We start from the raw sequence: 57671 nt of genomic DNA on the forward strand, positions 1-57671 counted from the left end.
TCCAGGCCTCCGCCGCCTGCGCAGAGGGACAACCCGTGCCGGGGACGAAACACCATGGCATTCACCGGATCCCCCGTTGACGGAGGAGTTCCGGCGTGACGAGCCCCCGAGCCAGCATGGCATCGCGCATGGTGTTGTTGATCGAACTGACCGGCAGGTAGCGGTCGGAATTGAGAATCTCGGCGTAGAAGGCTGGCAGGTCGTGCATCGTCTTCGCCGCTGCGGGCGGCTGCGCTTTTGGCTTCCAACGCTTTCGGCCAGCATCGTCCAGCTTGCGCTGGGCAGCGCGTTGCATGGCGCGGTCAAGGGCTTTGGGTCCATCGGGCGGTTCGGGGTGGTCCTGACGCGTGGCCTCGGCTGCGGCGAGGATTTCGTCCTCGGTCAGCCCCAGGTCGTCGCACCAGCGCTGGACGTGCAGCCGAGGTGGCCAGCCTTGCCACCAGCCGGGGAGGGCAGCCGGATCAAGGCCCAGCGCGTCCAGAAGCTCTTCGAAAAACCGATCAAACTCGGAATCGCGCGCTTGCGCGTCCTCCTCCTCCTTTACTGGTTTACTTAGTGGTTCTCTTACAAGGTTAGTGTCCGGATTCCGGACACGGCTTTGGGCATTTTCCGGACACGGCTCAGGGCAAAATCCGGACACGGCTTCCGCATCAATCCCGTGTCCGAAATCCGGACATGGCTCGACAGGAATGTCGGACTCCAACCCGCTTTCCGATGCAGATTCATGGTCGTAGCTGAAGGCAAAATCCCCGTGTCCGGTTTCCGGACATGGCTTGGGATCCTGCGGCGTGAACCCCGGTTCGAACCCCAGGATGTAGCGGGTCGGCAGCTGGCGCTTGGTCGCCGGGTCGATGCGCGGCACCCTGCGCAGGAGGCCAATGGACTCGAGATGACCGAGGTGATCGTTGAGGGTGGACCTGCTGATCTCGCAATCATGCGCCAGACGGCTTTGCGCGGGGAAGCAACCGTAGTCCGGGTTGAACCGGTCGCAGAGGTGCCAGAGTACGATCTTGGTGGTGGGTTTCAGCCCGCGCTGTTTGATGGCCCAGTTGGTGGCTTCGTGGCTCATGGCGCGAGCCTCCGCGCCGGAAGCTGCACGCGGCTGGTGAAGCCGTGATCAGCTAGGGCGCCCAGCGCATCATCGACGGACCGGACGAGCGCCCAGCCGAACCCCTGCGCACAGACGGTGTCGCGGAAGGCCTCCTGCGATTTACGCAACCGGCCGGTCTGGCTCTTGACCTCGAGGAACAGAACCCGGCCACCGGAGATCACGATCAGATCAGCAAAGCCTGCATGAACGCCCATGCCGACTAGGATGGCCTGTCGTCTGGCGCCGCGTGGCCCGGCCTCGGTCACCTCGTTGGCGCAATGATGCACGATGGCGTCGCGGGGCAGGGCGAAGCGCAGCGCTTGCACGATGGCGCGCTGGGCGTCAGCTTCGGGGGTGCTGCGGCGGTTCATGCGGCACCGCCCATCTTCGGGGCGTCAGCCAAGACGCGGGCCGCCAGTGCGACCAGTGTGCTGCGGTGGCGCGACGCGTCGGCCAGAATGCGGTGTGCTTCTATCACCCTGTCGAAGTGCCATTGTTCGAAACAAGTGGCCTCGAGGACTACCGGCAGGGGCCGGGCGGCGGGGCTGATGACGGGAGCACTCATTTCCGCCCTCCCGCCGCCTTGGCCCTAGGCATCTCCTGCGTGGCCAGCCAGTCCTGCACGGCGCGGCGCCGATAAAGCACCATGCGCCCAGCGCGAACACAGGGCGGGCCGAAGCGGCGGGCCTCCCAGCGGCCCAGCGTGTCGACAGTCAGGTGCAGCGCATCGGCCAGCGCTTTGCGGGTGATCCATCCCGAGAGCAGGCCGGGGTTTGGGGTGTCGGGTTCAATCTGCGTTTGCATCTCTTTTGTCTCCGGATCGCCGCCCGGGATGGGTCGGCAACGTCCGGCAGCCAGAGCAGATCGACAGGGGTGGCGGGGTGGCGGAAGGTGGCGGTGAAACGCCAGGACTTATGCCACCCCTTATTTTATTGAGTTTTCTTGAAGAGCAGGGTCACACCCGGGACATGCTCCGTCGTGTCGTCAGAGGTCTGCCGGGCACTTGCTTGCGCCCGCCGATGTTCCAGAGTTTGATGCCTTGGCCGAATCAGCCTTAGGGCGAGTGTGCGAGGGAGGCAGACATGATCGAGATCATCTTCAAGCTGCGTCTGATCTTCCTTTCCCCCTCGGCCGCCAGGGACATTCCGCGCGGCTGATCTCCCGTCTTTTCCGAAGTCTCATGCCTCAGGCTGCTCCCATTCTCTGGGCGTGGCTTGCTGGCTCACGTCGAAGAATGAAGGAGTTGGGGCATGGCTTTGCCGCCAAGGGTTTATTTCACGTTGATCGAAGCGGCCGCTCGGTGGGACTGCACCATCGCGGATATTGCCGGCTGGGCCTCGGTCGGGCGGTTCAAGATCGTGACGGCGATAGCACCGGTGTCACATGGGCTGCAGATCGTCGCGGGCTTCGTTGTCGTGTCGGTGACCGATATCCTGCATATGTTCCGGCGCAGCGGAGCCGGGCCGTCGAACAGCCTCTTGAAGCGGGTGCGCCTTGCCGATCAGGAAGACTGGATCCTGTTCGCCAATCCATCGGATCATATTCCGGTCACCATTGATGACCTGCTGATCATGGCTGACGACGTGCAGCGCTTCGAGGCGGATTGGGACCTGCTGCGGCGCCCCGCGTCCAACATTGGCGCGCCAGCGCGCTATGATTGGGACGGCATGTATATCGCGATGATGGTCCGCATCCACGATCGCGGCCCTCCTTTGACCCAGGCCGAATGGGTGGGCGAAGTCCAGGAGTGGTTCGTCGCCAACAGCGAGAAAGGCGAGGTGCCGGATGAAAGTACCATCCGCCGACGGGTTACCCCGGTCTGGAGGGCGCTCCGGGGATCGTGATGGACAAGAAAGCAGAGATGCGGCGGCTGCGACTTTTCACAGGATTTGCGTGGCAAATCAGCGGGGCAGCACCTTTGGCCATGGTGGGAACCGTATGATCTTGCCGAGAGGGCACCACCCGTTCTGCAAGAAAACTCAATAAAACAAGGGGTGGCGCGGGGTCTGGCAAATCAGTGCCACCTTCCGCCACCCCGCCACCCCGATCTCCGTGCTTCGCTTGATAAGCCTGCGAATCTACGCCTGTGTCGCAGGGAGAAGCGGAGAGTGCCGATGCCTGAACGACTGCGATTGAACGAAAAGTCCGTGCGGGAAAGCGAACCCGAGGTGGGGCGTGACTATCAGCTCTTCGATACTGAGGTCCGCGGTTTCTCGATCCGCATCCTGCGGTCCGGGAGCCGGTCGTTCTCTCTGGATTACCGTTTCGCCGGGCGCCAGCGCCGGATGGCCATCGGCCGCTGGCCCGAATGGTCGGTGACCGCGGCCCGGGAGCGCGCAAGAGACCTGCGCCGGGAGATTGACGAAGGCCGCGACCCGTTGGGTGAACGGGGACAGTTGCGCGAAGCTCCGCGGGTCAGCGACCTGATCAAGCGCTATCTGGACGAGCATGTCCCGCATCTCGCGCCGACCAATGCCTCCGATCAGCGGTCGATGCTCAGCAAACTCGTCACCCCTCATTGGGGCAACAAGTTGGTCACCGAGATCACGCCGCATGAGGTGGCAAAGCTTCTCAATATCATCGCCGGGGGCAGGGCCCGGCCGTCGAAGGAGAAGCCGAACAACCGGGCCCGCAAGCTTCAGGGCGCAAAACCGACGCCGATCCGCGCCAACCGGGTGGGCGAGGTGCTGCGCAAGATGTTCACCCTCGCCATCGGTTGGGGCTGGCGGACGGACAATCCGGCAACGGGCTTCAAGAAGCGGCTCGAGACGGCGCGCGAGAGGTTCCTGTCGCAGGACGAGATCGGCAGGTTGGCCGAAGCGCTCGATGCTGCCACGGATCAGCGCGCCGCGGGCATCATCCGCCTTTGCATGCTGACCGGCAGCCGGGTCGGCGAGGTGCGTCAAGCCCGGTTCGAACAGTTCAACCTGGAACTCGGCATCTGGTCAAAGCCTGCCGCCACCACCAAACAGCGCAAGATCCATCGCATCCCGATCTCGACCGAAGTCGCCGCCATTGTACGCCAGCGCCAGCTTCTCGTACAGAAGGGCCATCCCTGGCTGTTCCCCGGCGACACGCCCGGCCAACCCGTGAAGGAAATCCGCCGTTTCTGGACCCAGATCCAGAAGCAGGTCAAACTGCCCGGTGTTCGCATCCATGACTTACGGCACACCTTCGCCTCCCTTTTGGTCAGCGGCGGTGCGTCGCTCGAGATGATCGGCAAGCTTCTGGGCCACAGCCAGATGCAGACGACCCAGCGCTATGCTCACCTCATGGACTCGCCCCTGCGTGCCGGCGTCGATGCCGTCGCAAGCATGTTCCGCTCACGCCCCAAGCTGGTGCATGATGCCGATGCGGCCCCGATGGATCGCAAGACCGCCTGATCCACGCGGCTTCGGGGGGTCAGAGGTGCGCCATCGTCCGCCGCATAGTCGAATTGGGAGGTAGGCCGACTGATGAGGGCGCAGCGCCGTGCTGGGACGGCCTTGCAAAAGCGGGCGTTCATTCCGTGCATCAGTCGAGCCCTTTCCTGTTAGCAAGCAACTAAGTTGACCATGGCGCGTAGTGCTGACATCATGCCCTACAAAGGCCGCCAGATCGCTATCCTTGAATGCAAATCAAGGCTGTCTGGGGTGATCCAACGGTACCGGAAAATCGCCAATCAGGCCACTGCCGACTGGAGTGCTGCCGATTGAAGAGATTGGATAACGACGGGCAAACTTCAGCCTTCCGTCTCGGACTTTGTGAGCGCCGGTACCGCGACGGTTACGCCGAATCGCTTGACCCTGCGTGCGTTAATTAGGGATTCGTTGCCGATTACGCCGAGCGCAGCACGAATTTTTTGGGGAATCGCCTTCATTTGATCAGTGGAATTGCTGATCCGATCAAACTGGAAGCCATTAGAAAGGAGGCGCCGTAACTCTTGGCCCGATTTTGCCTTGAGTATTTTCACATACTCATCAACTGACGCCGTTGCGAGAGCGGCAAGGGCGTCATCGTTCCAGCCATTCTTGATTGAGGAAAGTATCGCCCCGACGTCGCGTGTCTCGGCCACCGCGGCTGCGCGCGCGTTGAAGGCTGCACGGACATCCGGATCCGTTACATTTTCGGCGAAGGTGTACTCTTGCAGATCGAAGAACCTTCGCGGATCCTGTCTGGATTTCATATAATATTCAAGTATTTCATTGGCTTGGTCGGATCGACCAAGGTCTTTGAACAGCGACACCGTTCCGTTGAGGTTCGTTGGGCTGATGTATTTCACATTTGCTTTGAACGCAGCATAAATGCCGTCGAGCACCTCGTTCCGGTTGTCGGCAAAGGAGTCATGATAGGCACTCCAGGCCGTCTCGAAGGAACCATCAGCCTTCGCGGCGATGACCTTTTCGTTGACAACAGCAGCGGTGAGCTTGATCAGTTCTGGATCGAAGTATCCGCGTTCGATGCCGCTGATGAGTGCTTGGTCGAACTCATCGGTCCAGACATAGCCGTAAGCCTCCAGCAGTGAGTTCCAAGCTGCTTCCTCGGCCGGGACCTCGTTAGAATTTCCGGCATACAGGTTCGGTGTTTTCCCCTTCAGGAATTTGAGAGGTGGCGCCTCGCCAGGCTGATCGTGCGACCAGCCGAAAAGCGCCACCGAACTTGCGGCGACTTTGAGGACCTCCGGGTCAAATTCGGCCAGCATCGGCTCGAGAGCGGCAATACGGGCACGTATGCGCTTGATGACGCGGATATTGGTGACCCCCAACGAGATGCAGCGCTCAGCAACAAGCTTGTCTGCTTCTGCTTTGAAAGGGATGCCTACGCTCGCAGAGTCCTCGGGCGACGGCTGGAAGACCAGCGATGCGTCTGCCACTTTTTCGAGGTTTCGATCGAAGGCTTGCCGCGCCTCGTCGGCGAGTTGTTCATCGTTGAGCAAGAGAACGATTTTACAGTTACGTTGTTCGCGCAGGTACGAGATCAAGCCGAGTACGTCATTGACATCGAGCTTTTGCCCTCGCCGTTCGAGGTCATCGATACAGATGATTTGATCTCGGATGGTCATAAATGAAACCAATCCACCGATTTCGCCGCCGACCCAGTTTTTGACGATTGGCACCGATTGAGCAAGCTTTGCAAGCTTGCGCCAAGACCCGATCTTGGAAACGTATGCATCGAGGGTCTCCAGGTCTGCTTTCCTCAGGCCATCGCTCAAGGTCACGACATTTTCGAAGATGGCAAACTTGAGTTCGTCTAGCGCGTTCACTCCAAAGAGCGATACATAGGAGTAGCGCGCCAATTTGATCTGTCTCGCCTTATGGGCAGCTTCCAATGCCTTGACCCAAGTATAAGTCTTCCCGACCCCCCACTTGCCTCTAATGCAGAGCACCTCCGGGTCGGATCGTCCAAGAAAGCTAGTGATCGCCGACTGTACAAGCTTGAATGACAAAGTGGCCCCCAGAGACTATTCGGTCTAAGTCTTACAACTTCCGAGCTGTTGGCTCTATGGGTCATATCCGTCAGGCTGGTGAAATTCCCCTGCCCCTCTAACTCCGTAAGCTTTCATTCTGCCCTTGTTTGCGTCGGTCATCATCCTACAGTTGGCGAGTGCAAGCCGAGACAGATCTGCAATAGGCGCGAATGTGCCAAGGGGACGGGGCGTCCCCTAGCCGCACTCCGCTTGAGCGACCGCTTCTAGGAACCGGGGATCAAAGGCCCACTGGCCGAAATGGGCCGAAGTCGATGCCGTGAATCTTGGGCACGCGCGGGTCGCAATCGATCAGGATTTTCGGGAGGGCGACGGTTCGTGTCAACGCCACGTCAACCGTCATACGTCGTTTTCGTGCGGCTAGCGCAGTCGAAACGCGGGAAGGATCGGTCGAGGCCGGAAGGAAAATGCAGCGTTTTCAAAGGTATGTCTCGTAATTCGTTGATTTCATTGCATTTCGCAAATTGCGCCGGGCTTGGCTCATAACCTGAAGGCCGCAGGTTCAAATCCTGCCCCCGCAACCAAAATTTCTAACCTTTACAAAGCGTTATAACCCGACAAAAACACTTGTGTATAACACCTGCTGTTTTACCTCAACGCCACCTCAACGTTTGACGAGTCCCCCCCTGAAAAGCGGGGGCTTTTTGCGTTTGGCACCCGGAAAAGTCCTGTGGCATCATCGCCCCATGATCGAGTTCCGCACCCTTGCAGATGACCACCCTGATCTGGCGCGTTCGCCCCTGCTGCGCGCGGCGCAGCTGACGCTTCAGTACGCGCAGGAGCATGGCGCCATCGGTCTGACCAAAACCATGGCCTTCAAACGGGTCTTCGTCCACTGGGCGGTGGAACACTTTGACTGGCCCGGGAAGACCGCCGAGGAGATGTTCCGCTACAGCAAGGTCATCAACGAATTCGAATTCCCGCCGCTCGAGGTATTGCATCAACTTTTGATCAACCTTCGCCTCGGGCGCCACTTCAAGGGGGAATTCCGTCCGACCAAGCGCGGGGCCGAACTCGCGAGCGCGCCAGCGCGGCTGTTTGTCGAACTGATCCCCTTCTTCGTTCTTCAGATCGACCACTCCTCCTACGCCCGTCTCGAGGGCCGTCCGCTTGGCAATTGGGACATCTGGATGAACGTCATCAACGTCGAGGCCGACCACGGAACGACCGAGCGCGCTCTGTACGCGGCCTTTTATGGCCAGGAGCATGACTGGGACAACGCCGGTTGGCGAGAAATGGCGGCGTTCTCGTCCTGCGTCTTGCGCCCCCTTGAATGGGTAGGGCTAATTGCCGAGACCCGTGAGGTGCGAGATGGAAGGGCCGTGCACCACGTCTTCAAGACGCCACTTTGGCGTAGCGCGCTTCAGTTGGATACCGACGGCATACTGCAGCCGGTCAAGGTTCAATAGCCGCCGATACTGTTGAAGAACTCCGTCGCGCGAAAATTGCCTCCGTAACTTGGAACATTGTTCTCATGACAGATCATTAGGCAAACATTGCTTTCAAAAGCGGGCTTTGGGGGGGGGAATTCTGGTGATCCGACTTGTGGCGGCGAACAGGCGAGTTTTTCAACACAATCCGCCGAGGCTGTGTGGAAACTCGTGACGGCCCAAGTCCGAAAGCCTTTATCTGGCAGCTTACCGGTTTCGGTCGGGTTGAACCGTGCCGCTGAGGCTGCTGATAGCTTGGAGCGGCCTTCTCCGGCCTTTTTCACGCCAGGATTGCTTCCATCAGGCCGTGGAGACCGATCATCGAGACCATTCGCTTGATGTTGTAGGCAAGGACGTGGAGCGCCATTTCGGTCCGGACGTGCTTAAGCAGCCGCATCTGGAAGTGGGTGGCGCCCATCCAGGCCTTGATCGTGCCGAACGGGTGCTCGACGGTGCAGCGACGGACTGTCATCCCATTGCCTTCCACGCCCAGCCGGTCCCGCATGGCCTCAATCAGATGTTCATGTTCCCAGCGGGTGATCCGGCGCTCCTTCCCGGTGGTGCATCTGGCGTTGACCGGGCAGGTCTGGCAGGTGCTGACCCAGTAGCGCCGCAGCTGCAGGCCATCTTCCTCGGTGGTGTAGCGATAGGTCAGCTCTTCGCCGGCCGGGCAGCGATAGACATCGGCAGCGGCGTCATAGGCGAAGTCAGCCTTCACATACATGCCCTTGATCCGGTTGCCCGAGGTCTCGGGCCGGGGCACGGTCGTGGTGATGCCAGCGTCATGGCAGGCGTGGATTTCGCGGCCACTGAAGTAACCCTTGTCGGCAAGGGCGGTCAGTTCATCGCGACCGAGAGCCACCTTGGCGGCTTTCGCCATCGGGGCCTGTTGATTTCCACCCAGAAGTGACCCATTTGGGCGCGTAATTTCCATTGAGAATTGACCCATGTGACCCTTCCCCCAAGGCAGCGCGCTGCGGGGGGCAATGGAGTGATCAACATGGAACTTTTGAACGTGATCCGGCGCATGTCGCTGCGGCTGAAGCTTCCGATCCGCGAGATTGCGCGACGAACGGGGCTATCGCGCAATACCGTCAAGAAGCACCTGAATGCGGGCACGGTAGAGCCGAAGTTCGCCATCCCTGACCGTCCGAGCAAGCTGGATCCTTTCGCCGAGAAGCTTGCCGGCTGGCTGACGTCCGAGTCCGGCAAGTCTCGCAAACAACGTCGGACGCTGAAGCAGTTGCATGTGGAACTGGTGGCACTGGGCTTCACCGGGTCCTACAGCCGGGTCGCGGCTTTTGCCCGAGATTGGCGGGCGGATCGGCAGCGAGAGCAACAAACGACGGGCCGCGGCACTTTCGTTCCCCTGGCTTTCCGCCCGGGGGAGGCGTTTCAATTTGACTGGAGCGAGGACTTTGCCCTCCTCGGCGGCGAGCGGACAAAGCTGCAGGTCGCTCATATCAAGTTGTCGCACAGCCGGGCTTTTCTGGTCCGGGCCTATCTTCTGCAGACCCACGAGATGCTGTTTGACGCCCATTGGCATGGCTTTCGGGTCTTCGGTGGCGTTCCGGACCGCGGCATCTACGACAACATGAAGACGGCGGTGGACCGGGTTGGTCGCGGCAAGGAGCGTCAGGTCAACGCTCGGTTCCTGGCCATGACGAACCACTATGTGTTCGAACCGCAGTTCTGCAACCCGGCATCGGGTTGGGAGAAGGGCCAGGTTGAGAAGAACGTGCAGGATGCCCGGCCGCGTCTTTGGCTGCCGATGCCCAACTTTCCCGATCTGACCACGTTGAACACCTGGCTGGAACAGCGCTGCATGGAGTTGTGGCGCGAGATCTCCCATGGCGCTGTGCCCGGCACGATCGCCGATGTCTGGACCGGGGAACAGGCGGCATTGATGCCGCTGCCGCAGGCTTTTGACGGCTTTGTCGAGAAGAGCAAACGTGTGTCGCCGACCTGCCTGATCAGCTTTGATCGCAATCGCTACAGCGTTCCGGCGTCTTTCGCCAACCGCCCCGTCAGCCTGAGGATCTACCCCGAGCGTCTGGTTGTCGCCGCCGAAGGCCAGATCCTGTGCGAGCATGCGCGGCTGATCCAGCGGTCTCATGATGTGCCGTCGCGCACGATCTACGACTGGAGGCACTATCTGGCAGTCGTTCAACGCAAGCCCGGGGCACTTCGCAATGGCGCCCCGTTCGCAGAATTGCCAAAGGCGTTCAGACAGTTGCAGGATCACATGTTGCGCAAGCCAGGTGGTGATCGCGAGATGGTCGACATCCTGGCATTGGTTCTGCATCACGATGAACATGCCGTGTTGACCGCCGTCGAACTGGCGCTGGAGGGCGGCGTGCCGACCAAGACCCATGTGCTGAACCTGTTGCACCGGCTGATTGACGGCAAGACGACCGGTGGCCCGGGTGTCGACACGCCGCAGGCCTTGACACTGCAACGCGAACCGAAGGCCAACGTTGAACGTTATGACGGCCTGCGCGCCCAGATCGCCGGAGGCCGCCATGCGTCATGATCCAGTCGCCGGCGCAATCGTCATCATGCTGCGCAGCCTGAAGATGTATGGCATGGCCCAAGCCGTCACCGACCTGACGGAACAGGGCGCCCCAGCCTTCGAGACCGCCGTGCCGATGCTGTCACAGTTGCTCAAAGCCGAGATGGCGGAACGCGAGGTGCGCTCCATCGCCTATCACATGAAGGCTGCACGCTTCCCGGCCTACAAGGATCTCGCAGGCTTCGACTTCATGGCCAGCGAGATCAACGAGGCCACGCTCCGCCAACTGCACAAGTGCGAATTCCTCGACGGTGCCCAGAACGTCGTGCTGATCGGCGGCCCAGGCACGGGCAAGACCCATGCCGCCACGGCCCTCGGCGTCCAGGCCATCGAGCATCATCGCCGAAAAGTCCGCTTCTTCTCGACCATCGAACTGGTCAATGCCCTGGAACAGGAGAAGACCAAGGGCAAGGCCGGCCAGATCGCCGAAAGCCTCACGAAGCTTGATCTCGTGATCCTCGACGAGTTGGGCTACCTGCCGTTCAGCGCGTCGGGCGGTGCCTTGCTCTTCCACCTCCTGAGCAAGCTCTATGAACGCACCAGCGTCATCATCACCACCAACCTGAGCTTCAGCGAATGGGCCACCGTCTTCGGTGACGCCAAGATGACCACGGCCTTGCTCGACCGCCTTACCCACCGTTGCCACATCCTGGAGACCGGAAACGACAGCTTCCGCTTTAAGGCCAGCTCAGCCGCAGCAACCCGGAAAAGGAAGGAGGTCACACATGACTTGACCCCAGCCTGACCCCCAGAACATAACCCTCTGCTGGGTCAGTTCTCGATGCAAATCCCGGGTCAGTTTTGCGCGGAAATTAACATCGGGGCCATCTGATCGCGGTCATGTCCGACATTGGTGACCTCATGCGCCACGATCAGATGGGTTTCGGTGTCCACTGCGGTCTGGACATTGTAACCCACATGGCCGCTGTGCTTCGCCCGCGTCGCCATGGCCCGCGCATCCGGATCCGTCAGCGAGATTTGGCCGTCCGGCGCGTGCGTCAGCGCCTGATCGATCTCCTGCAGCCGACGGATCTCTTGCCGGATACGGCCATATCTCTGGGCGAGGGGCGCCACCTTCAGCGCTCGGGCTTCGCCTTCCTCCTGACGGTCGACCCGCACCATCTCTTCGATGTAGCGCCCGACGCTCGCTTCCAAGTGTTCGATCCGGCTGGCGATCTTGCCCTTGGTGAAGTTGCGGTCGCGGTTGTTGACCGCCTTGAACTTGCTGCCATCGATCGCGACGGTCCCGCCCGCCAGCACCCCGGTCCGGCGGCAAAGTTCGACAAACCGTGCACAGGTCTTCCTGATCCCGGCCCCGATGTCGCGGCGGAAATCAGCGATGGTCTTGTGATCCGGCGCAAGCCGTCCCGTCAGCCACATCACCTCGACATTCCGCCCCGCCTCGCGTTCCAGCCTGCGGCTCGAGGGGATCATGTTCAGGTAGCCATAGATGAACAGCTTGAGAAGAACCGATAGATGATAGCCTGGCCGCCCTGTCCGAGCCGGCGTCGACCGCGCAAAGCCCAAGTCCGCAAGTTCCAACTCATCCACAAACAAATCAATGATCCGGACCAAGTGATCTTCGCCAATCCAGTTGTCCAGGTGCTCGGGAAACAGCACTGCTTGACCCCGGTCGATCCCTTCGATGTAACCTGCCATCCCCGCCCTCCGACCATGGCGAAAGCATATCATATCAGCTGTTTCCACACAGCCTCCGCCCAAAACGGTCGTTCAGTGCGAATGCGTCACCCTCAAAATCTGCGGCACGACCGGTCGTTGCAGCAACTGTGTATCAGACGACGGATTGCTTGATGTGTGCGTTTGGAGCATCCGTCGGAAGCTCAAAAAATTGCCCAGAAACCAACGCTTGCGGCTCCCTTTTCGAGGACTTCCTCGCCTCGGTCGCAATGACCCTCGATGCCTTCGGCACCTTCCGAAACCCAGCCCAGCCGAAATATGCCCTTGCCATCGCAGCGCTCGGAAACCTTCTGATGGCGAAGTAGGTACTTGCGGCCTCATGGCCGGCGAAGTTCGCGTCGCAGATTGGTGGGGAGTGATGGAGGAGAGTTGCGGTGCAACCAAAGATGTCAACGCGCTTCGTGTTTGAGTTGTAAATTGGAGTCGACAATTCGCGTGTTGCTCGGTTAGCCTGCCCTCACGATTTGGTGAGGACTTTGGGCGGTGGGTATTGTCGGGTCGATTGTGAAGACTGTTTGGCTGCACCTGTCGCCGGGACCGGTTGTGCGGAACCGGACGTTTTATCCCAGGAAGCACCGTGGACTAGTGACCGGTTACGGCGCGCCCACGGATACCTTTGTAAGGAAGATCTCTCCATTCGAGCAAAAGTGGCTGCCCGCGCTTCGCAGGTTCTCCTTCTCGGGAAATCCTGCTCGGGCCAGAGTTCTTCGTGCACTCGATGCAATCGGAGCGCCGGTCCCTAAACGCGTTAAACAACGCCATCTCAGTAACACCACGGAATGGATCCGGCTGCGCTCGTGCGATAGCGAAGCGCGAAATTGTGTCTTCGCAGAATGGGACTCGACGGCGAAGGACGACATGGCGGCACTGCGGTCGCGGTTTGACTCGAATGGCGACGGGAAGCTGACGGCGGCGGACGTGGAGTTCGGCAATTTCAAGGTGATGGTGACCAATGCCGATGGCAGCCAGACGGCGAAGACGCTGGCGCAGCTGGGCATCACGGAGATCACCCTCAAGACCAACGCGACGGTGATCACTTTTGCCGATGGCTCGCAGATCACCGGGCAGACGAGGTTCAAGATGGGTGGGAGGGTGCGGCAAGGGCTTGCGGGCGCTCGGTTAATTGGGCGAAATTGGACGGAGGAGCCTGTCTTGCAGGCGTCTTACTTTCGTCTTCCTTCCGTCTCTACGCGCGGGGAAGTGCGTGTGTGTTAACCATAATGGGGCGAATCGCGCGGGGGAGGGATGGGATGCTGTCATGGTTGGGAAGGCTTGGTGGGAACGTGATGTCGGTCTTGGAAATTCGGTGGGTTTCACCCACCCTACGCTTGCTAAAGAACGCTGACGGGTGGAAAGGTACTGAGACGCGGGTTCCACCTGCCCAACGCGTCCAGTTAAGTAAAAAAGTTGGGAATTTCTTGATCTCAAGGACGATGCGCTGGCTGTTATTGGCAGTTGTAGCTATTTATCCCTCGGGCGTTTGGGCGCAGGACGCGGACCAGAAAGTTGTGGATGGCTACGTAGAAAGCTGTGTTGCTGCATCCGAGGAATCAGGTGAGGCGGCAACAGGCGCTACTTGTGCGGAAATAGTTCATTCAAAGTGCTTGGCTGACCTGGGCCACGATGTCTTTTCATCTCGATCGTGTTGGGACGCTGAATTCATTTCATGGAATCAGTCATTGTCCGAAACAACGCTTCGACTTAAGAACCTTTTAGATACAAAGCGCGGCGGAGTTGCTCGACGCTTAGGTTTGAAGTTGGATGAATCCAATAACAGCTTTGAGGTTGCTTACCGGGCGGTTTGTGGGTTGGAGGCCGAGCTTCTTGAAGGGACTCCTGCCAGTGTCACGGCATCCTATACTTGCCCAATTCGGATGATTAGTCAAAGGGTGGTCGAGGTTCAGGCGATAGTCAATATCATTGCGGAGGAATAGAATCATGGAAGTTACCGTAGATCAAATTACCCAGATTCTGATTGGTGCAGAGATGGGTGGCAACCTCAGCAATACTTATAAAGCAAGCCTTGCCGTGCCGAATTCGATTTGGGGAGTCGATCGATCTGGAAATAGTAGCGGCATAACTTTTGGCGCTGCTCAGTTGGACATTGCAAATAATAAAGTAGCCAGTGGCGCTTATACAAATATGCTAACTTCGGCACGATTTGCACCCGTCCCAATTGTAAATGATGAAAACTACGCTCGCCTGACCTCATACAATGGCGTGCAACGCCCGGATCTTCAGCCTGGCCTACACGATACGATTCGGAGCGATTTGAAGACCTTGACCGCTGTTTTCAACGAACCAGCATCAAAGGCAATAATCGATTCAGCTACGAAATCCTATCTTGCGAGAGATGTTCTTCCCAAGGTGCAGAACTTCCTATCAGCCATTCGGGAGGTTTGGGGCCGCGAAACAGTTTTCGAGTCGGAAAATGACGGATATGCAGAGTCGTTGTCGGCAATCGTCTCTCTGATTAATAGAACTGGGAATGTAAATGGTACAACCCGATGGTTTCAGAAAGTAGAGCCATCCACCTCAGACATTGTTCAACAGAGGTACAATTCTGCTCTTGGAAAGAATGCCGATTGGGAACTTGTCCAGTTGGGCGCTAAGCAATTGACTGAGTACCTCTCCAAAGAGCCAAGTTCGATGCATGACGCAGTTGCCGTTGCGTTGTCAAAAGCATTTCATAATCTTGGAATGGACAACCTCGCAGCTTTGGCCGCAATGGATGTCTCTTATGTTTACGATGACGGGATTCTGCGTGCAGTGGCGCGCGGTCAAGTTTCGCAAATTGACAACACCTCCATTTCAGCCCGTCAGATCGGCATCGACGCCTACGTGAGAGAGCAGCAATTGGCTGCGGCGCGGGCAGATGCGGCGGCAAATGGACACCACCCCGACGATGGGGGTTCAGGTGGCCCGGGTTCAGGGCGAGCCGAAAATACCTCGATTGTAACGTCAGGGGGTAGCGGAGCGAGAAATACCCAGACTACCGGTGGCATTGGACTTGGCGGCAGCGCGGGTGGAGATGCCCGACGCGAAGGGACTCAGAACGGGACTGTGTCCGGTAGCGCTTCGCATTCTGTAACGGATAGCCACGGACGGACACGGGGTGATGATGGGTTTGTGGGCGCACAACCCATCCTCCTCGACCTGAACGGTAACGGGGTCGAGATCGCGACGCTTGACCGCTCCAATACCTTCCTCGACTCCAACGGCGACGGGTTGCAGCACCGGACGGCCTGGGCGGGCTCGGGCGATGGGGTGCTGTTCTACGATGCGGGGAATGACGGGAAAATCTCCGAGGAGCGGGAATATGTCTTCACGGAATGGGACCCGACGGCCAAGGATGATATGGCTGCCCTCCGGTCGCGGTTTGACTCGAATGGCGATGGCAAGCTGACCTCGGCGGATGCGGCTTGGGCCAATTTCAAGGTGATGGTGACGAACCCTGACGGGACGCAAACTGCGAAGACGCTGACGGAGCTTGGCATCACCGAAATCAACCTGCGGCCGGATGCCACGCATGTGGGGTTCGATGACGGGTCAGAGATCACCGGACAGACGACGTTCACGATGGGCGGGGTGACCCATGTTGCGGCGGCGGTGACGCTGGTTGCGGACGCGAACGGGCATCAGGTGACGCAGACGGTGTCCTCGACGGGGGCGGATAACAAGACCATTGTCAGCGTGACCAAGGATGCGGCTGGCCATGTGATCAGCCAGATGAATTCGGTCGTGACGGGTCTGACCTCGGCCACGGTGGTTACGACGAACTCGTATGACGACAATGGTGATGGTGCATTTGATCGGGTGCAGGTGATCACGCGGGCGACGGCGGCGGGTCAGGTGACCGAGACGGTGGCAGATTATAAGGGTGCCAGCACCGGGACGGGCGCGCTGGTAGACCGGGTGATGACGGTGACTTCGGCGGATGGCACATCGGTGTCGATCAGCCGGGACGCCAGCGGTGGCGGCTGGTACAATGAGACCGAAGTGCGGACCATCGCGACGGGTGGCACACGGACGACGGTGATCACGGAGCTGGCGCAAAACGGGACGGCGATCAGCAAATCTTCGGAAACGATGTCGGCGGATGGGCTGACGCGGGTCATCAGTTCTGATCGTGACTTCGATCAGGACGGCGCTTCGACGGGCGCCTCCTTGTGGACCGATGCGAACGGCACGGCAGAGAAGGGCAATTTCGAGACGGTCGAGACGCATGTCATAACCGGGGCAGCTGCGGCGACGCGTACGGAAACGGTTTCCGTCAGGAACGGCGATGGCACGCTGCGGTCCAGCTCGATTCTGACAACGACGGACAATGGTAAGACCAACTCGGTGGTCAGCGATCTCGACGGCAACGGGAGCACCGATGTGCGCGATACCCGCGTGATCGTTGTCAATGCAGACGGCAGCACCACATCGACGGAGACGGTCAGGAACGGGGATCTTTCGGTTCGGAGCGTGGTGACCACGACCCAGGCGACAGATGCGCTGTCGAGCACGGTCGCCGAAGATCGCAATGGCGACGGCGTGACGGACGCGACCACGACGGATGGTACGGTCATCGACGCTTCAGGCGGCCGGGTGCGCACGACCGTGATCACAAATTCCGATGGGACCGTGCATTCCGGCCAGAAGACAACGCTCGGGGTCGATCAGATCACCGCGACGCGTTTTGCGGATTTGAACCTTGATGGAACATTCGGAGCCAGCGAGAAGCTGCGGGACGTCACGGTCACCGGAACAGGTTCAACCCTGACCGTGACCGAGTGGGATTGGGACCGGACCTTCAACGGTTCCATCAACAGCCACGTTGTTGCCGTCACGACGAACGGCGGTCTTACCAAGGTTCAGAGCATTTTTGAGGATGCCGATGCCACGCTTGACACCAAGATCTTGGAAACCATCACCAGCCGGACCGGGACCGGCGGGGCAATCGAATATGTCGATTTCACGGACACGCAGAACTCCGACGGGACGTCTCGATCCGGTGTCGAAAAGGTGACTTCGGCAGACGGGCTGACGATTACAACCTATGTCGACCGCGATCATCACAGCTTTGGCGGGACGGCCCCGACCTTTGACGTCAAGTCAGAGGACAAGACGGTTCGCAACAGCGATGGATCGGTCACCGAAACGGTTCAGCAATGGGCCATCGGTCAGGGATATGACGCGGCTGGTGTGTTCGTGGGTGCCGCCGGAACCGCAACCTTGCAGTCCGCGTCCACGACGCTGCTTTCTGCCAACAGGCTGACCACAACCACGAGCGTTGATGCCAATGGCGATCTTCATGTTGACCAGATCACGACGAAATCGATTGGAGTAGGCGGTGAAACCACCGTCACGGTTGTCGACTACTTCGCCGATGGCGCATCGAACGGATCGGGATTCAATCTTGGCAGCGTGGCCGACAAGACGGTGAAAGTTGTTTCGGCAGATGGGCTGACCTCCGACACAAAGGTTGACAGGAACGGCGACGGCATCTTCGAGACCGAGGTGAATGACACTGTCCTGCTCGGGGCGGATGGCACCACCACGGAAATCCTTGATACGACGAATGCGAACCGTGGGCTGCGCGGCCGGACAGTGACGGTCACCAGCGATGATCACCTGATCACGACGGTAAAGACCGACGTCAACGGTGACAGCAACGTCGCCACGGGAACCGGCTTCGATCGGATCTCGCAAGGCATCAAGGTGCTGAACGCAGATGGCTCGGTTCAGGAAACGCAGACGACGACGGCGGCAAACGGCACCTTGCTTGGCCAGACGCAGACCACAACCAGCGACGATGGGTTGAGCGTTGTCGCGAAATCGAACGCCGATGGCGATCTGGACTTCGACATCATCCGGACCGAAACCACCAACCTACTGACCAATGGCGGCACGACCACGATTGCAACCACGGCTCTGGCAACCGGCGCAGTTCTGTCGATCGACAAGACGGAGTTCACCAACAACGGCCGTACCGTAACCACAAGCCACGATGTCGACGGGGACACGAACTTTGACGAGGTGCTGACGCGGTCCGTCGGTGTCGACGGTACAGTGACCACGGCTACGCTGCGGAAGGATGCGTCCGGCGCGACGCAAAGCCAGGTGATCCAATCGGTTCTCGGCGACCATTCAAAAACCATCACAAGCACCGATTCAGATGGCAACAATTCCTTTGAACGGATCACGGTCGACGCCTTGGCCTTGAACGCTGACGGATCCCGGACAGAGACGATCTTCGCCGAACTTTCCAATTCGGCGGTGTTTCAGCGGACCTTCATCGAGACCAGCGACGACCATCAAAAGATCACGAAAACCCAGGACCTGAATGGCGATGGGGTGATTGACCGGCAATCCATTTCCACGGCGTCGGTCAACAGCGCCGGGGTTACCACCGAGACAAGTGATACCTATTCCGGCGGGGCAATCGCAGCAACGGCTGCCCATCAGGCACAGGGCACCACGCATGTGGATCAACTGACCCGCGTGACAAGCGCGGATCACCGGACGGTGACCGAGAGCTTTGACCAGGATGCGAACGGGTTCAACGACCGCGTGTCGGTGACGACGATTGCGGCCTCGGGTGACACGACCGTTTCCACCAGCTTCAATTCGCGCTTTGGCGTTCTTGTGGGCACAGATGTCACGGTGACCAGTGCCAACGGTCTGACGCGATCAGAAGCCGTGGACCGCAACGCGGATGGCAGGGTGGATCATTTCATCAGCGATGTGACCACGCTGGAAGACGATGGCTCCACGTTGCGACACGTCGAGCACCGCGATGACCGGTATGTCATTCACGGAACAGAAGACTTCGTCCAGAGCGATGACGGCCTCTTCAAATCGGTGGCACTGGATCTCGACGGCGACGGGGTCATTGAATTCCGCAGCGAGGACCGGACGGTCTATCAGGCTGATGGCGATGTGTTGCGAACACTGACAACCTTTGATGCCGCATCAAACCAGCAATCCCTGATCACCACCTTGACCAGCGGCAATGGGCTCCTGACCACGACTTCTGCCGATTACACAGGCGATGAGTCCATCGACCGGCTGTCGACGGTCACGCGCGCGGCGGACGGATCCTGGACTTCGCTGACCCGCAATCTCGGGGCGGGGACCGACCTCATATCCTCCACGTTTGAAAGCCAATCTGCGGATGGCCGGACCCATGTCATCGAAAATGACCTGAACGGGGATGGATTTACGGACCGCCGCGTCGTGTCGACGATCAATCCGAACCAAACGACCCAAACGGTATTTGAGGACGTGGCACGGGACGGAACCAACACGAAGTCGATCAGCGAAACAGCGCTGGCCAATGACACGCGGACAGAATTCGCGATGGACTTCGGCGCCGATGGGACTGTCGATCTGACCCGCGCCTCGACGATCAGTTTCAACGCGGCGACAGCGACAACCGCCCCTGGCGGGAAGGTCGAGACCTTCAAGGAAATCTACGGGACAGGGCATACGGCCTATGTCGAGACCAAGACCACGTCTGCGGATGGATTCAGGGTTGCAACGACATTCGACATTGACGGCAATGGTTCGGTTGATGGTACGTCGCTTTCCGTCACAACTCTCAATGCCGATGGCAGTCGCAGCCTGCGCGAAGAAACGCGATATGGGGCCGCAGCCGATGGCGCCTTGCGTGCCCTGCATACCATGGAGACGAGTGCCGACGGTCGGACAATCGCGGTCAAGGACGATTTCGACGGCAACGGGCTTTGGGACAAGATCGATACGATTGAAATTGGTGCGGACGGATCGCGTGTCGAGACAGAAATGGCCTACGGTGTCGGCGGCATGCGCGGCCAGACTTTCATCACCAAAACCTCGGCCGATGGGCTGATCTCGACGATTGCGCGGGCAGGCAACGCGCAGACCATCATCCGGTCCGAGGTGAACAACGGCAGCTACATTTGGGACAACGGCGTCGGTGGAGCAGGCCACCAAACGGTCAGCCATGAGGTGGACGGGCTGGGGATCGAGACCTGGACGGTGAGCGAACTTGTGTTCAATGGCACGACGAACATAACGGTCACCAACGTCGCGCGCCTTGATGCCACAGCTAAGACCCAGGCGATGACGGATGCCGCGCAGATCTATGACACGGTGCTGGATCGCGGCATCGACATGAACGAGGCTGAGCTTCTGGCGCGGTTTGTTGTCAATGGCCAACTGGACCGGCTGGGCCTGACCTCGGCATTGGTTGGCTCAGCGGAGTTTCAGACGCGCTATGATTCAGCCAATCAGTCCAATGCCGAATTCGTGGCGCAGATTTTTGAAAACGCCTTCGGGCGCGGCACGACCCTGACAGAAATGGACAACGCGTTGCATTCCCTGGGCTCCATGACGCGGGCCCAGTTCGCTTTGCAGGTCAACGATTCCATTGAGCATGGCGTTGTCGGCAATGGGCATCTGTCGACCAACAATTTCGACGTTATCATGAACCCGGCGGTGTTTGAACGCAGTCTGGACAGGGTCTTCGTTGAAAATGAGGCCAAGGCCATTGTCGACGTTTTCTACGATCGCGAGGCAACTGCGGCTGAGAAGCAGTATATTTCGGACTGCCTCCTCAAGGGTACGGACACCACCCTGGCAATCGTCAATCGTTTGCTGAACACGGACAGCGACATAAATGGCGATCATTCCCACAGTCTGCTCTGGTATCAGGCCAGCAACGGTGACTTCGTACAACAAGCTTTCCTGAACGGGCTCGGTCGGGGTCCGAGCGCCGATGAGCTTGCCACCTGGGTTGATGATCTGGGTGCTGGCCGGTTGACGAAAGCGCAGTTTGTCGTGGCCCTTGCGCAAAGCATCGACCATGACGGCGCCATCAATCTGCACAATGCCGTTACTGGCGGCGCACCCAACCCCGTGCTTGGAACAAGTGCCAACGAAACGCTCTATGGCGGCAACAACACGGACTCGATCGATGGTCAGGCTGGCAATGACGTCCTCTACGGCGGAGACGGCAGCGACAACCTCTATGGCGGCCTCGGGGTTGACACCCTCGATGGGGGGAATGGCAGCGACCACTATTTCTGGTCGAATGGCCAAGGCAACGACAGTGTAGCGGACGGCGGCAGCTCGCGAGCTGATACGGACACCCTCGAATTCGTGAACCATGCAGCAGCCGGTATAACTGCAAGCCGCGACAGCGGCTCGAATGATCTGAAGCTGACGGTCACCTCGACCGGCGAAACGATCACCATCAAGAACGAATTCGCCGGCGGCGCAGATGGCCGGGGAATGGAACAGATCGTGTTCGACAATACGACGGGGAGCCCAACGGTCTGGACCCGCGACGATCTGATTGCCAAGGTGGCATTGTCGGGCACCACGAGTGCCGTGAATTTTGTGGGCTCCGGTGACAGAGATATTCTGACCGGCAGCAGCGAAAACGACAGCCTGCCCGGCGATACCCTCTCCGGCGGGGCCGGGAACGATACGTTGCAGGGTCTTACTGGCAAAGACTCTCTGGCGGGCGGGGATGGCGGCGATACCTACATCTGGAGCCGGGGCGACGGCGCCGACACGATTGACGATCAGGGCGCCTCCGTCACGGAAATCGACAAGCTGATCCTGAATGGGGTCAGCGCCACGGATCTGACCGTTTCACGTATCGCGGGCAGCACGACGCTGACCCTTGCGGTTGCCAACAGCGTGGGCTCGACAACGGACGGCGCCACCTTGGCCGTGCTGAACCGGTTCGGCAGCCTGACGGCAGGAAAGGGAATCGAAGTGATCCAGTTTGGCACGGATCCGATTGCGGTCACTTGGTCGCTGGACGATCTGCTGAGCCATGCCGGCACGACCTCAAACGCGGGGACAGATTATGGCGACAGTCTGAAAGGCACGACGGGCGTAGACACGATAAACGGTGGAAATGGCGATGACACGCTGGAGGGCGGGACCGGGATCGATTCCTTGCTGGGGGGTGCGGGTGCCGATGAATACAGATGGTCACTCGGCGATGGGGGGGACACGATCGAGGACCTTGGCAGTTCCGTGACGGAGACCGATCGCCTGGTTCTGCACGGGGTGAGTTCGTCAGCAGTCACCCTGACCCGGGCAACTGGCAGCATTGATCTCGTGATCCACACCGGGACCGCCAACATTACCGATCAGGACCGGTTCAATATCCCGCTTCCGGGCCGTGGGATCGAGTCGATCGTATTCGATGACGGCGTGGTATGGAATCTGGACGACATCGTCGCCCGTACCTGGGTCAATGGAACCGGGGCGGCTGATACTCTGGTGGGGCAAAGTATTGCCGACAATCTGTCTGGCGGGGCGGGCGCTGATGTCCTGACCGGCAACGACGGCGACGATCTTCTGAATGGTGGTACCGGCAATGACACGCTGAACGGCGGCAATGGCAATGACCAGTACCTTTGGTCTGCCGGTGATGGCAGCGACACGATCACGGACACCGGCAGCGCTTCCGCCGAGGTGGATTCCCTGACCCTTGGCATCGCCTCGACGGCGGCGACGCTTGCCAAGAGTGGCAATGACCTGTTGATCACTATCGCCGGCAGTTCGTCGCTGATCACTGTGACGAACCGCTTCATTGCCGGAAGCGGCAACGGCATCGAGCTCATCGCCTTCAATGATGGCGTCACGATTCAAGTTATGGACGACCCTGTTGCCACGGAAACCATCACGGGTACTGGCAGTTCCAACTATACGCTGAACGGCTGGGCCTTCCGGGACAGTCTGGTCGGAAATGTGGGCGCTGACACACTGAACGGAGCCGCAGGTGAAGACACGCTGAGCGGTGGAAAAGGCGTGGATTCCCTGCGCGGTGGCGATGGGGCGGATGAATACCGGTGGTCTCTCGGTGATGGCAACGACACGATCGGGGATCTTGGCAGTTCTGTGACGGAAGTCGACCATCTGGTTCTGACCGGGGTGAATTCGACGGACGTGACCCTGACCCGGGCAACTGGCAGTGTGGATATCATCATTCACACTGGAAATGGCGACATCACCGACCAGGATCGGTTCAACGCCCCGCTTCCCGGGCGCGGCATTGAGTCCATCACGTTCGATGATGGCGTGACCTGGATGCTGAATGACATCTTTGACCATACCCAAGTCACAGTTGATGCCTCCGGCGGCACCCTGAACCTGATCGGTACCACCTTGCGCGACAATCTCGTCGGAAACGCCGCGGTCAACGCGCTGTCAGGCCTGGATGGCGACGATACCCTTGTCGGCAACGGCGGCGCGGACTCCCTGGTCGGTGGCAATGGCGATGACACTTATGTCTTTGCCAGGGGCGACGGGAGCGATACGGTCAATGATGCGGCCACCTCCGTCGCTGAATCGGACATTCTCGATTTCAGCCGGAACAGCACCGCTGCGCTCAACATCGCCTCGACGGACGTAACTCTGACCCGCGACAATGCTTCGAACGATCTGAAGATCGCGATCAACGGAACCATCGAGGTGATCAAGGTTCTGAACCGGTTCAGCGATCCGACCTTGGGCTATGGGATTGAGCAGATCATCTTCTCGGATGGCGTGATCTGGACGTTGGATGATATCCTCAATCACACGACCGCAACCTCGAGCGGCACCTTCTCGGGCACGGGTTACAGGGACCACCTTGTCGGAGGCGCCGGCAATGACGTGATCAGTGGCAACGGCGGCGATGACACGATCGAGGGTGCGGCAGGCAACGACACCCTGTGTGGCGAGACGGGCAATTACGGTGGCAGCGGCAACGACACCTACCTGTGGTCGATCCATGACGGCAATGACGAAATCCGGGACTTTTCGACGTCCCTGACCGAGGTCGACACCATTGACCTTACGCGCGGCGACAATGCGCTACTGCATGTGTCATCGGACATGGTTCATTTGAGCCGCGTCTCGGGCAGCAACACCCTCCTTGTCACCATCATGGAGGGTGCCGCTTCCGAAATCCTGACGATCACCAACCGGTTCAACAATGTGACAACCGGCTACGGGATAGAGCGGATCGTCTTCAGCGACACAGTCTGGACGCTGGATGACATTCTGGATGCGACCAAAGTGAACGGCACTGGCATCGACGACGCCCTTACCGGGACAACCTATCGCGACAATCTCTACGGCGGGGGCGGCAAAGATACGTTGTTGGGCGGTGACGGTGACGACCGGCTTTATGGCGGTGCCGGGGCGGACTCGCTGAATGGCGGGAATGGCGCGGATATTGCCAGTTATGCAGATGCGACGATCGGCGTGACTGTCGACCTGACACTGGCCATCCAAGATTCATTGCAGGGCGGCGAAGCGGCCGGTGATGTTCTGACGCTCATTGAAAGTCTGGAAGGCAGCAGCAGCGCCGACACTCTGAACGGCGACAGCACGTCAAACGACCTTTGGGGGCTTGCCGGTGATGATCGCATCGTCGGGCAGGATGGATTCGATCGGCTCTACGGCGGCGACGGCAACGATACACTCCGAGGTGACGGCGGGGCTGACCTGTTGGACGGCGGTACCGGAATTGATTCAGCCTCCTATAATGCCGCCGGGATCGGCATTGTCGCGGACCTGCAGTCTCCGGGAACAAACTCAGGTCAGGCGGATGGAGATACCTATATCAGCATCGAAAACCTTGTTGGATCGATCCATGACGACACCTTGAGAGGCAATGACTCTGTCGCAGGCGGCATCGACGGCGCCAACGTACTTTCCGGGGACGACGGGAACGACGGTCTCGACGGAAGAAGCGGAAATGACCACCTCTATGGCGGGAATGGGGATGACAGCCTCGATGGGGGGGCCGGAAACGATACTCTGGACGGTGGCGCCGGTAACGACGCATTCGTCGTTGACTCCAACGGTGACGTGCTGGTCGAAAGTGCCAATCAGGGCACCGATCTGGTGACGAGCTCCATAACCTTCACCTTGGCCACCAACTTCGAGAACCTGACGTTGACGGGCAGCTCGGCCTTGAACGGAACCGGCAATGCCGTCGCCAACGTGATCACCGGCAACACGGGCGCGAACAACCTGTCTGGGCTTGGCGGCGATGATGCCCTCCTCGGTCTCGGCGGCGTCGATACGCTGAACGGGGGGACCGGCAACGACAGCCTGACCGGTGGCCTCGGGAATGATAACCTGACCGGCGGAACCGGTGCCGATCACTTTATCTATTTCAACACCAGCGGTGGCACCGACACCATCACCGACTTCAATGAGCTCAACGGCGGTGCCGAAGAGGGCGACGTGCTTGAATTCCAGGGCATGCTGGTCGGCACTTTCGTCTACCTCGGCACAGGAGCCTTCACCGGCGGATCCGACAACTCCGAAGCCCGGATCTCAGGCGCTCAGATCCTCGTGGACACCAATGGCGATGGCGTCGCCGACATCACGATCAACCTGACCGGCCTGACCGCAGTCACCCAAATCGCGACGACTGACTTTCTCTGGAATTGAGCAACTGCGGGGCAAGCATCCGTGGGGATGCCATGGTCATATCAATCTTATGCTGCTGGACTGACCTGCAAATTCAGACCAAAGGAGCTTTCGCCAGACAGGCCCGCCGGAAGCGCTCAACGGAATAAGGTGTTGCGCCTTGCCGGCAGCACTTTACCTCGCCCCTTCTTGTCAGCCACCGACCAGATTACCGACCCGATGGTCAACATAGCGCCGATCACCGGCTCGACATCAGACGCCTCGACATAGCCCTTCGCGACCAGCGCCGTGCCGGCCACAGTAAGGATCTGGCGTACAATGGCCAGAATTGCAGGTTTCAGCATGGTGTTCTCCCGTTCAGAGTTCATTGGTCGTGGTGAGGAATTCGCCGGGCTTCATGGTCGGCAGGCGCTGAAGGCGAGGCGGCCAGGTCGCGGGCCAACGCGCGCCGAGGAGGCGGGATTTGGCGATGCGGGCCACGGTCACTGCGTCGGACTGGTTGCCGCCCAGCACGTAGAAATGTGAGTCGTCCTGCCCGACGGCGAAGCCCACATGCCCCCCGGAGCTGCGTTCAAAGATCAGGACGGCGCCGGTAACCGGTTGAACCGCCTGCCCGAACAGGAGCCAGTTGCGAGCCCAGTACGGATTGGTGCCGAGTGCACCGAGGAGCGGCTCATCGGGCAAGCCCATGCGGATGCAGGTTTCTACAAAATCACCGCACCAAGGGTTCTTGCCCGGATCGCCCAGACTGCGGCCATCGCGTTTCAGCCAATCCATCAGCCACGACCGATCGCGGGCCTCGTGACGGCCCAGCGCGGTTTTCGCCTCGGTGATCCACGGCAGGGGTCCTGGTGGGCCCAGCGATGCCGCGCGGCCATTGGCGGCGATCAGCTGCTTCAACGCCCGGGCGGTGCGCACGCCCCACTGGCCGTCAATGCCGCCGGGTGTGTGCCCAAGTTGGTCAAGGCCGGTCTGGATCAGGCGGATGGCTTCATTTGGGTCGGCAGTCATGGTCTTCCTCCTTCTGCCCGGGTTGCGGGCATGGTCATGGACAACAAGAAAGCCCGCCGAAGAGGCGGGCCGGGATGGTTCCGGCGGTGGATTAGGTTCCGGTCGGCTCAGGGGCGCTGCGCCAGTTCGCGCAGGAGCGTGTTCGTCTCGCGGGCCTGTTGCTTCAACTCGTTGATCGACACCGACAGCGCATCAAAGCGGGTGTCCTGCCGGGTCGCGCTGTTTTCCAGTGTGCGCACGCGGGCCTCGAGTTGAGCGGAACTGGCCCGCTCGGCCACGATCATCTCGCGGGTTTCGGTCAGGGCGGTGGTGAGGCGGTCGGCGGCGCTTTGCAAAGAGGCCAAAGTCCCGCCGCCCCACCAGATCAAGCCAGTGGCTGTGACCAGCATGGTCCAGGCCATTGCCTTGTTGATGGTGATGCCGCGGTCGCCGTTGTCTTCCATGGGTCTGTCCCTTCCATTGATACTGCTTCGGCGGGGTTGTTGGGCGCTGCAGACCAAGGCCGCTGCCTTGGTCTTTCGGCCGATCTTCAACTCCAGTAAACGAGGGCGAAGCCTGGTCCGCCCTTGCCACCCGCGCCGCCGGTGGTGCCGCCACCTCCTCCACCCCCGCCAGCACCGGGGGCAGCATCCCCCCCATCGCCGCCGAGGCTGGCATTGGACGATCCACCCCCGCCGCCGCCCAGAAAGAACATCTGCGGCGGCCGGTTGAGCGACCCATCCTCGCCCCTGTTCGATCCGGCAGCGCCGCCGTTCACAGTCGGGATGAAGCCGGTCCCGGTGACGCTGCCGCCCGCCTGTCCTCCGCTCGAGACCCCGCCACCTCCTCCGCCGCCGGTCACGAACTTGCCGGAGGTCGAGACGGTGTAGGAGGCGCCCGCTAGCCCGGTCTGCGCCCCGCCCGCGCCGCCCTGGCCGCCTGCGACAGAGTTGAAGCTGATGGCGGAAGTCAGGATTCCGAGCGTGGTCAGCATGGCCGCGCCGCCAGATCCGCCCGGACCACCGCTGACGGAGGATCCGCCCGTGCCGTTGCTCCCGGCATCAGCCCCGAGGAAGAGGCTCGCGACATTGGTGCTCGGGCTGATCGCCGCCCGGCTGTCCAGGCCACTGCCGCCTGATCCCAGAAATAGAAACAGCTTGCGATTGGGCAGCAGAAAGACAGGGATCGACCCGCGCGTGATGGCTCCGGCGCCACCCGCGCCGCCGCCACCCCGGTTGCTCGCGGCAACTGCGCTATGTCCGGTGCCGCCATTGCCGCCCGCGCCGACGAGGATCAGGTGCAGGAGGTTGGCGCTGTCGGGCAGATCTACAGCGACCCATTGACCCGTGCCGATGATCAGCCGGGAGGCGCCCGGTTCAAAGGGTTGAGGGATACCGCTCATCCGTCAGTAATCCGCATATTCGGCGGTGACGATGACACCGGCGGCGATGGCGGTGCCGATTGCGGCGTAAAGCTTGTAGCCCGCCTGGATCTGAAGATTGAGCGGGATCTCGTAATCGATGCCGGCGGCGATCTGAGAGATCGTCGTGGCGGGCAGGGTGATCTCCTTGATCAGCGCGGTGTTGGCGGCCGTGCCGAGGGCCAATCCGTTGTTGAGAAAGATGCGCAGCACGGTGGCAAGGTTGGTCCCCAAGGGCTTGACCATGAGGCGCTTGACGAAAGCACCCTCGGATCCGGCGACCATGACCTGCGCGCCGGCGGTGCTGGGCGCCGTCAGCGACGTGTCCGCGGCTGTGATCGCACCGGACCAGCTGTTCTTGACTGAAAGTCCGAAGATCGGTGAGGTATTTGCTGCCATGTCAGTAGGCTCCCATGCCTTGAAGTCGTGCTTGCAGGATGCCTTGGCCGAGTGAGGTCTCGACCAGGGCCAGTGTTCCGGACCTGTCGGGTGCTTTGAGGGTGCGTGTTGTCGCTGGTGCAATCAGACTGGCGTCGAAGGCGATCTGCTTGGACGGCGTGGTGATGTTCTGGATGGTGAAGGCGGTGTCGGGAAAGATCGTGGCTGTGCCGGACGGGGCAGCCCATGAGCCGTCTGCGCGGAGATAGTTCGTGGTTCCGCCGCCCGAGCCGGGCGCCAGCCCCTTCAGGCTTGATGTGAAGACATCCAGAAGTGCTGTCGCATCCCCGGCAGAGAGATCCTCGGGATCACCCAAACCCGCAGACGTTCGGCCCTTGATCGTGCCATGAGCCATCTGTGCCGCCTTGGCATTGGTCACGGCGTGGGGCGCGATCGTGGTGGCTGTCGAGCCCCCCGGTGTCGTTAGATCGCCGGTGAGGGCGGGCAGGTTCGCGGCGGGCAGATAGTCCGTGAAGGTGTTGGAGGCAAAGCTGATCGTCTTGTTGGTCAGGGTTGCGGCATAACCATCGAGCACGATGGTGCCGCTGGCATCGGGGAGCGTCAGGGTCCGCGTGGTCCCAGCCGTAATCCCGGCAAGCTCGACCCTTGCCTGTTTGGTGGCATCGCCATTGTCCTGCCAGGTGAAACTGGCGTCCGAGAAGACTGTGCTGGTGAGCAGGCCCCATGTGCCGGTCAGCGCATCCCAATAGAGGAGGCGGCGCGTGGCCACATCCCAGGCCTGCCAGCCGTCGAGGGGGGCATAGAAGGCCCAAGCGCCATCCTGCCAGGCGGCGATCTTCGTGGCCTGTCCAACCCACGCCCCAGTGGGGGAGGCTGCCACGATCCAGCGCTGGCCGTTGGAGGGACTTAGTGGTGGCGATGCCAAAGCCGCACTCTGGACGCTGATCTGGATCACGGCGTCGAGGCCGCGCAGGGCCTCGTTCACCGTGACATGCTTTTGCGCCTGGTTCGCTGCCAGAAAGGGCAGGACCAGGTTGGGAGAAGTCGTCATGGGGCTTCCTCAAGCTGATAGGGAGGGTTGGACCGCAGTGATTGCGGCTCAGGCAGTGAGCGTGCACGTTGCAGGCGCGCCGCGACCAAGTTGGCCGTTTTGACAGATGCGCAGGCGGAGCATGGTGATGGGCGCCCCGAAGTCTGCCGTCTGGTCGGAGGCCAGATAGGTCCAGGACGGCGAGACAAGGCTTTCGACGGTCCGGATGACAGCGCCGTCACCGTCCAGCACATCGACGTCATAGGACTCGGTCGTCTCGCCAAGTGGCACTTCAGGCGCCAACCAAGAGTCCCCCGAGAGCGCCCGCGTGCGCCGCACCCAAGTGACCGCGATATCGCCGGATCCCGTCCAGACGCCTTTGACCCGGACGGGACTCCACGGGCGCAAGCCACGTCCTTGCGGTGTGAACATCAGCCCCAGATTGACCGGATCGCTGGCCGACCGGTCGATTGGGCCAAAGAGCCAGTTCCACGGCATGCCCAACTCCCCCTCAGTAATGGGCAGCGGCACCAGCGGTTGGCCGAGGATCACGACCCGGCTGCCTTTGGGTGCAACGGGGACTATGGCATCCTCGGTGCCGGACTGGCCGCGCAGGAGACGCGAAAGACGCCAGCGCCCGGGCGAGATCAAAGCGGCTGTGCCGAACTGAAGGATCTCCCAGGTGCCAGGCGAGGTCTGCAGCGCCAGTGCATTCGCCCCCGCAAACAGTTGCTCGTCCGTTACGCTGGTGAGAGACCCGGAGGCCAGATCGAGCAGCACGGTGTTGCCGAGGTCAAAGCGCCACGAAGGACCGGCAGGCAGCGCATCTGCAAGGACGCCCATCTGTGCTGGTACCTGCCCGGTTGCAAAGAGCGAGAAGCCATCAAGCGAAGCGCTGCGCCAGATCGCGGCTCTTCCATACCATGGCGACGCCGCGACGGCGGCCAGCGGGCGCCAGGCTGGAACATCCTCGCTCAGTTGCGGCAGATCGAGGATCACGGCGTCGGGTGGTCCGAAGACGGTCGGGATCGCTGGGGCGCTCCCCCGAGTTGGCCCCTCTGCCAGATCATAGACCGCAGCGTCATGGCGCACGGCGTCGCTGCGGCGCACGGTGCTGTCCGCGATCTTGGTCAGGACGAAGTCGAGGTCGCGGCCGTCATGGGTGATCGTGACGACATCGGTCGGATCCAGTGCCAACCGGGACGGCGGAAGAGCAAAGGTCGCCGTCTCGCGCCCGACCCAAGCTTCCAGAAGCGCGCGGCGCGCATTCTGGTCCGCCGCCGCTGGCGGATGTGCGATGGCAAATTGCTCCGCCGCCACACGCACGGAGTCCACCGTGACCCGCCGCGCCTCCACCGTCACCGCCTCGTAATTCTCATCCGCCGACAGGAGCCGCCACTTCAGGACGCGCGGCAGTTCAGTCTCCTGCGCCCGGGTGAACTCGATGGGCTCGGCATCGGCACTGCCCGCCGCCACAAGGGTGCCGGGATCAATCGCGGCGACTGCCGACCCACCCCGAGGCACGAACCGCAATACACCCTGGCTCTCGACTGCATCAAAGCCGAAGTAACGCGCCAAGGGCGCAATCGAGGAGCGCGGGCTCTCAAGCGCGGTGATGACATAGCCCGGCACGAGATCGGCCAGACGTGAAACATCGAGGGCGCCGAGGTCGATCCCCGACCGAGCACAGAGGACCGCGACCAAAGCCCCAAGGCTCGCAGTGCCAAGGCGCCCGTTGAGCCAGCGGCCCAAGGCCCAATCCGAGGTGTCACTCCAGACATCGGTCCGCGACGGAAAGGCCGGGAAGGGACGCGCGTCCCAGGATGTGACGGCACACTCGCCCATGTCGATCATGGGGCCGCCATATACGGCAGAGACCGGGTTCTTCGATGCGTCCGTCCAATAGCTGACCTGCGCCTCGAGGTGCCGCCGCTGGATCAGGTCGTCGCGCCGACCGTTCGAGAACCATGGCAGGGCGCTGGCGCTGCTCTTGGCATCCACCGTGACGCTCGGCTGGTTGGCGCCCTTGTCCACGGCCGAACAGCCGAGCTGAAGGAAGCGGATAGGCTTGGACTGGGGCACCCATGCCGTCGAGGTGCCGCTCTGCACCCCGCCCGGGCGATTGCGGTGCGTGCTCAGCCACCAGTTCCGGAGGTCCTTGGGCCGGAAGACCCAAGGCTTGCCATAGATGGGATCCGCGATTGGCGTGCGGATTTGTGCGATCCGGTCGCTGTCCGAGGCATAGGTCCAGTCGTAGAACTCCCCACCCTCAATGTTGGACTTCAAATATTCCGGATCATTGATCCCGGTCCAGCCGCCACCGGCATCGAGATGGGCTGAGCCATCGCGCCAATCCGCTATCGGTGCGAAGGCATTGATCCCCACGAAGTTGATATTGCCGTCCGACCAGAGCGGATCGAGGTGGAAGAAGACATCGCCCGGGCCATCCTCGGGCCGGTGACAGGCATAGTCGTCCCAATTGGCGGCATAGCTCACCTTGGTTCCCGACCCGAGGATCGCCCGGCAGTCGGCAGCAAGGGTTCGCAGGGCTGCGACCGCAGGATAGGTGCTGGCACCGGAGCGCGCCCGGGTCAGGGAGGTCAGGACCGAGCCGATCAGGAACGTGTCCACGCCCCCGGCGGCCACACAAAGCTTGGCATAATGCAGGACCATCCGCCGATAGCCCCAATCCGAGGGCGATCCGGTCCAACTGACAGCCGTGCCGCTCACAGAGAAGTTTGCACTCGTGGCCAAGCCGAAGAACGCCGCGATCTGTGCCGCCGCCGACCCTGTCTTGTCGACCGTGCCAGTCTGACCGGGGGCGGGCGAGATCGTGATCTGGCCCTGTCCGGGATAGGCGGGCTGGCCCAAAGTCGCAGCGTTGGCGCTGTAGGGGTTTGGCAGGGTGTTCCCGGCAGGCACATCCATCGTGACCGAGGGGGAAAAGGCGATCCGCTTTCCCCGGGCGCGCAGTTCGGCGATGGCGTGCGCCACCGCGAAGTCTGAAGGTGTGCCGCCGAAGGCCGGAAGGCCGCCGGTCTGGCTGATCACATGGGCGCCGGCGCGTGTGACCCCACTCACGGCCCAAGATTTGGGCGTAGTGGTCTTGGTGGCAGTGTCCACGCCGGGCTTGATCTGGCAGGACCCGGCGCGCAGATCAGTGCCGAACCAGTTGACAGCGAGCGTGACGCTTTCGAGATTGGGCGCCACCTGTTCCAACTGGTCCAGCGAGGCTAGGAAGTCGCACTGCCCCGCCGTGCTGGTCTCATTCTCGGGATGGCTGGTGCCGCTGACCGAGCGCAGCACCGTCTCGGTGGCAAGACCGAACTCGCCATGACCGGGGCTGAGGTTGACGGCGCGGATGGCGTCTTCGAGCGCGCCGCTGGCGGAAGTCGGTCGCAGGACTTCGAAGGAGAGCTGCGGCAAACGGTTGCCGAACTTCTCAAGCGGCAGTTCTTCGAAGACGACGTAGGCCAGACCGCGATAGGCCGGGGCGTTGTCCGTGCCCATCTTCGATTGGATGAAGGGATCGGGCATCTGGCTCTCGGTGCCGAGATAGACGCGCCAGACCGCACCTGGCACATCGAAGGGTTTGCCATCTGCCCAGATGCGGCCGATGCCCGCGATTGGTCCTTCGCAGAGGCCCACGGCGAAGGAGGCGGAATAGGCATAGGTCGTGGTCTTGACCTTGCCGCCCCCGCCACCCTTGCCGCCGCCGCCCTGCGTGGTGGTCGTGGCTGCCTCGAGGAAATCGGTGGCCCAGAAGATCGTGCCGCCGATCTTCATCCGACCATAGAGGTTCGGGATCACTGCGCCCTCGGTCGAGGAGGTCACGCGCAGGCTTTCGAGACGCGCGCCTTCGGAGATTTGGTTCGGCTGAAAGGAAGCAGCAATCCGGCTGTCGATGATCGTGCCGACGATCGATCCGGCTGCCTGACCAATGACAGCACCGGACAGACCGAGGATTGATCCACCGAAGCCAGCGCCGATGGCCTGACCTGCAGCCGCAAGAAGAAGAGTTGCCATGTCAGGGGGCCTCGGGCTTGGGAAAGGCGGGATCGCGATGGGCGGAATTGACGGCAGCGGGATAGAGAAAGGCGAAGGCCATACGGCGCTGCCAAAGGCGCGTGAACGGCTCTTCGATCACGGCCGTTCGGTCATAGGCATGGATGAGTCTCAAAGGGTCAGGTCCGCCTCCAAGGCTCGCCGCGAGAACCCCGCAGTGCTTGGCCGGAACCGAAGGAGCCATCCGAAAGAGAAGCAGGGCGCCGGGTCCGGCCTGATCGACGGGGACTTCGATCAGGAACCGGCGCGCGGCCTCAAGAAGCACTTCCCGGCCACCGACCTCGCCCCAATCGCGCGTATAGGCGGGGACGGCAAAGGGCTCGCCTCCATGCAACTCGCGCCAGATGCCACGGGCAAGGCCCAAACAATCGGCCCCAGCGCCCTTTGTGGAAGCCTGATGCAGATAGGGCGTGCCGATCCAGGCGCGTGCCCGGGCGATCACGACCGAAGGATCGGCCGCGCGAAGGACAGGGTCTTGCATGGATCAGATCCGTTTGGCGAGCGGGGCGCCATTATTGGCGTCGCCACGATTGGGATAGCGCAGAGTGGCCTCCTCGCCCGGCATCTGGGGAAAGCCCCGGAAGTTCAGCGCATTGGCGAATTTGGCCCGGCAGGTGGCAAACTGCTTGTCGCAGCCCACAGTGGCGCGAAAACTGTCGCCCAGCGCAATAGCCCGCACCGGCACTTCGAAGAGCGTGAGGACCCCGCCGACAAAGCCAGCGATCTCGGCCCTGCGGCCCGCATTGGCCCCCGTGATCCAGGTGACCAGACCTTGGGCGAAGACCTGTTCGTCGAAGCCAGTCAAACTTGCTGATGCAAATCCACGGTCTCCGGCGAGGCTGGACACAGTCCCGGCGACGAAGCGTCCCGCCAACGTCAGGTCGACGCCACAGCGCGCATCGCCAAGATCAGCATCGCAGTAATATTGATATGTGCGCCCCACGGTCTGGTTCAGGAAATGGGTGAGCGAACGTACTTCAGCGACAAAGCTCATGCGCCCGCGCCGGATCTCGCCCAGATTGCCGCGCCGCATCAACACGCGCTGGTCGGTCGCCTGCCAGTTCACACGCCAGACTTCGATGGCGGCATTGTCCCACCGCCCATCCAGAATGTCGGTCTCGGTGATGACATCGGAGGTCAGGGCGCCCTCGACGTCCTGGGAGTCGACACCAAAATCCTGCGACACCCGGATTTCCGAGGGCGAGAAGCCGCTCTCCGGCGCGAATGTGGTGCCACCGAAAACCAACGGCAGATCGTGGTCGGTGAAGCCGAAGATCATGCCATCGCGTCGTTCAATGCGCCAACACCAGGCAAGGGTCGTCGTGCCCTCATCGAGATGGGCTTGCAGTCCAGGGGGCAGGATCTTCATCGGCGTACCTCGATCAGGGGAATGGAGGTGATCGTTCCCAGCCGCTCGAGGTCGAGCGTCACCGGCAGATCGTCGGTGTCAAAGCGGACCGGCACATCGAATTCGAAACCCGCGGTCAGAACGCCGCCTGCCACGGGCGGCGAAGCGAAGGTGACGATTCCCGTGGTCGGATCGACGGTCCAGCCGGTGGCGGGTCCGGTCACTTCGGGCGTGCGGATGCTCCCGGCATAGATCGTCAGGTTCCGATCCCCTGTCCCGTAAGAGCCGATGCAGAGGAGAAGCTTGGTGACCCCTGCATTCGGCACCATGTCAAAACTCCAAAGCCAGTCCATGCCGCCGAGGTGGGTGGCGGTGACATTCGAGACGACGGCGCAGCCGGAACCGGTCTGATAGGCGACCGGGGCGGCATAGTGGCCACGGATCCCGGAATCGTAGAGCGGTGAGCGGACCAGCACCTCCGGTGTCAGTGTCGTGCCTTCCTTCATCCAGGCTTTGACCCGGTAGGTTGTCCCCGGCACCACGGGGGAGCCCAGATAGCCCGGTGGTCCGCCGAGGTTGCGCCGGATGCCCAGCCCCGAGGTGCCGAGGAGATAGGCCTTGTTGAACCTACCATATGTGTCCGACGATGGTGCGCCGAGCGTGCCCGAATTGAACCAGGTCGTATTATCCTGCAGATCGTCCCAGGACTCGACCAGTTCCGGCCCCTCCGGAATGGTGCCATTGATCACGACGGTTCCCGCCGCCGGCTTGGTGATGGGCCGCACCCAAGTCTGGGCACCCGACCTGTATTCCTTGACCAGTTGGAAGACGGAGGTGGTGCTATCCGTCAAACCGAGCGGCTGGTCAAAGCCCGTGATGGGTTGCGAGGGCACGCTGGACTTGTAGTCCGCCCAATCCTTCCAGCGAAACCCATGGAGCCTGCCGTTCCGCGCCTCAAAGAAGGCCACGACTGCCGCCAGATCATCGGCACGGCGGATCCCGTAGGCCGCATCATAGGCGCGCCGCGAATTGGCCCAGCTGGCATTGCGCTCTTCATCGCCCGAGGCAAGGGCCACGATCTGGGTGCGGCGCTGGGGTCCACCCTTGGCACCCCGGCTGATGTTGTCCGGAAACCGGATCTCGTGAAAGCTCATCTCTCTTCTCAATGCCTCGTGCTTTGATCCACGCAACCGGACGCCGTAGCGATTTCCGGCTCAGATACCTCTGCGTCCAAAGGAGACGGCGCGCGCGATGTCGGACGCCATCTGGGTGCGCGACTGGCGGAAACTCTCCGCGTCACGCGTCTGGATGGTGATGTTGACCGAGCCGCCGGTGCCGTAGCCTGCAGTCTCCTTTCGGGAGAGCACCCGCTCGCCCTTTTGCAGGATGGCGGGCACTTCGTCCGGCCGCAGCCCAGCGAAACCACCGGAATGCATGCGAGGCGCTCCGGCAAAGGCCAGCGCCGGGATCATGCGGCCAGGACCAGCGCCGCCAACCATGCCGCCTGCATGGAAGATGCTGGCGAAGATCCCGCCTGCGCCGCCCAGCGCACCGGAGAGAAGATTGGCCAGAGGGCCGAGAATCGACTTCCGCACGGCCAGTTTGGCGAAATCGGCCAGGATCGAGGTGACGAGATCGCCAAAGCTGAACTTCCCCGTCTTCACGAAATTGCCCACCGCGTCCTCAGCACTCTGAAACGCCCCCACGAGCGACTGGCCGATATTGCCACCGATGTCCCTGGCCTTGGCTGCATAGTCGGAGAGGGCAGCCGATACAGCCGCCCAGCCGGTCTTGGCCGCCTCGGCACCTGCCGCCGTCGCATCGACTGCGGCTTTGCCAGCTGCCCCGGCCCCTCCGGCGGCACGGCCCGCACCATCAAGGGCCTCGGTCGTTCCATCTGCGGCCACAGTGGCGGCATCAAGGGCGGCAGCCCCATCAGTTCCGGCAGCCGTCATCGCGCTCTGCAGTGCTTGCCAGCTGGCCAGCGGTCGGGTTGCGGCATCCGCCAGCATGCCCGAGGCTTCCCGGTAGCCATCGGCGCGAGACCGGGCATCGCTCGCCATGGTGCCAAGCCCAAGGTCGGGCGCCTCAAGGTAGGTCTGGCCCATCGCGACCTTGAAGGCATCGGCGGCGGCGGTTCCAGCAGCACTGGCCGACCCGGCAAAGGGGTTGTCGACTCGGCCCAGCGTGACCGGATCGAGCGTGCCGATCTGGATACCGCCTTCGCCCGTGGCCCAATCCGGCAGCAGGGCCAGCGCAGCATTGAGGCCCCCGATGAAGGTGTTGATCCGGTTGACGACGCCGTTCAGCATGGCCTCCACGCCGTCGATCAGCCCGTTCGCGGCCTGGAAGGCGAAGTCGCCGATGGCCGAGGGCAGGGCCGCCCAGATCGCCTTGACCGCATCGAACGACCCCTGGAACACGCCCGTGGCAGAATTGCCAAAGCCCACGACAGCCACCAGCGCGCCCTGCATCGCCTCGGCGACCGTGGAAGTGATGCCAGACCAACTGGCGGCCAGACCCGCCACCACCGCATCAAGGCCAAGTCCGATCCGGTCCCAGACCTCGGCGGCCAGGTCACCAAGGAGGTCGAGCGCCGCCCCAAAGCCGCCAGCCCCCTCGACCAGTCGCGAGAACTGATAGACCAATTCCCCCGCACCGACGATCAGGGCGCCGATCCCGGTGCGGATCAAAGCACCTCTCAAAGTACTCAGCGACAAAGAAAATCCGGTGACTCCCAGCGCTGCAGCCCCAAGGGCGACCACAAACCGCCCGGCGAAGAAGGTGGCGAAAGCCCCGGCAATGCTGGCGATTTCGCCGATGTGGCCGCCGAGGAAGGCGATGCTGGTCTGAAACAGGCCGCCCTTGCGGGTCGCGTCAGCCAGCGCGTTGGCCACCGTTTCCAATGCCGGGGCGACTGCCACCGTTAGCTGGTTGGTGAGGCCGAGCCAGACCAGCCCCAGCCGGTCCACGGCATCGCCAGCGGTCCGGATCTGATCTGCATCCTGATCCGACACCGCCACGCCGAAATCCGTCACGTCCTGAGAAGCCTGGCGAAGAGTGGCGCTGTCGATCCGGCTGAAGGCCAAGGCCGCTTTGTCCCCGAACAGGGCGGAAGCCACCGCCGCCCGCTCGGCGGGTGGGACGAACTTGGCCAAGGCGTCCTGAATGGCGACGATGCGCTCATCGAGCGGCAGTGCCTGCAGATCGGTGGCCGTCAGGTGCAACCGCTGCAGCGCCGATACTGCCGTGCCGGTCCCACCTGCCGCATCGGAGAGATTCAGGGTCAGCTTCTTGGTTGCCGCCGCGATCTCATCCATCGAGACTCCGGCCAGATCGCCCGCAAAGGCCAATACCTGAAAGCTGCGGGTGGTGGTGCCGAGCGATTGCGCCAGATTGGCCTGCGCATCGATCGTCTCGAGTCCGGATTTGATCATCGCGATACCGGCAGCGGCGGCAGCAGCAACGGCCACCGCGGCGGCGATCTTCACGCGGGTTGCAAAGGCCGAGAGCCGGGCATTGGCGATCTCGGCCTCGCGGGACATGCGACTGAAACCTTTGACGCCAGCATCGCCGACGCCCTCCAACTCGGCGCGCACCTGTTTGCCGCCGACCGCTGCGAGGCGGACGGATACACGCTTCTCAGCCATCAGCCTCTCCGATCTTCTCATTGATGCGGCGGACCATCACCGCCTCGAGTTCCGGCAGCAGTTCCGCCGCCACCATGGGATTGACGCCCAGCGCGTGGGCGAGGGCCAAGGCCGCAGTCATGTCCCAGCCCAAGACAGCTTGTCCCGCCACCCGCATCTGGCCACCAAGTCGCCCGACCAGATCCCAGACCTGCCAACCATCATGGCTTTGCGGCTGGTTCAGCCGGGCGGGGCAGTCCGGGCACGCGCCTTCGCTGGTGTAGCACGCCGCGCAATACTTGTCGCCCCCGCTGAAATGCCAGTCGGCGAGGGCGCAGAGCCGTTTTTTTCCGCATCCAGCAGCATGCCGCGGCTGACATAGAGGAGGTTGAACGCCTCGAAGATCGGCCAGAGCGACAGCAGGGCGTCGATGCCTTCGGGGGTGACGGGCAGAACATTGCCCTCGGCATCGCCGACACCGTCCCAATCCACCACGGCGCGCCGCGCCAGCGCCCCGGCGAAGATCGCGGCCCGTTCGTCGTTGCTGGCCTCCGGGTCCAGATCTTGCACGGCCGGGTCAGCGCGGGTCGCGACCATCAGGGCGGTCGTCAGTGGCAGAAGCCGCAAGCGCACACCGTGGCCGAGATCGAGCCACTGCGGTTCGGGGGAGAGCTGGATCCGGATCATGCGTAACCTGCGATGCTGTTGACGAGGACTGTGGTGCACATGCGTGCCGGACTGGAGGCAAGAGCGGCCTGCCAATCAAAGGACGCCTGCACGCCTTTCGGACCTTTGATCTCGATGCGAGGGCGGGGGAGATACACCGCATGGGCGGTCAGCGTCAGGCTTTCGCCGCTGCCCAGCGCATAGCTGAACTCCAAGGCCGCCGCAGTGCCGTTGATCGCTTGGGTCAGGAGCGTGGTGTCGGCAAAGCGCACCTCGATCTTGCCGGTCAGCGCCGCGATGGTCGGGTCTGCGCCATCGATCCGGGCATCGGACCGGATGGTCTCGATCCGGTCGAGGTTGTTGGCATAGGTCAGGTCGGCCGAGACGATATTGCCCAGCGCCACCCCGTCGCGCTTGATGGATCCATTGAAGTGGCCGAAGCGCTTCAGGGCAATCGCGGCAGGTGTGCCTGCGGCAGTGGCGGGCTCAATGGCCTCCCCCTGCGCCACCAACATGACTTTGGCGCCGAGAAGGCCCGAGCGCTCCATCGACCAGGACAGCTGATCCAGCATACAGCCGGAATACATGGCAAAGCGCGGGACTTCCGGCATGCCCACTTCGATGGACAGGCTGGGCAGGGTCCAGTTGCCAGACGTAAAGGTGTGGGCATTCAGGCCGCCGATCAGCGTCGCGCTCGAAACCGTGCCGTTGGAGACGGGCGTTGTTGAAGCGGCCAATGTGAAGCTGTTTCCGGTACTGCCCAGCGTATCATGCACGATATTCAGGGCGCTCGCCGTGCCGGTGTAGGTGGCGAGCGCCACGCCCGCGACGGCGCTGGCGTTTAGCGCGACGGCCAGCGCCGTCATGGTCGCGGCCAGATTGGCGCCGATGTTGACCTGATTGCCCGTTGCCCCGGAGGCCACGAAGGTGAAGACCGTGCCGTTGATCGTCAGCGTGCTGTTGGCTGTGGGCTGTGCCGAAAACATGATCGAGCCGGTCGCGGCGACCGTTCCAGTGGTGGTCGGCGCCCCAAACGCCGCCTTCAGCCAGAAGCCGAAGCCCACCGCATCGATCGGCACCTCGACGTCGCCGTCCGTGGTGATGGCATCCAGCAAGGGTGCCCGAGGATCGCGGCCATACCCCAGCAATTCCGAGGCCAGGAGCGGTTGCTCGGCCGCAAGTGATGAGGTGATGAAGGGCATCTGGGTAAAACCGGACCCCGGTGGGGTCCCGTAAACCGTCTCGAACGCAAGCGCCATCTGCGCCCGCGCGCCCTGTGCGCGTGCCATGTCAGTGTCCTTTCGTGAGGGAAATCAGGTCAGTCGGTCAGCCCAGCGGATCAGGGCTGGCGTAGTGCAGCACGACGGTGATCACCGCTGCCTTCAGAGCCGCCGCCCCTTCGATGGGCAGGTCGACCGGTTCGGGGGCTTCGGCTTCGACCCAATCGCAAAGACCGCCCAAGGTGCGGTCGGCAGCCAGCGCCGTCCCTATTGAGGCGATCAGTGCATCGAACAGCGCATCCCGCCCGGTTCCAGCCTGGATCACGACCTCAAGCTCCGCCCGGTGCTCGTAGAAATAGGTCAGTGGCGAGAGCGTCACCTCCGGTTCGCCCGGCTTGCCGTCGCGCAGGATGATCAGGCCGGTTGCTGGAATGCGCTCTGGCAGGACATCCCCGCGCAGCACCGGGGCCGCAAGGGTCTGCAGGCGCGCATGCAAGGCGGCGAGGACGGTCTCGCGGACACTGGGCATTTCTACGCTCTTTCAGAATTGTGACTTCTGCCGAGGCCGCCGGCGTGCTAAAGGTAATACCTGTGAATACTCGCAGGAGCCGCCCCATGAACGCCATCCGCCCTGTTGCCGTGAAGCTGGATCAGGACACCCGCGACCGTCTGAAGCGGCTTGCTGAAGCGAAGGATCGCTCCACCCATTGGATGCTGCGGGAAGCGGTATCACAGTTTGTCGAACGGGAAGAAAAACGCGAGGCGTTTCGTCAGGCCGGCCTTCAGGCATGGGCCGAGTATCAGGCCACCGGTCTGCATGTGAGCCATGAGGCCGCCGATGCCTGGCTGGCGAAACTGGAAGCAGGCGAAGAGGCGGCCGTCCCTGAATGCCACAGCTGATCTGGTCGCCCGAAGCCCTCCGGGATGTTGACCGGCTCTATCGTTTCCTTGCCGAAAAGAACCCTGATGCAGCCCGTCGCGCAGCAAAATCCATCCGCGAGGGTATGCAGATCCTGCGGGACCAGCCCGGGGCAGGACGACCCGTCGAGGACATGGCCCCTGAGTTTCGTGAGTGGTTCATCACCTTCGGCGACAGCGGATATGTGTCCCTCTACCGGTTTGACGGCGAAACGGCAGTTATCCTCGCAGTTCGGCATCAGCGTGAGGCTGGATACTGACGGATCCTTCTATAGAACCCCACGCCCGACGGTGGAATCCTTCAGATGGCATGCCGCGCTGAAGTGAACGCACGTCGAATGGCATCTTCGCCGCTCCCGGCGGCCAGTTGTCCCGAGCGTGCCTGATCCAGACCGTCGCCGATCCGCTGACGCAACGCATCGAGGTTTGATGCGTCACGCTCCGTCGGGTCAACGAAGTCAGGATGGGTGACGGTCGGATAGTCGCTTCCACCGGGCATGGGACGCTCCTTGTTCTTCCCGTCTTTATAGGCCGATCGCTTGTTCCGTCCACCGACCTCTCAGAGATGAACCTCAACCCAGTTCCGCACGATGCTGCCCGGAATGGCCGCCTGCGCCCGCTCGGCATCCCGCGCCAGATCCAGCCTCTTGCGCAGTTTGACCTGCCGCACGAGCAGGAAGATCGGCGCCGTTACCTGACCGCGCCCGGTTTTCGACCTGGAGACGGCCGCCTGCCCGCGCGTGTTCAGCCGGACGGTGTCCGCCACCAGGAGGCTCGGCCCCCGGCTGCGATAGACAAAGCGCAGACGCAGACCGGTCTTTTGCTCCCACATTGCGGGCGTGATGCGCTTGCCGCCCAGCGCCTTTCCGGCCGCAGGCAGCGGGATCGCTAGCCAGAACCCATTTGCGGATCGGATCAGAGGTCCGGTGTCATGCGCGCCGATGATGACAGGGGCGTTGGTCCAGACGAGGGCCGCGGCATCAAGACTGTTGCGCCCCTTGGGATAGGTCTGCGCGCGGATCGTGTTGGCCAGCCGCTGGCCCAAACCTGCGCCGGTGATCTGGCCACGCCAAGCCGATTTCAAGCTGGCTCCCGCTTGGGTCATCGTAGCGGAAACAGCCTTCTGGCCCGCCTTCACCTCTTCCCGCATCAGGGCGACGAGGTTCGGCGTGATATCGACGCGGATTTTCATGCTGGCCTCAGGTCCAGGGTCCAGATCAGCCGCTCGTTGTCGCGGACGGGCTCGCCCTGGACGGTGTAGCTATCGGTACCGATCACGATCAGGTCGCCCGGGCGGGGATCGGCCAAATCCGAGACGCGGACATCAACCATCATCGTGGCACTGACAAAGCGACCAGCGCCAAATTCGGTGATCCGGTTCGGGGCGCGGCGAATGACACGGATAGGGCGTTCCTCGGAGGTGGCGGCGGAGATCCAGAGGGCCTCCACCGCCAGGGAGATGTTGCCGAAGATGCGGCCCAGCGCCGCCTCGAAGACCGACATGGGGTTGCCTGTCCTTGCGTCAGTTCGAGGTGAAGAGCCGGATCGCCAGCCGTGGCCGCTTGTTGACCGGCAGGATTGATGCCTCGGTCATGAGATCAATCCAGCGGCCCTTCTCGTCGAGATGCTGGCGGGCATAGAGGGGCGATCCGATGGTGTTGGCGGCTTCCAGGAGGTTGGCCGGTCCGCCATAGGTCGTGAAGGTGTCGAAAGTGCCGATCGGAAAGGCCACCCCTTCACCCGCAGGCAGGAAGCGCTCGGCGGTGCCGGTCGAGAGCGTGGCACTGCCGGTGTATTCCTCAAAGAGGATGCCCGCGAAGGGGAAGGCGCGACGGACATCCTCACGCAGGGGCTGGCCGCCGGTGGCCGAATAGAACTTGTAGGCATCCTCAGTCTTGGGGTGGCTGATCAGCTTGTCGAAGAATTCCGGGCTGACGAGGGCATGGGCCCGGACCATGGACTCGCCCAAGAGGTTGTCCTCGATCCCGCGCAGCACCTCACGGACCTTACCTTGGATATTGGTGCCCGCTGTGCCGAAAACGAAGTCCACCGAGATCTGGGTCAGGCCGAATTCCGTGAAGTAGTTGTAGAGCGTGGTGCCCGCCCCATCCTTCACGATGCCGCGGAGCGCGTTCATCTCCATGTATTCCCGGGTCTGGGCATGCTTGCGGCGCATCAGGGTCAGTTTGCGGGTCATGACCTCGACAAGGGGATCGGCGGCATCCGAGACGCCCAGCGCCGGTTGCCCTTGGATGTCGGCAGGCAGGATGACGTCGTCGTGCGGGATCCAGGGGAGGGCGAACGAGCGCATCGAGCGGCCTTCGCGGGTGCCGACCGTCGCCGGGGCGCCGAGCGGGACCGAGGGCAAGAGGCTCAGCACGCCCTGATATTGCTCAATGACGATGCTGCGTTGGGTCACGCCTTCGAAGCGGAAGAGCCCGATCTGGCCGAGGCGGGTGTAGAGGTTGGGCAGGATGTTGATGGCTTGGGTCATCTCGGCCAGCGAATAGCCGCCGGCGTCGAAGGGATTTCGGATGATGGCGTTCATGGGGAGCTCCGGGGGATGAAGGGAGAGTGGAGTGGCGCTGGGCTGGCGGAAGTGCCTGGGGTCAGGCGCTGTCGCGGGCGATGATACCGACGGCGGCGAGCTGGCCGAGTTTGGTGGTGATCTTGGCCCCGTCGTTGACGGTGGCGTCGTAGGCCAGCGCAGCGCGCGAGACGATGGACGGGCCGCGCGCCACGACGATGCCCTGTGCATCGGCGAGGGTGGCATCGACGGGATAGAGCAGAACCGCCACAGCGGTCTGGGCGCCATCGGTGCCGCCGCTGGTCGCGAGCTTGTACTTGCCGGAGGCGGTGATCTTCCCGAGGACCGAGCCCACGGGATAGGGCATGCCAGCCAGCAGGGTGATCGCGTCTCGGGTGTAGTTGGGTTCGACCTCGTATTTGAGGACATCGCCGAGGGTTGGCGGTTTGATCAGCGCGGTCATATCGGGATCCTTTTCGGGTCAAGGGTTCTGGCGATCAGAGGTTCAACTTGCCTTGCTGGCGCGCTTGACGGCGGCCACGAGCGGGCTTTCCGGTGCGGCGGACTTGGGCGGCGGCACCGCGACGATGGCGGCCGCATCGCTGCGGGCGGCCAGTTGGCTTAGGACCGAAGCGCGCAGGACGTCCGGCGACACCCCTTTCGTCACGGCCTCCGCCAGATCCACGGTGAGGCCAAGCCGGGCGGCTTGGGCGGCGATAGTGGCCAGTTCCCCCGCTTCGATGCGGGCGCGGGAGACCGCGGCAGCCGCTGCGGTGTCACCAGTCTCGCCCGGTGCGGGCTCGGGAACCGGAGCCGGGGCAGGCGTGGTCGGCGAGATCGGCGCGGCCGGGGTTTCCGGCGCTTGCACCGGCGCAGGCTGGTCCTCAGCTTCATCGGCGGCGTCTTCATTGGCGGTGGCTTCAGGCTTCATGGCGAGCTCCTTGGTCGGTTGAGATTGTGCGGTGCGCCGGGGCGAGGTGGTGCGACCAGACCCCCGTCCGTTCACCAGCGCGGTAAAGGCAGCGAAGGCCGAAGACGGATCGGAGACTTCGTCGGCGAGACCGGCCGTCACAGCCTCCGCGCTGCGATAGCAGTCCGCCTCTGTTGCCAGCGCAGCCTCAGCTGAAAGTCGGCGCCCGCGCCCAGCGCCGACGGTTTCGGCGAAAAGATTGCGAAGTCCGTCGATCTCGCCCTGAATGCGCGCACGCACCGGGTCAGGCAGCGGTTCGTAAGGATTGCCGTCGACCTTGTGCGCCCCGGAGTGGATTAGGGTGACGGTCACCCCAGCGTCCGACAGCTGGCCGCTCAGATCAGCATGCATCACGACCACACCGATGCTGCCGACGGCGCCGGTGCGCGGCAAGATGATCCGGTCGGCCTGAGAGCCGAGCGCATAGCCTGCCGAGAAGGCATGTTCTGCGACGAAGGCCCAGACCGGTTTCGCCGCCCGTGCAGCCCTGATTGCATCGGCAAGATCGAAGACCCCCGCGACCTCGCCGCCGAAGCTGTCGATCTCCAAGGCGATGCCATGCACCAAGGGGTCCGAGACGGCAGCGGCAAGCTGTGCGGCAATCCCCTCATAGGAGGTCTGGCCTGACGACTGGCCGATCCACGCGCCCCGATGGACCAGCACGCCGGAGATCTCGATCACGGCCACCCCGTCCGCCAAGGCGTAGGGCGACTGGCCATTCCGCTGGACTTGTTCGGCGAGACAGTTGGTCAGGATACCGGCCCGGGCGGGCAGGGCGGCTCGGGCCAGAAATTCGGGGGCGGCATCGAGGGCAGTCAACCGCAACTGACGCCCGGTGATGCGTGGGCCGAGCCCTGCCAGGAAGGCTATGGCCTTGGAGGGCTCGACCAGCAGCGGCGTGTTGAAGGCGCGCTGGGCGATCTGGGCATGGAACATCAGTTTTCCTCCTGCGGTGCAGGGTCTTGCGGTGGATCCTGATTGGCGTCGGCTGAGGCCGGATCACCGGCATTCGGATCGGATCCATTCGGGTCTGCCGCACCTGGCCCCTGTGCGGGCGATCCCGGACGACGGAAGTCCAGACCGAGCCGTCTTTCACGCTGCCGTTCCCGGGCAATCTCGGCGTCCACCTGTTCGGCATCATAGCCGCGCTCGGCGATGGCTTGCGTCCTGGATTTCAGCCCGGCTTCGATCTGGGCGATCTCGGCATTGGCATCCTTCAAGGGATCGACCCAATCCCACTTGGTCGGGAGCCAGTTGCAGGCGAGATATTCGGCGCGCCGACGATCATAGCCTGGCATTTTCAACGCCCCGGCCAATACGGCGGTGTCCATGAACCGCGCCCAGACGGGGAGGCACATCTGGAACACCATGACAGAATGCTGCCAGGCCGAGACGCGGCGGCGGAATTCGATCAGCGACAAGCGCGAGTTCGAGAAGTTGCCCTTGGCGCCGTCATTGGTCAGGTAGCCGTAAGGAATGCCCAGCGCCGCAGAGATCTGTAGCAGCGTGCGGTACTGGAACGGCTCATAGGTGGCGCCGGAATCCGCAGGCGCGCTGACGGTGACATCCTCGCCTGGATCGAGACGGACCACCTGTCCTGGGGCCACCTCATATTCCTCGTCAGGCGGGGCCAAAGGATTGTCCGGGGCAGGCGAAGTGACGAACATCGCGTACATGGCCGCGACCTTTTTGCGGTCCAACTCCGCGTCGTCGTACTGGTCGAGCAGGAACAGTTTCACGATGGCCGGTGCAAAGCGCGACACGCCCCGCAACTGTCCGGCCTCGACTGGATCGATGATGTGCAGGACTTCTGAAGCCGGGACGCGCACCGTTTCACCGGAGAGGCCCGGATCGGTGCTGTCGCCCGGATGGCGACGCAGGAAGTGATAGGCCACGCGCCGACCGATCAAGTCGAACTCGATACCCTGGCGGATCAGGTTGCCGTTCACATCGACCGCGTTGTGGGCAAGGGGCAGCATTTCTGATGGAAGCATCTGGATCTGCAGTGGTACAGAGAGCCCGTCCTCAAGGCGACGGGGCCGGAAACGCAGGAAGACCTCGCCGGTCATGAACACCTCGCGGGACGCGCGACGCTGCAGCCCGTAGAAGTCGGTCAGACCTTCGGCATCGGCATCGTCGGTCCAGGCCAGCCAGAGCCGCTGCACTGCATCCTTGCGGGCATCCTCGGTGATTGAGGAATTCGGGCTGATGCCGTCACCGACCGTGTTGGCTGCCCAGCTTTCGATGGCATTGGCGGCATAGCCGTTGTTCCGGACGAGCCAGCGCGCACGTGCGTTCATCTCCGGACCAGAGGCCGCGATCAGCGCGTTGACATGGGCGCGGGTGGTGACGAAGCCCTTCAGCCGCCGCTGGCCGGAGGTGGCGTCGAACCCGCCCGGGATCCCGAAACCACCGACCCATGCCTCGAGCCGGGCGCGCCAGTTCATGACGGCCACGGTCAGAGATCCTTCGACGCGTAGGGCCGCGACACGCGCGAGCGCGACCTTGTAGTGTCGGCGGTAGCGATGCGCCGCTCGAGATCGAAGATCGCGGCCGCCAGTTCGGAGTCGGAGCCATAACTGATTTGGCGGCCGTCATAGGTGACGGACCGCACCCCGGCGAAGCGCATGCCGAGAAGGGCGCTCAAAAGCGCTTGCATCTCCTCAAGGGTCATCGGTCATTTCCTCAGGTAGGACGGGGTCACCGCGCCGTTGCGACGTCGGCGTGGGGTCAGTACGGTTCCGGCGGTTGGCACCGGCGGGGTCGTTGGCGCTGGCGGCTGGACGGCCACGGGTTCTTTGGTTTGCACGCCCGCCTGACTTTCCAGGGAACGCCAAGTCGCTTCATCCCAGCGGTCGGCGCCGAGGATCCAAGCGGATGCCCGGGCATAGACCCGGCAGTCCAGCGCCTCGTTCCGTTCGCGCATCTTCTGCCATTCCTGATGGCCGAAGCCGCGCTTGTTGCGCACCGTGACCATCTGTTCGGCCACCAGCTGCTTCAGCCATTCGGTATCGGCCCAGTTCGGCAGATGGACGGTGCCGGGAGCATCGCAGACGCCCAGCGCCCGGTCCTCATCCGAGGGGCGCTCCAGACGCAGGAAGCGGTAGGTCTCCGCCTTGAAGGTCGAGACTGCGATGGTCCAAAGCCGGGCCCCACGGCGCAGTCGCTTGCCGCCGATCGTGGCGTCGACAAAGGTCGGCCCTGACACCGGCGTTGCGCGGTTGAAGGTCTCGACACCCTTGATCGGGGTGACCTGTGCGTAGCCGACGGCGCGCGACCAGGCATAAACCGCTGGCGCTTCATAGCCAGTGTCGATGGCCAGCTTCGAGAGCTGCATCACCGCCCCGCTTTCGTGGGTCCAGGTGCGGCCGAGCAGGGCAGTGAGCTTGTCCCACGCCCCGGGATCCTCCGGTCCACCCGGGATTACGATGTGCTCCACCAGCCAGGATTCCAGTCCCCGGCCCCAGGCCCAGACATCGACCTCGATCCGGTCCTTCTGCACATCCGCCCCGGCGGTCAGGAAGAGGCCAAGGTTCGGCACATTGGCCGCAAACGCCTCGCGCCGATCCGCGAGGCGCTGCCATTCCGGCGCATCGCCACTTTCGACCCATGTCTCGCCCAGCAGGGTGTTGCGGGCGGCGCGCAGCATCTCGTCGGAACCTTGAGCCGCCAGCCAGTCCCGCGCGATCTGGCCCCAGCTTTTCCACCCAAGGGGTGAATAAAGCGCTGAGAGGTGGAAGCCGATGGCATGCGGATCGGCAGAAATCGCCGTTGCCCGCCACTCTCCATGCTCGAGCATCGCCGTTTTGTGATGCTCGGCGATGGGCTTTTCGCAACCCTCGCAATGATAGGCTGCCGTATCAGGTTGGTGCTTGGCCCAGCGCAGCCTCTCGAACTGCAGCCATTGCTTATGGCCACAATGCGGGCAGGGCACGAAGTACCTGCGCTGATCACTGGCCTCGAACTCACGCTCGATCCGGCTGATGCCCCGGATTGTGGGGGTCGAGACCATGAACACCTTGCGCCGGTGCGAGAAGGTCGTGGTCCGAGCCTCGGCGAGAGTTACCGGGTCACCTTCCTCGTCCGCCGAGGCCGGATAGGCGTCGACCTCGTCAAGGAAGATGTAGCGCGCCGGCATTGACCGCAGCCCGGTCGCGCTGTTCGCCCCGGTCAGCACCAGGATGCCACCCGGGAATTCCTTGGACAGCATCGAGTTCCCAGCATCCCTCGACCGGGCCGGGTTCACCCGTTCCCTGAGTGCCGGGCTGTCGGCAATCAACGGATCGAGCCGCCCGCGCGAGGTACGCTTGGCCATCTCGACCGTCGGCAGCACCGCGAGCATCGGCCCCGGCGCATGATGGATCACAAAGCCGATCCAGTTGTTGCCGGCCTCGGTGGCCCCAACCTGCGCGGCTTTCATGAAGCTGATGCGCTGAGCAGGGTGCCGTGGGGACAGCGCATCCATGATCTCGCGCAGATAGGGTGTCCTCGCCGTGCGATACCGCCCGGGTTCGGCAGATGCCCGTGAGGACAACCAACGGTGCTGGTCCGCCCATTCCGACACGGTCAGGTCCGGGTCGGGCCGCATTCCACGGCGCCAGGCGCGCAGAATGTCTTCCGCGCCCTCGAAACCGAGGTCGAGGTCTTCCGTCAGGTCGTGACTTTCTCCTTCTTCATCCAACCGAAACCCGGAGGTCGGCAAGGGCGTCGAGTTGCGCTCTGACATGGGCTTCCAGCACCCTCTGCAGGATCGCGGCCTCGATGATCACCGGCTTTCCAGTTTGCTTTTCCACCTCCGCAGCCACATCTGCTGCCATCAGGGCCGCCACGCGGGATGGCCAGGTCACCCAGACATCGCGCTCCTGTCGCGCGAGGCGGAAGACCAGCGACTCCGCCCGTGCCCGGTCGACCAGCGTCCCCTTTTTCTTCTGGATCGCGAGTTGACGTTCTTGCGCTTGGTAGACCGTCAGCGCCGTTCGGGCCTTCAGATAGGACGAACTATCGGCCGGGCCGGAAAAGCCCGTGTCGCCACCGGTGGATCGCCGCTGCTGATCAGGGTCCGTCATCTCGCTCCGGCGCGCATCCGACGCCGCAGCATTGATCGACCCGTCACCATAGACAACCAACCGCCCTGTCTTCCGCGCCTTCTGGATCGCCCCGCGCGACAGGCCGGAATGGGCAGAATAGTCCCTCTCGCTCATCCCTTCCATGCTGTCCCCGGTTCACCATAAAGCAATGTTATTGCTTGGTATTTCGTTGATTATACTCGGCCAAAGAGCGACTCTGACTGCAGGAAGACGATGCAACTTTAGCCAAGGATGCTCATGCCATGACCGCCGAAACCAAGACCCGCGCCAAGGCCCCGAGCGAGGCGCTTCTCCTCGAGATCGCCCTCAACCGCTTCTTCGTCGACACGCTGGAAACCCGCAATTCCGACAGCCTCGACTTCCATGAAGTCTCGGTCTGGGCGATCCGTTCCGCGCTGAAGGCGGCCTTCGCCGCTGGCCAGCAAGCCGCAGCCCACTGAGAAGGAGTTCCAGCCATGACCACCCGCAGCACCTCCGCCACCAACGACAAGGCGCTTGCCGCCTTCCTCGCCGCCAAGGTCGAGATCGACGCCCAGCTGGAACGCCTGAAGGCCCTGAGCGACGAACATTTCAACGCCCATCCCGACGAGATTCATTGGGGTCATGTCGGCGATCTGAACCGCTACGCGAGCCTCCTGCGCCAGATCACCGACATCGCCTTCAAGGAAGGCGAATTCGCCGACTGACCCGGACCCGCCCCGGCCGAGCCCCGCGATGGCGAGGCTTGCTGGCGTAGAAGGGCCCGCATCCCGCAGCCCCGACCAAGGAGTGACCATGTCCTATCAGAAGCTTTTGCGCGAACTGGCGCCCGATCTGAACCCCGCCGGGGTGGAGGCCTCCATGCGCCTGCACTACGGCGTCCTGAACCACCTCCCCCGTGACACCTTCGTGGCCGAAGCCTTGCTGGCCGCCGATCTGGAGTCCGGGTCGCCCGGCATCCTGCGCAAGATCGCCGAAAGCTTGGGGATGGGCGAGGACTTCGCCAAATGGGAGGCGGGCCATGACGCTTGATTCCGCCCAACGCCATCAGATCGAACAGGATGCCATCACCGCAGAGTGGGAGGTCGGACGCCTCGCCGCCTGCGACGAGGCCATCGCACTGCTGCGCGAGATCGCCGATCTGGACCGCGACGACGATGGCGACGTGATCATCGGGGCTGATGCTGAAGGCTTCAACGACCTGATGTCCCGCATCGCCGCCTTCCTCGCAACCCACGACCGCTAGGAGATCGTCATGACCAAAGCGAGCAAGACCAAACCCGCCGAGACCAAACTCACCGAAACCCAGATCCTGATCCTCAGCGCCGGAGCCCAGCGCCCCGGCAACCTCGCCCTGCCGCTGCCCAAGGGGCTGGTGGGTGCAGCCGCAAAGATGACGGTCGGCAAGATGATAGAACGCGGCTGGCTGCAGGAGGTCGAGGCCAATCTTCGTCGGGGCGAACCCCTCTGGCGCGAGTCCGGCGATGGATATGGCACCACGCTCGTCGTCACTGACGCAGGGCTGCTGGCCATCGGCATCGACCCGGTGGTCGTCAAGACGGTGGTGGCAATACGCAAGCAGGCCAACGAGGCGCCCGCGCCGCCGTCCGCATCTGTTGTGCCCAAGGGGCCGGTGGTTCGGGCGGGGACCAAGCAGGCGACGCTGATCGCCATGCTCCGCCGCTCCGAAGGCGCGACCATCGACGAGATCATGGCGGAGACGCAATGGCTGAGCCATACGGTTCGTGGGGCCCTCTCCGGGGCCCTGAAGAAGAAGCTGGGCCTCGAAGTCAGCTCGGAAAAGGACGACGCGAGAGGGCGGGTCTATCGACTGCCTGTCGCTTGACGACCCCTTCACTCGGCAAAGACGAAACCGCCACCCACTCGGGTGGCGGTTCTCATTCATGCCTTTCGTCGGTCAATCGGCGCGCCGTTCTCCCCGTCGCCATCTCCCATCGCCGCACGGCGACGTCGCAATAGACCGGATCCAATTCCATCGCGAAGCAGCGCCGCCCATTGCGTTCCGCGGCAACGATCTGGGTGCCGGAGCCGCAGAACGGCTCATAGATGAGATCGCCGGGATCCGAAAACGCGGTCAGCACCGCCTCGACCAGCGCCACCGGAAACACGGCCGGATGTGATCCGGCCGCACCCAGCCCACCCTTGTGGCGCATGATCCGGGACACGCTGTCGGGAATGCGGTGACTCTGGATCGCGTTTCCGGCCCCGGTCTTGGCTTGCACGCTGCCGTCGGCTCCGCGCAGACCACCGCCGCCGAGAACCTCGCCCGCGTGTTTGGACGGCACCGTCTTGTGCGGTTTGCGCGGGGCGCGGTTGAAGTGAAAGATGAACTCGTGCGACGGGGCCAGGCGGCCATTCCAGTCGCCCGGCAACCCCGGCCCCTGATCCCACACATACCAGCCAAACCTCCGCCAGCCAGCTTTGCGCATCCATTCAACCCATCCTTCCCAATAGGGCTGCCACTCGCTGTCACGGTGCACGAGGCCGAGATTGACCAAGAGCTGGGCGTCGGGGGTCACCGGGGCCGCAGCGAAGACGTCCTGCATGAGCGCATCCCAATCGCCGACTTTCTCCTTTGCGGCCCCATAGTCCCGCTGCTGGGCATAGGGTGGGGAGGTGAACATCAGCGTCGCCTGCTCCCCCTCCATCAGCTTTGCTACGGCACCGACGTCCGTCGCATCGCCGCAGCAGAGCCGATGCTGTCCCAGCTGCCAGATATCGCCCGGCCTCGTGATCGGCTCGGCCGGCGCATCCGGGACGGCATCTGCCTCGTCATCATCGATCACCGTGCGGTCGTCGTCACCATCCCGCAGCAGGGCATCCAGCTCATCTTCGGGGATCCCTATCAGCCCGAGGTCGAAATCCTCGGCCATCAGAGCCTGCAATTCCTGAAAGAGCAGGGCCTCGTCCCAGCCGCCGAGTTCCGTCAGCTTGTTGTCGGCGATCCGATAGGCCCGGCTCTGAGCTTCGGTCAGATGGCCCAACACGATGACCGGCACTTCGGCCAACCCAAGATGGGCCGCCGCCAGGATGCGACCATGACCCGCGATCAACTCGCCATCGGCTGCGACCAGTACCGGAACCGTCCAACCGAACTCGGCCATGCTGGCGGCGATCTTCGCCACCTGATCAGCGTCATGGGTCTTGGCATTGCGGGCATAGGGCTTCAGCCGAGCCAGCGGCCAGTATTCGATCCGCTGTGGGATGACGGGCGCGTTCATACAGCGAGCCTCTTGGCTTTCAGGTCGGCGAAGGTTTCGCCAGTCTCGGCCAGCACGGCATTGGCGCCGGTGAATTGCTGCCAGCGCTCGATGGCGACATCGACGTAAGTCGGGTTCAACTCGATCCCGAAGCACACGCGCCCGGTGGTTTCCGCCGCGATCAAAGTGGTGCCGGATCCCATGAAGGGTTCAAACACTGCTTGACCCGGGCTGGAATTGTTCAGGATTGGGCGGCGCATGCATTCGACCGGCTTCTGCGTGCCATGGACCGTTTCGGCGTCCTGGTCCTTGTTGGCGATCTGCCACAGCGTCGTCTGCTTTCGATCCCCGGCCCAGTGTCCCTTGCCTGTTTTCCTGACAGCATACCAGCAGGGTTCGTGCTGCCAATGATAGTCGCCACGGCTGAGAACCAGTCGGTCCTTGGCCCAGATGATCTGCGACCGCACCGCGAAATCAGCAGCCACCAGGCTCTCTGCCACAGTCGACGAGTGCAGGGCGCCATGCCAGACATAGGCCACATCACCGGGGAACAGCGCCCAGACTTCCCGCCAGTCGGCCCGATCATCGTTCAACACCTTTCCGGTGCGCTTGGTTTTGGCCGCTCCCGCCTGATTGCGCCAGGACGGATCGTATTCCACGCCATAGGGCGGATCGGTGACCATCAGCAGGGGACGGACATCGCCGAGCAGGCGCCCGACGACATCGGCTGAAGTGCTGTCGCCGCAGATCAGCCGATGCGATCCCAACTGCCAGAGGTCGCCTGCCACCGACACCGGAGTGACCGGCGGCTCGGGGACATCATCCTCGCCTTCGACAGGTCCATCGCCGCCGATCTCATCTGGATCCCGCAGCAGGGCGTCCAGATCCTCGTCCGTGATGCCCAGCAGCGAGAGGTCGAAGTCCTCGGCCAGAAGCCCCGCAATCTCGTCGCGCAGCATGGCCTCGTCCCACTCGCCCAACTCGGTCAGCTTGTTGTCGGCGATGCGGTAGGCCCGGCGCTCCGCCTCATCCAGATGCCCCAGCCGGATCACTGGCACATCCTTCAGCCCCAGCATGGCGGCGGCCAGCACCCGGCCATGCCCGGCAATCAACTCGCCATCGTCCGCCACCATGCAGGGCACCGTCCAGCCGAACTTCGCCATGCTGGCGGCGATCTTCGCCACCTGGTCAGTCCCGTGGATCTTGGCGTTGCGGGCATAGGGCCGCAGCCGTTCGATCGGCCAGGTCTCGATCTGGCTCGGTGTGAACACCAGGTCCATGGGGAGGGCTCGTTTGGGGCAGGGCGGACATGACGATGCACGCCGCCGGCTAGGGCTGCGTCAGGATCAGGGTCCGCGATGGGGGAAATGAGAAACGCCCGCGAGGGTTTCCTCCGGGCGCAATTCTTCGATAGTCAAGGGGTAGGTCAAGGGGGGCAGCTTTGTCAAATGGAAAAGCAACGTGGATTCAAAGGCTTCCCGGTAGATGGCTTCCACTGGGTGGCTTCCGCTCGAGGTGGCTTCCTCAAACTGGCTTCCAAAGTTGGCTTACGAAATCACGACTTGGCCATGCTGGATTTCGCAAAAGAATCCAGCATCGCAAGATCGTGATTCCGCAACCCTTTGATAACGAGTCGGTTTTCCCGAGATCGTCGCCCAAGTGGATTCCAGGTGGATTCCCCGGTGAAGAAGCCAGTCGCTAGCGAAATGCCGCGCTGCGCCCCCCCGCATACAGATCGGCCGGGGAGGAACCATGGGAAGGGGGGATGAGCGACGATATCGGCCCAAAGCGTCCGATTGAGCTAACGTTAAACGTGAACTACACTTAGAGCTGTGAAGCTTGAAGATGCGGCAGAATCTATCAGCCGCCTATCCGGCGGGGAGGTGACTGGAAAACCCACGACGATTGCAGGCTATTCTCTCAGCCGCCTATCCGGCGGGGAGGTACGCCATGCGAAACGTGGGCCTCATCCTGCTTCTCTCAGCCGCCTATCCGGCGGGGAGGATGACCCCCGACCACTTCTTCCCGCTCGTCCGTCTCTCAGCCGCCTATCCGGCGGGGAGGACATGCTCATGCGTTCCGCGTGATCCGCCAGATCTCTCAGCCGCCTATCCGGCGGGGAGGTAGTCCTTTCAGGCCGGTTGGCCGTGTATTGGTCTCTCAGCCGCCTATCCGGCGGGGAGGGAGCAATGGGATCTCATTGCGGCCATGGGCGATCTCTCAGCCGCCTATCCGGCGGGGAGGGCCGTGCAGGACAGCACGAACCGGGGCCCGATTCTCTCAGCCGCCTATCCGGCGGGGAGGTTCCACAGCTTTTGGGCCCGCTAGGCACTGTTTCTCTCAGCCGCCTATCCGGCGGGGAGGTGGATGAAGACCCATTTGCAGCGTTTGATCCGTCTCTCAGCCGCCTATCCGGCGGGGAGGGAAGTCCGCGCCGCCCTCGCCGCGCTGCCGAATCTCTCAGCCGCCTATCCGGCGGGGAGGTGATCGGCTTTACCGAGACGACTTCATCCTGGTCTCTCAGCCGCCTGTCCGGCGGGGAGGTTTGCGCAGCGTTTCGGCGCCGCACGATGTCATCTCTCAGCCGCCTATCCGGCGGGGAGGAGATAGTGCTTGCCGTAGACCCATTGGCGTGGTCTCTCAGCCGCCTATCCGGCGGGGAGGTCGATGATTTCGACGGCGCGTTCGCCTTCCTTTCTCTCAGCCGCCTATCCGGCGGGGAGGAGCCGCTTGTCACGACCGCAGATACCGGCTGGTCTCTCAGCCGCCTATCCGGCGGGGAGGGCTATGGCGTCGGTCCCACATCGGGCCTTTATTCTCTCAGCCGCCTATCCGGCGGGGAGGGCCGCCACCATCAGCCACTGCGCCAGGGTGTATCTCTCAGCCGCCTATCCGGCGGGGAGGGGTTTCTGCCGGGTTTGGTGGCATCATGGCTGTCTCTCAGCCGCCTATCCGGCGGGGAGGACCTATGATGTGCCGGTCGGGGCGACACTTCTTCTCTCAGCCGCCTATCCGGCGGGGAGGTAGGTCGAGGGTTCTTTGAAGCGGTCGATGAATCTCTCAGCCGCCTATCCGGCGGGGAGGCCATGACATTGGCCAGCCCGTTGTCGGTTCTATCTCTCAGCCGCCTATCCGGCGGGGAGGATAGAGAGAACACAGGACGATCTGGCCCGAGATCTCTCAGCCGCCTATCCGGCGGGGAGGGACCTGACTGGCCACACGGGCGGCGGCATTATTCTCTCAGCCGCCTATCCGGCGGGGAGGGTTGACCTCGTACCCCTGCAAGAGCGGCCCAATCTCTCAGCCGCCTATCCGGCGGGGAGGACCAGCCCGCGACCTTGGCATCATAGCCATGATCTCTCAGCCGCCTATCCGGCGGGGAGGGAAGGCGACCGTCAGGGCGATGCGCTCGGTAATCTCTCAGCCGCCTATCCGGCGGGGAGGACACCTTGGCAGGCACAAGGCGCCGCGTGCTGTCTCTCAGCCGCCTATCCGGCGGGGAGGAGCCACCCCAGCCGCCACGCACTGATCCCGCATCTCTCAGCCGCCTATCCGGCGGGGAGGGTCTTCCGGCTGGTCTGCCTGAACGGCCTGATTCTCTCAGCCGCCTATCCGGCGGGGAGGAAACCTGCGAGGGTTGTGGGTTTGCCGGTCAGTCTCTCAGCCGCCTATCCGGCGGGGAGGAAACATCTACTCGGAAGGCATCACCGCCGACTTCTCTCAGCCGCCTATCCGGCGGGGAGGATGGAGTGGGGGATAGCTTAGGCGGCGGAATTCTCTCAGCCGCCTATCCGGCGGGGAGGCCTTCGAGGCGACCATCGCCGCCGGTGTGCTGTCTCTCAGCCGCCTATCCGGCGGGGAGGGGCGACAGCCAGGGCGGTTGCCGTCTCGTCCATCTCTCAGCCGCCTATCCGGCGGGGAGGATCGCAGCCGGATCGGGCGCGCCGGCGGCTTTTCTCTCAGCCGCCTATCCGGCGGGGAGGGACGCCAGCACGGCCAAGGCCAGACGTTTCCGTCTCTCAGCCGCCTATCCGGCGGGGAGGGCCGGGCCGATCACGCGCGGCGTGCTGCACAATCTCTCAGCCGCCTATCCGGCGGGGAGGATCCGGAGAAGACCTATGGCTTCAAGGGTCTGTCTCTCAGCCGCCTATCCGGCGGGGAGGAATTCTTCCGGGCGGGCGGTGCCTCCGTCATTTCTCTCAGCCGCCTATCCGGCGGGGAGGTTGACCCCGCAACAACGCCTTTCGGCGGCATTTCTCTCAGCCGCCTATCCGGCGGGGAGGGTCGCCACGCCAGCGACCCACACGCCGATTTTTCTCTCAGCCGCCTATCCGGCGGGGAGGGGTGCCCGCCGTCAAAGCCTCGCGCAGGGGTGTCTCTCAGCCGCCTATCCGGCGGGGAGGGACGGCACCGAACACTCGATCAAAGGGTACAATCTCTCAGCCGCCTATCCGGCGGGGAGGGGTTTTATCCGCTGACGATCACGCCGGGGTCATCTCTCAGCCGCCTATCCGGCGGGGAGGTTGGCG

46 protein-coding genes, 4 pseudogenes and 1 CRISPR repeat array (1 of these 51 cut by a window edge) are annotated in these 57671 nt (G+C 62.6%); of the genes and pseudogenes, 15 read left to right on the forward strand and 35 right to left on the reverse strand.

Annotated features, from left to right (window positions below; all coding sequences use genetic code 11):
- Positions 1–61: 61 nt before the first annotated feature.
- Genes AC1Y2B_RS09925 through AC1Y2B_RS09940 form a run of 4 tightly spaced genes read right to left on the reverse strand, consistent with a single transcriptional unit; the run spans position 62 to position 1894 of the window.
- A complete protein-coding gene (locus tag AC1Y2B_RS09925) occupies positions 62–1069 on the reverse strand; it encodes a helix-turn-helix domain-containing protein (protein ID WP_482252925.1) in 1008 nt (335 codons plus the stop codon).
- Positions 1066–1461: a VRR-NUC domain-containing protein gene (locus tag AC1Y2B_RS09930; protein ID WP_482252926.1), complete on the reverse strand. Its 396-nt coding sequence runs from the start codon at positions 1459–1461 to the stop codon at positions 1066–1068. The genes AC1Y2B_RS09925 and AC1Y2B_RS09930 overlap by 4 nt, the downstream gene beginning before the upstream one ends.
- Positions 1458–1655 (reverse strand): hypothetical protein, encoded by a 198-nt coding sequence (locus tag AC1Y2B_RS09935; protein WP_482252927.1) that lies wholly within the window; start codon positions 1653–1655, stop codon positions 1458–1460. The genes AC1Y2B_RS09930 and AC1Y2B_RS09935 overlap by 4 nt, the downstream gene beginning before the upstream one ends.
- Entirely contained in the window at positions 1652–1894 is a 243-nt protein-coding gene (locus AC1Y2B_RS09940) for a transcriptional regulator (RefSeq protein ID WP_482252928.1), read from the reverse strand. Before AC1Y2B_RS09940 ends, AC1Y2B_RS09935 begins: the two co-directional genes overlap by 4 nt.
- 446 nt (positions 1895–2340) lie before the next feature.
- Here AC1Y2B_RS09940 and AC1Y2B_RS09945 point away from each other — a divergent pair, with 446 nt between their 5' ends.
- Positions 2341–2934 (forward strand): hypothetical protein, encoded by a 594-nt coding sequence (locus AC1Y2B_RS09945; RefSeq protein ID WP_482252929.1) that lies wholly within the window; start codon positions 2341–2343, stop codon positions 2932–2934.
- A gap of 270 nt (positions 2935–3204) precedes the next feature.
- Positions 3205–4473 carry a tyrosine-type recombinase/integrase gene (locus tag AC1Y2B_RS09950; protein ID WP_482252986.1) on the forward strand — a complete coding sequence of 423 codons (1269 nt, stop codon included), beginning with the start codon at positions 3205–3207 and terminating at the stop codon, positions 4471–4473.
- A 338-nt stretch (positions 4474–4811) separates the two neighbouring features.
- Here the strand turns inward: AC1Y2B_RS09950 and AC1Y2B_RS09955 are convergent, their stop codons facing one another.
- Positions 4812–6515: a P-loop NTPase fold protein gene (locus AC1Y2B_RS09955; RefSeq protein WP_482252930.1), complete on the reverse strand. Its 1704-nt coding sequence runs from the start codon at positions 6513–6515 to the stop codon at positions 4812–4814.
- A 725-nt stretch (positions 6516–7240) separates the two neighbouring features.
- On the opposite strand from AC1Y2B_RS09955, the gene AC1Y2B_RS09960 reads away from it, so the two are divergent.
- On the forward strand, positions 7241–7963 hold the full coding sequence (locus AC1Y2B_RS09960) for a hypothetical protein (protein ID WP_482252931.1): 723 nt from the start codon (positions 7241–7243) through the stop codon (positions 7961–7963).
- A 301-nt stretch (positions 7964–8264) separates the two neighbouring features.
- Here the strand turns inward: AC1Y2B_RS09960 and AC1Y2B_RS09965 are convergent.
- Positions 8265–8879: pseudogene (locus AC1Y2B_RS09965) on the reverse strand (transposase); the annotation flags it as partial.
- A gap of 105 nt (positions 8880–8984) precedes the next feature.
- Between AC1Y2B_RS09965 and istA the strand changes: the two are divergent.
- Entirely contained in the window at positions 8985–10517 is a 1533-nt protein-coding gene (istA, locus tag AC1Y2B_RS09970) for an IS21 family transposase (RefSeq protein ID WP_482252932.1), read from the forward strand.
- Positions 10507–11301: an IS21-like element helper ATPase IstB gene (gene istB, locus AC1Y2B_RS09975; protein WP_482252933.1), complete on the forward strand. Its 795-nt coding sequence runs from the start codon at positions 10507–10509 to the stop codon at positions 11299–11301. Before istA ends, istB begins: the two co-directional genes overlap by 11 nt.
- Positions 11302–11357: 56 nt before the next feature.
- Here the strand turns inward: istB and AC1Y2B_RS09980 are convergent.
- Positions 11358–12215 (reverse strand): annotated as a pseudogene (locus AC1Y2B_RS09980) (transposase); the annotation flags it as partial.
- A gap of 897 nt (positions 12216–13112) precedes the next feature.
- Between AC1Y2B_RS09980 and AC1Y2B_RS09985 the strand changes: the two are divergent.
- Genes AC1Y2B_RS09985 through AC1Y2B_RS09995 form a run of 3 tightly spaced genes read left to right on the forward strand, consistent with a single transcriptional unit; the run spans position 13113 to position 25694 of the window.
- Positions 13113–13469 (forward strand): hypothetical protein, encoded by a 357-nt coding sequence (locus AC1Y2B_RS09985; protein WP_482252934.1) that lies wholly within the window; start codon positions 13113–13115, stop codon positions 13467–13469.
- 35 nt (positions 13470–13504) lie between these two features.
- The gene (locus tag AC1Y2B_RS09990) at positions 13505–14188 is read left to right on the forward strand and encodes a hypothetical protein (protein ID WP_482252935.1); all 684 of its coding nucleotides are present in this window, start codon (positions 13505–13507) and stop codon (positions 14186–14188) included.
- Positions 14189–14192: 4 nt separating this feature from the next.
- Complete coding sequence (locus tag AC1Y2B_RS09995) at positions 14193–25694, forward strand: calcium-binding protein (protein WP_482252936.1); 11502 nt, start codon at positions 14193–14195, stop codon at positions 25692–25694.
- Between the two features lie 116 nt (positions 25695–25810).
- Here the strand turns inward: AC1Y2B_RS09995 and AC1Y2B_RS10000 are convergent, their stop codons facing one another.
- The 16 genes and pseudogenes from AC1Y2B_RS10000 to AC1Y2B_RS10075 form a co-directional block, all read right to left on the reverse strand.
- Positions 25811–26017, reverse strand: coding sequence for a Pam3-gp28 family putative phage holin (locus tag AC1Y2B_RS10000; RefSeq protein WP_482252937.1), 207 nt, complete (start codon positions 26015–26017; stop codon positions 25811–25813).
- Positions 26018–26030: 13 nt separating this feature from the next.
- Positions 26031–26684, reverse strand: coding sequence for a TIGR02594 family protein (locus tag AC1Y2B_RS10005; protein WP_482252938.1), 654 nt, complete (start codon positions 26682–26684; stop codon positions 26031–26033).
- Between the two features lie 107 nt (positions 26685–26791).
- Positions 26792–27127 carry a hypothetical protein gene (locus AC1Y2B_RS10010; protein WP_482252939.1) on the reverse strand — a complete coding sequence of 112 codons (336 nt, stop codon included), beginning with the start codon at positions 27125–27127 and terminating at the stop codon, positions 26792–26794.
- Positions 27128–27213: 86 nt separating this feature from the next.
- Positions 27214–28065, reverse strand: a complete 852-nt coding sequence (locus tag AC1Y2B_RS10015) for a hypothetical protein (RefSeq protein WP_482252940.1) — start codon at positions 28063–28065, stop codon at positions 27214–27216.
- Positions 28066–28068: 3 nt separating this feature from the next.
- Positions 28069–28482, reverse strand: a complete 414-nt coding sequence (locus tag AC1Y2B_RS10020; protein ID WP_482252941.1) for a hypothetical protein — start codon at positions 28480–28482, stop codon at positions 28069–28071.
- A gap of 1 nt (position 28483) precedes the next feature.
- Positions 28484–29533: a DUF2793 domain-containing protein gene (locus AC1Y2B_RS10025; RefSeq protein ID WP_482252942.1), complete on the reverse strand. Its 1050-nt coding sequence runs from the start codon at positions 29531–29533 to the stop codon at positions 28484–28486.
- Between the two features lie 48 nt (positions 29534–29581).
- A complete protein-coding gene (locus tag AC1Y2B_RS10030; RefSeq protein WP_482252943.1) occupies positions 29582–33538 on the reverse strand; it encodes a baseplate multidomain protein megatron in 3957 nt (1318 codons plus the stop codon).
- Between the two features lies 1 nt (position 33539).
- Entirely contained in the window at positions 33540–34058 is a 519-nt protein-coding gene (locus AC1Y2B_RS10035; RefSeq protein WP_482252944.1) for a C40 family peptidase, read from the reverse strand.
- 3 nt (positions 34059–34061) lie between these two features.
- A complete protein-coding gene (locus tag AC1Y2B_RS10040) occupies positions 34062–34946 on the reverse strand; it encodes a DUF2163 domain-containing protein (RefSeq protein WP_482252945.1) in 885 nt (294 codons plus the stop codon).
- Positions 34943–35134: pseudogene (locus AC1Y2B_RS10045) on the reverse strand (DUF2460 domain-containing protein); the annotation flags it as partial. The pseudogene AC1Y2B_RS10045 and the gene AC1Y2B_RS10040, both read right to left, overlap by 4 nt.
- Positions 35135–35668: 534 nt before the next feature.
- Positions 35669–36079 (reverse strand): annotated as a pseudogene (locus tag AC1Y2B_RS10050) (phage distal tail protein, Rcc01695 family); the annotation flags it as partial.
- 60 nt (positions 36080–36139) lie between these two features.
- A complete protein-coding gene (locus tag AC1Y2B_RS10055) occupies positions 36140–38575 on the reverse strand; it encodes a phage tail tape measure C-terminal domain-containing protein (RefSeq protein ID WP_482252946.1) in 2436 nt (811 codons plus the stop codon).
- Positions 38568–38732, reverse strand: a complete 165-nt coding sequence (locus AC1Y2B_RS10060; RefSeq protein WP_482252947.1) for a DUF7697 family protein — start codon at positions 38730–38732, stop codon at positions 38568–38570. The genes AC1Y2B_RS10055 and AC1Y2B_RS10060 overlap by 8 nt, the downstream gene beginning before the upstream one ends.
- 62 nt (positions 38733–38794) lie before the next feature.
- Positions 38795–39241, reverse strand: a complete 447-nt coding sequence (locus tag AC1Y2B_RS10065; RefSeq protein WP_482252948.1) for a hypothetical protein — start codon at positions 39239–39241, stop codon at positions 38795–38797.
- The gene (locus tag AC1Y2B_RS10070; RefSeq protein WP_482252949.1) at positions 39238–40509 is read right to left on the reverse strand and encodes a phage tail tube protein; all 1272 of its coding nucleotides are present in this window, start codon (positions 40507–40509) and stop codon (positions 39238–39240) included. The genes AC1Y2B_RS10065 and AC1Y2B_RS10070 overlap by 4 nt, the downstream gene beginning before the upstream one ends.
- 37 nt (positions 40510–40546) lie before the next feature.
- Entirely contained in the window at positions 40547–40969 is a 423-nt protein-coding gene (locus AC1Y2B_RS10075; RefSeq protein ID WP_482252950.1) for an acyl-CoA transferase, read from the reverse strand.
- An 86-nt stretch (positions 40970–41055) separates the two neighbouring features.
- On the opposite strand from AC1Y2B_RS10075, the gene AC1Y2B_RS10080 reads away from it, so the two are divergent.
- Together AC1Y2B_RS10080 and AC1Y2B_RS10085 are read left to right on the forward strand one after the other, a co-directional pair.
- Entirely contained in the window at positions 41056–41340 is a 285-nt protein-coding gene (locus AC1Y2B_RS10080; protein ID WP_482252951.1) for a CopG family ribbon-helix-helix protein, read from the forward strand.
- Positions 41328–41618 (forward strand): type II toxin-antitoxin system RelE/ParE family toxin, encoded by a 291-nt coding sequence (locus AC1Y2B_RS10085; protein WP_482252952.1) that lies wholly within the window; start codon positions 41328–41330, stop codon positions 41616–41618. The genes AC1Y2B_RS10080 and AC1Y2B_RS10085 overlap by 13 nt, the downstream gene beginning before the upstream one ends.
- A gap of 41 nt (positions 41619–41659) precedes the next feature.
- Here the strand turns inward: AC1Y2B_RS10085 and AC1Y2B_RS10090 are convergent, their stop codons facing one another.
- The 10 genes from AC1Y2B_RS10090 to AC1Y2B_RS10135 all read right to left on the reverse strand — a co-directional run bounded on the left by AC1Y2B_RS10090 (position 41660) and on the right by AC1Y2B_RS10135 (position 50065).
- Positions 41660–41857 (reverse strand): hypothetical protein, encoded by a 198-nt coding sequence (locus tag AC1Y2B_RS10090; RefSeq protein ID WP_482252953.1) that lies wholly within the window; start codon positions 41855–41857, stop codon positions 41660–41662.
- 60 nt (positions 41858–41917) lie between these two features.
- Positions 41918–42550, reverse strand: a complete 633-nt coding sequence (locus tag AC1Y2B_RS10095) for a DUF6441 family protein (protein WP_482252954.1) — start codon at positions 42548–42550, stop codon at positions 41918–41920.
- On the reverse strand, positions 42547–42861 hold the full coding sequence (locus AC1Y2B_RS10100) for a head-tail joining protein (protein WP_482252955.1): 315 nt from the start codon (positions 42859–42861) through the stop codon (positions 42547–42549). The genes AC1Y2B_RS10095 and AC1Y2B_RS10100 overlap by 4 nt, the downstream gene beginning before the upstream one ends.
- Before the next feature lie 19 nt (positions 42862–42880).
- Positions 42881–43906 carry a major capsid protein gene (locus tag AC1Y2B_RS10105; RefSeq protein WP_482252956.1) on the reverse strand — a complete coding sequence of 342 codons (1026 nt, stop codon included), beginning with the start codon at positions 43904–43906 and terminating at the stop codon, positions 42881–42883.
- 61 nt (positions 43907–43967) lie between these two features.
- Positions 43968–44348: a head decoration protein gene (locus tag AC1Y2B_RS10110; protein ID WP_482252957.1), complete on the reverse strand. Its 381-nt coding sequence runs from the start codon at positions 44346–44348 to the stop codon at positions 43968–43970.
- Between the two features lie 42 nt (positions 44349–44390).
- Entirely contained in the window at positions 44391–45791 is a 1401-nt protein-coding gene (locus AC1Y2B_RS10115) for a S49 family peptidase (RefSeq protein WP_482252958.1), read from the reverse strand.
- Entirely contained in the window at positions 45791–47302 is a 1512-nt protein-coding gene (locus AC1Y2B_RS10120) for a phage portal protein (RefSeq protein WP_482252987.1), read from the reverse strand. Before AC1Y2B_RS10120 ends, AC1Y2B_RS10115 begins: the two co-directional genes overlap by 1 nt.
- Positions 47303–47313: 11 nt before the next feature.
- The gene (locus tag AC1Y2B_RS10125) at positions 47314–47529 is read right to left on the reverse strand and encodes a phage head-tail joining protein (RefSeq protein ID WP_482252959.1); all 216 of its coding nucleotides are present in this window, start codon (positions 47527–47529) and stop codon (positions 47314–47316) included.
- 3 nt (positions 47530–47532) lie between these two features.
- A complete protein-coding gene (locus AC1Y2B_RS10130; RefSeq protein WP_482252960.1) occupies positions 47533–49581 on the reverse strand; it encodes a phage terminase large subunit family protein in 2049 nt (682 codons plus the stop codon).
- Positions 49529–50065, reverse strand: a complete 537-nt coding sequence (locus tag AC1Y2B_RS10135; RefSeq protein ID WP_482252961.1) for a hypothetical protein — start codon at positions 50063–50065, stop codon at positions 49529–49531. The genes AC1Y2B_RS10130 and AC1Y2B_RS10135 overlap by 53 nt, the downstream gene beginning before the upstream one ends.
- Before the next feature lie 119 nt (positions 50066–50184).
- Between AC1Y2B_RS10135 and AC1Y2B_RS10140 the strand changes: the two genes are divergently transcribed.
- The 5 genes from AC1Y2B_RS10140 to AC1Y2B_RS10160 all read left to right on the forward strand — a co-directional run bounded on the left by AC1Y2B_RS10140 (position 50185) and on the right by AC1Y2B_RS10160 (position 51767).
- A complete protein-coding gene (locus AC1Y2B_RS10140; protein ID WP_482252962.1) occupies positions 50185–50382 on the forward strand; it encodes a DUF6900 domain-containing protein in 198 nt (65 codons plus the stop codon).
- Between the two features lie 15 nt (positions 50383–50397).
- The gene (locus AC1Y2B_RS10145; RefSeq protein ID WP_482252963.1) at positions 50398–50628 is read left to right on the forward strand and encodes a hypothetical protein; all 231 of its coding nucleotides are present in this window, start codon (positions 50398–50400) and stop codon (positions 50626–50628) included.
- 88 nt (positions 50629–50716) lie between these two features.
- The gene (locus tag AC1Y2B_RS10150; RefSeq protein ID WP_482252964.1) at positions 50717–50953 is read left to right on the forward strand and encodes a hypothetical protein; all 237 of its coding nucleotides are present in this window, start codon (positions 50717–50719) and stop codon (positions 50951–50953) included.
- Positions 50943–51167 carry a hypothetical protein gene (locus AC1Y2B_RS10155; protein ID WP_482252965.1) on the forward strand — a complete coding sequence of 75 codons (225 nt, stop codon included), beginning with the start codon at positions 50943–50945 and terminating at the stop codon, positions 51165–51167. Before AC1Y2B_RS10150 ends, AC1Y2B_RS10155 begins: the two co-directional genes overlap by 11 nt.
- 9 nt (positions 51168–51176) lie before the next feature.
- Positions 51177–51767 carry a DUF3489 domain-containing protein gene (locus AC1Y2B_RS10160; RefSeq protein ID WP_482252966.1) on the forward strand — a complete coding sequence of 197 codons (591 nt, stop codon included), beginning with the start codon at positions 51177–51179 and terminating at the stop codon, positions 51765–51767.
- 52 nt (positions 51768–51819) lie between these two features.
- Here AC1Y2B_RS10160 and AC1Y2B_RS10165 read toward each other — a convergent pair whose 3' ends face one another.
- Together AC1Y2B_RS10165 and AC1Y2B_RS10170 are read right to left on the reverse strand one after the other, a co-directional pair.
- The gene (locus AC1Y2B_RS10165) at positions 51820–53163 is read right to left on the reverse strand and encodes a site-specific DNA-methyltransferase (RefSeq protein ID WP_482252967.1); all 1344 of its coding nucleotides are present in this window, start codon (positions 53161–53163) and stop codon (positions 51820–51822) included.
- Entirely contained in the window at positions 53160–54422 is a 1263-nt protein-coding gene (locus tag AC1Y2B_RS10170) for a site-specific DNA-methyltransferase (protein ID WP_482252968.1), read from the reverse strand. Before AC1Y2B_RS10170 ends, AC1Y2B_RS10165 begins: the two co-directional genes overlap by 4 nt.
- A 576-nt stretch (positions 54423–54998) precedes the next feature.
- Positions 54999–57671: direct repeats of the CRISPR family, unit length 28 nt; unit sequence TCTCTCAGCCGCCTATCCGGCGGGGAGG; it runs 834 nt beyond the window's last position.

The sequence above is a fragment of the Stagnihabitans sp. genome (assembly GCF_964946895.1).

What these genes read in the sequence shown, in the direction of transcription:
- AC1Y2B_RS09925 (WP_482252925.1), bottom strand. Translation starts at nt 1,069, where the DNA reads ATGAGCCACGAAGCCACCAACTGGGCCATCAAACAGCGCGGGCTGAAA.
- AC1Y2B_RS09930 (WP_482252926.1), bottom strand. Translation starts at nt 1,461, where the DNA reads ATGAACCGCCGCAGCACCCCCGAAGCTGACGCCCAGCGCGCCATCGTG.
- AC1Y2B_RS09935 (WP_482252927.1), bottom strand. Translation starts at nt 1,655, where the DNA reads ATGAGTGCTCCCGTCATCAGCCCCGCCGCCCGGCCCCTGCCGGTAGTC.
- AC1Y2B_RS09940 (WP_482252928.1), bottom strand. Translation starts at nt 1,894, where the DNA reads ATGCAAACGCAGATTGAACCCGACACCCCAAACCCCGGCCTGCTCTCG.
- AC1Y2B_RS09945 (WP_482252929.1), top strand. Translation starts at nt 2,341, where the DNA reads ATGGCTTTGCCGCCAAGGGTTTATTTCACGTTGATCGAAGCGGCCGCT.
- AC1Y2B_RS09950 (WP_482252986.1), top strand. Translation starts at nt 3,205, where the DNA reads ATGCCTGAACGACTGCGATTGAACGAAAAGTCCGTGCGGGAAAGCGAA.
- AC1Y2B_RS09960 (WP_482252931.1), top strand. Translation starts at nt 7,241, where the DNA reads ATGATCGAGTTCCGCACCCTTGCAGATGACCACCCTGATCTGGCGCGT.
- istA (WP_482252932.1), top strand. Translation starts at nt 8,985, where the DNA reads ATGGAACTTTTGAACGTGATCCGGCGCATGTCGCTGCGGCTGAAGCTT.
- istB (WP_482252933.1), top strand. Translation starts at nt 10,507, where the DNA reads ATGCGTCATGATCCAGTCGCCGGCGCAATCGTCATCATGCTGCGCAGC.
- AC1Y2B_RS09985 (WP_482252934.1), top strand. Translation starts at nt 13,113, where the DNA reads ATGGCGGCACTGCGGTCGCGGTTTGACTCGAATGGCGACGGGAAGCTG.
- AC1Y2B_RS09990 (WP_482252935.1), top strand. Translation starts at nt 13,505, where the DNA reads ATGCTGTCATGGTTGGGAAGGCTTGGTGGGAACGTGATGTCGGTCTTG.
- AC1Y2B_RS09995 (WP_482252936.1), top strand. Translation starts at nt 14,193, where the DNA reads ATGGAAGTTACCGTAGATCAAATTACCCAGATTCTGATTGGTGCAGAG.
- AC1Y2B_RS10000 (WP_482252937.1), bottom strand. Translation starts at nt 26,017, where the DNA reads ATGCTGAAACCTGCAATTCTGGCCATTGTACGCCAGATCCTTACTGTG.
- AC1Y2B_RS10005 (WP_482252938.1), bottom strand. Translation starts at nt 26,684, where the DNA reads ATGACTGCCGACCCAAATGAAGCCATCCGCCTGATCCAGACCGGCCTT.
- AC1Y2B_RS10010 (WP_482252939.1), bottom strand. Translation starts at nt 27,127, where the DNA reads ATGGAAGACAACGGCGACCGCGGCATCACCATCAACAAGGCAATGGCC.
- AC1Y2B_RS10015 (WP_482252940.1), bottom strand. Translation starts at nt 28,065, where the DNA reads ATGAGCGGTATCCCTCAACCCTTTGAACCGGGCGCCTCCCGGCTGATC.
- AC1Y2B_RS10020 (WP_482252941.1), bottom strand. Translation starts at nt 28,482, where the DNA reads ATGGCAGCAAATACCTCACCGATCTTCGGACTTTCAGTCAAGAACAGC.
- AC1Y2B_RS10025 (WP_482252942.1), bottom strand. Translation starts at nt 29,533, where the DNA reads ATGACGACTTCTCCCAACCTGGTCCTGCCCTTTCTGGCAGCGAACCAG.
- AC1Y2B_RS10030 (WP_482252943.1), bottom strand. Translation starts at nt 33,538, where the DNA reads ATGGCAACTCTTCTTCTTGCGGCTGCAGGTCAGGCCATCGGCGCTGGC.
- AC1Y2B_RS10035 (WP_482252944.1), bottom strand. Translation starts at nt 34,058, where the DNA reads ATGCAAGACCCTGTCCTTCGCGCGGCCGATCCTTCGGTCGTGATCGCC.
- AC1Y2B_RS10040 (WP_482252945.1), bottom strand. Translation starts at nt 34,946, where the DNA reads ATGAAGATCCTGCCCCCTGGACTGCAAGCCCATCTCGATGAGGGCACG.
- AC1Y2B_RS10055 (WP_482252946.1), bottom strand. Translation starts at nt 38,575, where the DNA reads ATGGCTGAGAAGCGTGTATCCGTCCGCCTCGCAGCGGTCGGCGGCAAA.
- AC1Y2B_RS10060 (WP_482252947.1), bottom strand. Translation starts at nt 38,732, where the DNA reads ATGCGGGTGGCGGGACAAGCTGTCTTGGGCTGGGACATGACTGCGGCC.
- AC1Y2B_RS10065 (WP_482252948.1), bottom strand. Translation starts at nt 39,241, where the DNA reads ATGATCCGGATCCAGCTCTCCCCCGAACCGCAGTGGCTCGATCTCGGC.
- AC1Y2B_RS10070 (WP_482252949.1), bottom strand. Translation starts at nt 40,509, where the DNA reads ATGGCACGCGCACAGGGCGCGCGGGCGCAGATGGCGCTTGCGTTCGAG.
- AC1Y2B_RS10075 (WP_482252950.1), bottom strand. Translation starts at nt 40,969, where the DNA reads ATGCCCAGTGTCCGCGAGACCGTCCTCGCCGCCTTGCATGCGCGCCTG.
- AC1Y2B_RS10080 (WP_482252951.1), top strand. Translation starts at nt 41,056, where the DNA reads ATGAACGCCATCCGCCCTGTTGCCGTGAAGCTGGATCAGGACACCCGC.
- AC1Y2B_RS10085 (WP_482252952.1), top strand. Translation starts at nt 41,328, where the DNA reads ATGCCACAGCTGATCTGGTCGCCCGAAGCCCTCCGGGATGTTGACCGG.
- AC1Y2B_RS10090 (WP_482252953.1), bottom strand. Translation starts at nt 41,857, where the DNA reads ATGCCCGGTGGAAGCGACTATCCGACCGTCACCCATCCTGACTTCGTT.
- AC1Y2B_RS10095 (WP_482252954.1), bottom strand. Translation starts at nt 42,550, where the DNA reads ATGAAAATCCGCGTCGATATCACGCCGAACCTCGTCGCCCTGATGCGG.
- AC1Y2B_RS10100 (WP_482252955.1), bottom strand. Translation starts at nt 42,861, where the DNA reads ATGTCGGTCTTCGAGGCGGCGCTGGGCCGCATCTTCGGCAACATCTCC.
- AC1Y2B_RS10105 (WP_482252956.1), bottom strand. Translation starts at nt 43,906, where the DNA reads ATGAACGCCATCATCCGAAATCCCTTCGACGCCGGCGGCTATTCGCTG.
- AC1Y2B_RS10110 (WP_482252957.1), bottom strand. Translation starts at nt 44,348, where the DNA reads ATGACCGCGCTGATCAAACCGCCAACCCTCGGCGATGTCCTCAAATAC.
- AC1Y2B_RS10115 (WP_482252958.1), bottom strand. Translation starts at nt 45,791, where the DNA reads ATGTTCCATGCCCAGATCGCCCAGCGCGCCTTCAACACGCCGCTGCTG.
- AC1Y2B_RS10120 (WP_482252987.1), bottom strand. Translation starts at nt 47,302, where the DNA reads ATGAACTGGCGCGCCCGGCTCGAGGCATGGGTCGGTGGTTTCGGGATC.
- AC1Y2B_RS10125 (WP_482252959.1), bottom strand. Translation starts at nt 47,529, where the DNA reads ATGACCCTTGAGGAGATGCAAGCGCTTTTGAGCGCCCTTCTCGGCATG.
- AC1Y2B_RS10130 (WP_482252960.1), bottom strand. Translation starts at nt 49,581, where the DNA reads ATGTCAGAGCGCAACTCGACGCCCTTGCCGACCTCCGGGTTTCGGTTG.
- AC1Y2B_RS10135 (WP_482252961.1), bottom strand. Translation starts at nt 50,065, where the DNA reads ATGGAAGGGATGAGCGAGAGGGACTATTCTGCCCATTCCGGCCTGTCG.
- AC1Y2B_RS10140 (WP_482252962.1), top strand. Translation starts at nt 50,185, where the DNA reads ATGACCGCCGAAACCAAGACCCGCGCCAAGGCCCCGAGCGAGGCGCTT.
- AC1Y2B_RS10145 (WP_482252963.1), top strand. Translation starts at nt 50,398, where the DNA reads ATGACCACCCGCAGCACCTCCGCCACCAACGACAAGGCGCTTGCCGCC.
- AC1Y2B_RS10150 (WP_482252964.1), top strand. Translation starts at nt 50,717, where the DNA reads ATGTCCTATCAGAAGCTTTTGCGCGAACTGGCGCCCGATCTGAACCCC.
- AC1Y2B_RS10155 (WP_482252965.1), top strand. Translation starts at nt 50,943, where the DNA reads ATGACGCTTGATTCCGCCCAACGCCATCAGATCGAACAGGATGCCATC.
- AC1Y2B_RS10160 (WP_482252966.1), top strand. Translation starts at nt 51,177, where the DNA reads ATGACCAAAGCGAGCAAGACCAAACCCGCCGAGACCAAACTCACCGAA.
- AC1Y2B_RS10165 (WP_482252967.1), bottom strand. Translation starts at nt 53,163, where the DNA reads ATGAACGCGCCCGTCATCCCACAGCGGATCGAATACTGGCCGCTGGCT.
- AC1Y2B_RS10170 (WP_482252968.1), bottom strand. Translation starts at nt 54,422, where the DNA reads ATGGACCTGGTGTTCACACCGAGCCAGATCGAGACCTGGCCGATCGAA.